Here is a 53,744-nt window from a genome sequence, read left to right as displayed (position 1 = left end):
GGTGTTGTTGACGTTCGCGAGCACGACCCGGTCGGCGCCGCTGCTCATGTTGATGACGGTCGAACCGATCGCGTCGGTGTAGGTCACGCTGTCGTTGCCGAAGCTGCCGGCCAGATTCTCGACGCCGGTGACGGTCAGCACGTGCGCGCCGGTGGTCTGCAGCACCAGGCTGTCGGTGCCGCCGCCGAGGTTGACGATCGTGCCGGCGGAGATGCTGGTCAGGCTGATGGTGTCGCCGCCCGAACCGCCGAGGATCGTCTCGGCGTTCGCGATGAAGGCGCTGTTGCCCGCGTTGCTGAACTGGATGCGGTCATTGCCGCTCGACATGTCGATGATCGTGCCGGTCAGCTGGCCGCTGAACGTGACGGTATCGTTGCCCCCCGACACGGTATCGGTGGTGGCGGACCCGACCACGGTGTCCAGGCCGTTCAAGGCGCCGGCGACCGTGACGGCGCCGCTTACCGGAATGAAAGCCATCGAAATTCCTCCTACGTCCCCTGACTGTGAGACGATGAATAGAATGTTAGTGAGCGGCTTTCAACGTCAAAATAAAAAAACAATTAAGATTTTTTGTCTCAATTCACGCTACAGAGGGTGTCCCGCAGCGTGCGAAAGCCGCCGTCACCAGGCCGATAATGCGCTGAATCCAAAGAAATTTCGGGCATGATCGCGACGGCGTCGGGACGCGCCACGCGAAACGCCGCCCGCAAGGCGACGGTGTAACAAGGTTGTGCGCACAGCCGCCGGCCGATCTGCGCGCCTGGTGGCGACGCCCATCGCGCGTCGCGCCGCCATCGCCCGGGAGGCACCCCGGCGCGGTGTCGGCCTGGACCATGGTCCGGTCGTGGTGGCTCTCGGCGCGCGCCGCACGCCATTGTTTTCGCGAGCGTCCTTGTCCGTCCAGCCGATTCCGGCTGAACGGATGATGCGCTACCGACGCGCGGCCGCGGCCCCCTCGGCGACCTGCATCCCGTCATCCGAGCACGCCGTGCGCGTCAGCCAGGGCCAGGGATCGACCGGCCGGCCGAAGCGGCGCAGTTCGACATGCAGATGCGCCCCGGTGGTGCGCCCGGTCCGCCCGACCGCGCCGATCAACTGGCCCGGCAGCACCTGGGCGCCGACCCGCACATCGCCGGCGACCCGCGACAGATGCGCGTAGCGCCCGACGCTGCCGTCGCGATGCTCGATGTCGATGATGGTGCCATAGGCGTACCAGCGCCCGGTGAAGACCACCGTGCCGCCGGCGGCCGCGCGCACCGGCGCCCCATGCGGCGCGCGCAGGTCCACCCCGGGATGGAAGCCACGCCCACGATACCCGAAGCCCGAGGAGTATTCCCCCGCCACCGGCATGCCGACCGGGCAGGGCGCCGCGACCACCGCGCCCGGCAGCAGCGCGGCCGCCAGGGCAAGGCCGGCGATCGCGCGCGGCATGGCGGTCCTGCGCGTCATCGGGCGCGTCTGGCGCATGCGGGAAGTCTCCGTTCTGGTGTCGTGAAGCCTCGGCCCCCGAAGGAACCGGGGGCCGCCCTGGCGCCTGCATTGGCGGGGCGGGCACGACCCGTCAAGGTGCGAACGGTTGAACGACGATATGAATATGCAACCGTAACGGGAGGCGCGGCTAGGGGCGGTGCCGCGCGCGCCAGTCCCAGGGCGCGTCGAACCGGCCGTCCCACAGGCCGCGCCGGGCCTCGCGCGCCGCCGCTTCCTGCGCGACGTAGTCGGTCGCGTAGCGGGTGAAGGCCAGCGCCCAGCCCTGCCGCACGAGTTCGGCACCGATGTCGCGGCCCTGCTCGTCGTGGCAGCGCACGATTCGGCGGCGGTACTGGTCGGTGTCGAGCTGCCGGCAGGCGACCACGCCACGCCCCACGACGCCCGCCATGGCGGCGCGCGCCGCCTCGCCGCAGGGATAGCGGCCACGCGGGCCGTCGCAGATCTGCGCCATCTCGGGGGCATCGATGCCGTGGATGCGCAGGCGTTCGCCGCCCATCGACAGCGTGTCCCCATCCACCACGCCGACCCGCGCGGTGAACTGCGCCGCCGGCGCCGGTGCTCCCTCCGGGATGCCGTAGGTGACGCGCGGCAAGGGTGTGACCGGGAGGATCAGCCCGGCCTGCCAGCCGATCGCCACGGCACAGCCCGCCAAAGCCAGCGCCGCCGGCCAGCGCAGCCACCACGGCAGGCGCAGCCGCACACGCAGGCGCTGCAACGCCGTTCGGCGATCACCGGCATTCAGGGCATCGCGGAGGTCGGGCGGCTGCCGGCGGCGGTGGAAGATCACGCGGCCCCCGGGGCTTCGGATGGTAGCGGCGAGCGGACTTGAACCGCTGACCCCGGCATTATGAGTGCCGTGCTCTAACCAGCTGAGCTACGCCGCCATCCACGCGAGGGCCGCGAGTTAGGCCGCGTGCCGCGCGCTGTCAACCGATCCCCGCGCACGCAGGAATCCACCGCCCAGCACGCGGTCGCCATCATACAGCACGCAGGCCTGGCCGGGTGCCACGATTCCCGGCGCGTCCAGCACCAGTCGCGCGAGGCCCGTCGCCGCATCCCAGGTCACGGTCGCGGCGCGCGGCACCTCCCGCGCACGCAGCTTGGCCGTGCAGCGCAGCGGCGCCGCGGGCGGGTCGATCAGCCAGTTCATCTCGCCGGCCACCGCCTGGTCGGTCTCCAGCGCCGCGCGCGGGGCCACGATGATGCGCCGGCGCGGCGCGTCCACGCCGGCCACATACAGCCGGTCCGCGCCATCCCAGGACGCAGGGCCCAGGCCCCTGCCCTGCCCCACCGTGTAGCGCGCGATGCCGTCATGCGCGCCGACGACGCGACCATCGGCGGTCGCGATTTCACCCGGCGCCAGCGCATCCGGGCGCAGCTTGCCGACCAGCGCATCGTAGCGGCCCTCGGGCACGAAGCAGATGTCCTGGCTGTCGGGCTTGTCGGCCACCGCCAGGCCGAAGCGCGCGGCCAGCGCGCGCACCGCGGCCTTGTCGGGCATGTCGCCCAGCGGAAAGCGCGCCAGGGCCAGTTGGTCGCGCGTGGTGGCGGCCAGGAAGTAGGACTGGTCGCGCGCGGGGTCCGCCGCGCGATGCAGTTCCGCGCCGTCCGGCCCGTCCAGGCGGCGCGCATAATGGCCGGTGGCCAGCGCCTCGCAGCCCAGGTCGCGGGCCAGCGCCACCAGGTCGCGGAACTTCACGGTCTGGTTGCAGCGGATGCAGGGGATCGGCGTCTCGCCGCGCGCGTAGCTGTCGGCGAAGTCGCCGATCACCTCGCGCGCAAAGACCTTCTCGCGGTCCAGCACGTAGTGCGCGATGCCGAGGCGGTCGGCGACGGCGCGCGCATCATGGATGTCCTGCCCCGCGCAGCAGGCCCCCTTCTTCTGCACCGCGGCGCCGTGGTCATACAGCTGGAGCGTGGCGCCGACGACCTCGTGGCCCTGCTCGGCCAGCAGGGCGGCGACGACGGAGGAATCGACGCCGCCCGACATCGCGACCAGGACCCGCATGGCGCGCGCGCCCTATGCGCTGCGACCGGCCGGACGCAGGCCGCCCGCCGCATCCAGCCCCTGCTGCCAGAACCGCTGCTCAAGCCGCGCGGCCTCGGCGAAATCCGCCGCCAGCTTGGCGAAGCGCGCCTCCCCGCCATGGCTCACGCCCAGCGCGTCGATCCGCGCCGCGGCGGCGCGCGCCATGGCCTGGTAGTCGTCGGCGGCATAGGTATTGATCCAGGACTGGTAGATGTTCCCCGCCACCTGGCGCGCCGGGTCGGCCAGGATGCGCAGCGCGACCTCCCCATAGCCGACCGTGCAGGGCACCAGCGCGATCTCCAGGTCCAGGATGTCGCCATGCAGCCCGCGATCCAGCACCCAGCGCGTGTAGGAAACCGTCTCCGCGCTCTCGGGCGTGGCGAGCACATCGGCTTCCGACAGCCCCCATTCGGCGCAGTACTTCAGGTGCAGCTTGGTCTCATCCAGGATGGCCAGCACCGCGGCGGCCTTGTCGCGCATGGCGGCGACGCTCTCGCCCTTGACCACCGCCAGCGCCTTGGCGCGGGCGAAGTGGATCAGGAACAGGTAGTCCTGCACCAGATAAGTCTGGAAGGCCGGCAGCGGCAGCGACCCCGCCGACAGCGCCTGCACGAAGGGGTGCCACGTGTAGCCCGCCCAGTCGCCCGCCGCGGCGGCGCGCAGCCGGCGGAACAGCCCGCCCTCGGCGCCGAAATCGGTGTCCCAGCGCGGCGCGGCCATGGTCTCAGCCGCCGGCGTTGCGGCTGCCGGCCGGCAGCTTCACCGTCAGGCCGTCCAGCGCATCGGTCATGATCAGCTGGCAGCCCAGGCGCGAGGTCTCCTGCAGGTCGAAGGCCAGGTCGAGCATGTCCTCCTCGTCCTCGGTCGGCTTGGTCAGCTTCGCGAACCAGGTGGCGTCGACGATGACATGGCAGGTCGAGCAGGCGAGCGAGCCCTCGCAGGCGCCCTCGATGTCGACGCCATGGCGATGCGCGATCTCGAGCACGGACAGGCCGAGCGGCGCATCCACTTCCTTGCGCGTCCCGTCGCGCTGGATGAAGACCATCTTCGGCATTGCTACTCCGCCGCCCTGGTTGTTCCGGAAACCGCGCGGGACCATGCCTGTGCCAGCATGGCGGCAGCGCGGTCCACGTCGGCGGGCGAGGTAAAGCGTCCGATGCCGATCCGCAAGGTGGCGCGCGCCCGCGCCTCATCCAGCCCGATGGCGCGCAGCACGTAGGAGGGCTCGACCTCGGCCGAGGAACAGGCCGAACCGGTGGACACGCACAGCCCCGGCGCCGCCGCCATGATGTCCTGCGCCGACACCCCGCCGGGGAAGGCGAGACTGGCATTGCCGGCCACGCGCGGGGCGCCCGGCGCGTTGATCTCGATGCCCGGCACGGCGGCTGCCAGCGCGGCCAGGAAGCGGTCGCGCTGGCCGGCGATGCGCCCGGCATCGAGCATCCCTTCGCCGGCGGCGATCCGCGCCGCCTCGCCGAAGCCCACCACCAGCGGCGCGGGGAGCGTGCCGGACCGCAGCCCGCGTTCCTGCCCGCCGCCCGAGAGCAGCGGCGCGATCCGCACCCGCGGCCGGCGCCGCACATAGAGCGCACCGATGCCCTTGGGTCCGTAGATCTTGTGCGCCGACAGGGAGAGCAGGTCGGCCTGGATCGCGGCCACGTCCAGCGGGATGCGCCCGGCCGCCTGGGCGGCATCGGTATGGAACAGCGCGCCGGCGGCCTTCGCGATGGCGCCGATCGCGGCCAGGTCCTGGATCACGCCGGTCTCGTTGTTCACTGCCATGACGCAGACCAGCAGCGTGCGGTCATCGACCGCGGCGCGCAGCGTGTCGGGGTCGACCAGGCCGTTGGAGTCGACCGGCAGGATGACCGGCTCGAAGCCTTCGTCCTTCAGCGCCTTCGCGGATTCCAGGACGCATTTGTGCTCGGTCGCGAGGGTGACGATGCGGCGGCGGTCGGATCCGCTGGCGGCGGCGAAGCGGGCGGCGCCCTTGATGGCGAGGTTGTTCGCCTCGGTCGCGCCGGAGGTCAGCACGATCTCGCGCGGCTCGGCGCCGATCAGGCCGGCGATGTGGGCGCGGGCTTCCTCGACTGCTTCCTCGGCGGCGCGGCCCAGCGCGTGCTCGACCGAGCCGGGATTGGCGAAATTCTCCTCCCACCAGGGCCGCATGGCGGCGAGGACGCGCGGGTCGACCGGCGTGGTGGCGTGGTTGTCCAGGTAGATCGGGCGGTTGGGCGGCGCGGTCATGCAGGAAAGATGGTCCATGAACCCCTGCGGCGGGAGCGCAGCGGGTCGTTGGTCTGTCCCCCGGGAAATGCAGGGCTGGACAGGGTGTGGGTGTCCGCGCGCGCAGCGCAAGCGCCGGATGGCGCGGCGGCGGCGCCCGGCGCGTGCCCAGGTCGGCCGGCGCGGACCGGCGCCCCGATGCCCCCGCCGGGGCGCCCGGTCAGGCGATGATGTCGGGCACCAGGCGCCCTTCCAGCCAGGCGACCTCGTCCTTCAGCTTCAGCTTGCGTTTCTTCAGCCGCTGCAGCTGCAACTGGTCCACGGCCGACCCATCGAGGCGCGCGATGACGGTGTCGAGGTCGCGGTGCTCGCTGCGCAGTTCGTGCAGGCGGCGCAGCATGGCGTCACGGTCGGCGATCATGGCCGTCGGCCCCGAGGCAAGTGTGGTGGAAACGAAGTTGTGGGATGCATTCGTTCAGGCATCGCCCCTATCATGCCATGGCCGGGGCGCGACAGCCATTCCCGGTCGTCGCACCCGCGGTTTTCCGGGGGCCGGGACACCGGCCCCGAACCCTGGCCTCGGCCCTCAGGGCCGCGGCCCCAGTGCGGATAGGACGCGCCATTCATGCCGCTTGATGCCCGGATCGCTTCCCTCGAGGACCGCCACGCCGCCCTTGAGCGCCGAATCCTGGACGAAGACCGCCGGCCGCAGCCCGATGGGCTGGAACTGGCCAAGCTGAAGCGGGAAAAACTGAAGCTCAAGGAGGAGATGGAGCGCCTGCGGGCCGCCACGCGGCACTGACCGGCGCCGGCGCGCGGCACGCCGGCAACCCCGATGGGCGGCCGGCGGGCCTGGCGCGCCGCCGAGGTTCGGATCGCGCCATCCGAGGCGCGGCACCGGCGCTGCGCCCGCGCCATGCCGCCGCTGCAACCCATCGGGCGCCGCGGGCGACACGTCAGCATGCGGCCGCCGGACGCTTGGGCGGGCCGGCGCAGCGATCGTCGTGACTTCGCTCAGGCCGCGTCGTCGGCCGGCAGCGGTTCGGCCGGCGCCACGCCGCCGATCGCCGCCACCACCGCATTCAGGTCCCCCTGGCTGCACAGGCCCAGGATCACCGGGTCGCGCGGCTTGATGTTCGCGCTGTTCCAGTGGGTCTTGTCGCGCACCTTGGCGATGGTGTCCTTGGTGGTGCCGAGCAGTTTGGCGATCACCGCATCGGGCAGCGTCGGGTAGTTGCGCATCAGGAAGGCGATGCCGTCCGGACGGTCGTTGCGCTTGGACACCGGCGTGTAGCGGCCGCCCTTGGCGCGCTGCTTGGGCAGCACGATGGTGCTCTCCTGCAGCACCAGGCGGGCATTCGTGTCGGCCTCGCACCGCGCGATCTCCTCGCGCGTGAGCTGCCCGGTGGCCACGGGGTCGAAGCCCACGATGCCCTGCGCCACCTCGCCATCCGCGATGGCCTGGATTTCCAGCGGGTGCATGCCGACGAAATCGGCGATCTGGTCGAAGGACAGGGACGTCTTGTCGATCAGCCACACGGCGGTGGCCTTCGGCATCAATGGCTGGGGCATGGGCGGACCTCGGGTGGCCGGGGCAGGAGCGAACCCCCGCGACAATGTGCGGCCCCCTATACTGACGCGGCAGGGCAGGGTCAAAGCCCTGATCGACAAGGAGGCGACATTATGACCGGCCCGGACCAGGACGAGTTGCCCCGCAAGCGCCAGGTGCTGGAGAAGCCGCGCTTCGACGGCTGGGATGTGGGCCAGCTGCGCGACTACATCGCGCAACTCCAGGCCGAGATCGCGCGCGCCGAGGCCGGGATCGCGGCGCGCGAGGATCACCGGGCGGCGGCGGAGGCGTTCTTCCGGAAAGGCTGACGCGCCGCGGGCGGATGTCGTCGCGCGCTCGGGTCCGCAAGGCCGCCCGGCCAGCCCGCGGGGGCATCCCGGCCCGCCGCCCGGCGAACATGTCGCGGGCGGAGAATGTCGCCCCGCGCCAGGCCGCGAATGCGCGCGGGCCGGCAAGCGGTCGGTGCGCGGCCCTTCAACGCGATACACCGCGGAGGCTCCACGCTGGGCCGATGCTGGCACGCCGATGGCGGTCGCGCGCGGCCCGGGCCGCCAGATGGCCGCGCGCCCGCCGGCGCGGGGCGGGCGCCCGCGGCCCTTGCGCATGACTGCCGCAGGCGCGATCTGGACCGGATGCCGGACATCGCCCCGCCCGCCCCGCCCCCCGAAGCCGGCATCCGCCCGGCCTTCGACAATTCCTACGCCCGCCTGCCCGATGCGCTGTTCGCCCGCCTGCCGCCCACCCCGGTCAGCGCGCCGCGGCTGCTGCGGCTGAACACGGGGCTGGCGGGCGAACTCGGGCTGGACGCTGCCTGGCTGGCCTCGCCGGCCGGCGTGGCGATGCTGGCGGGGAACCATGTGCCGGAGGGGGCGGAGCCGATCGCGCAGGCCTATTCCGGGCACCAGTTCGGCCATTTCTCGCCGAGCCTCGGCGATGGGCGCGCCATCCTGCTGGGCGAGGTGGTGACGCCCGCCGGGCTGCGCCGCGACATCCAGCTGAAGGGATCGGGGCCGACGCCGTTCTCGCGCCGCGGGGATGGGCGGGCGGCGCTCGGCCCGGTGCTGCGCGAATACATCGTCGCGGAGGCGATGGCGGCGCTGGGCATTCCCACCACGCGCGCGCTGGCGGCGGTGGCGACCGGCGAGCATGTGTTCCGCGAGGATGCGCTGCCCGGCGCGGTGCTGACGCGCATCGCCGCCAGCCACATCCGCGTCGGCACCTTCCAGTATTTCGCCGCACGGCGGGACATGGGGTCGCTACGTGCGCTGCTGGACCACGCCATCGCGCGGCACGACCCGGCGGCGGCCGATGCGGCGAACCCCGCGCTCGCCTTCTTCGCGGGCGTGGTGGCGCGGCAGGCCGCGCTGGTGGCGCGCTGGATGCTGGTCGGCTTCATCCATGGCGTGATGAACACCGATAACTGCGCCATCAGCGGCGAGACCATCGACTACGGCCCCTGCGCCTTCCTGGATGCGTATCACCCCGAGACCGTGTTCAGCTCGATCGACCACCAGGGCCGCTATGCCTATGCGAACCAGCCGGCGATCGCGCATTGGAACCTCGCACGGCTGGCCGAGGCGCTGCTGCCGTTGATCGGCGCGGACGAGGCCGTGGCGGTGGAGCAGGCGAAGGCGGTGCTGGCGGGGTTCTCGCCGGCCTTCGGCGCCGCCTGGAAGGCGGGGCTGCTGGCCAAGATCGGCCTCAGCGACGAAGCGCCGGGCGACGAGGCGCTGATCCAGGACCTGCTGGCGCGCATGGCGGAGAACGAGGCCGATTTCACCCTGGCCTTCCGCCGCCTGGCCGACGCGGCGCAGGGTGATGCGGCGGGGTTTCGCGCGCTGTTCGCCGACCCGGCGGCGGCGGATGCCTGGCTGGCCGGGTGGCAGGCGCGGATCGCGGCGGACGGGGTCTCGCCGGCGGTGCGCGCAGCGGCGATGCGCGCGGTGAACCCGGCCTTCATCCCGCGCAACCATCTGGTCGAGGAAGCCCTGGCGGCCGCCGTGCAGAACGACGACCTGGCACCCTTCGAGGCGCTGCTGGAGGTGCTGGCGCGCCCCTTCGAAGACCAGCCGGGGCGCGAACGCTTCGCCGCGCCGCCGCGGCCGGAACAGCGCGTGCGGGCGACCTTCTGCGGGACGTGAGGCGGGCGTTCAGGCGCGCAGGATCTTTGCCATCGCCTTGCCCTTCGCGAGCTCGTCCACCAGCTTGTCGAGGATGCGGACCTCGCGCGTCATGCGGTCCTCGATGGTCTCGACGCGCACGCCGCAGACCACGCCCGTCACGAGCTGCCGCGCGGGGTTCATGCGCGGCGCGCGGGCAAAGAAGGTGGCGAAGTCGGGTTCCGTCGCGAGGTCCGATTCCAGCGATGCCTGGCCATGGCCGGTGAGCCAGCGAATGATCTCATCGAGCTCCGCCCTGCTGCGGCCCTTGCGCTCGACCTTGGCGAGATAGAGCGGATAGACGCGCGCGAGGCTCATCGCGGCAAGCGGTTGTCTGGTCATGCGCCCCCCGGTGCTGACGGGCGCAGCGTCAGCCAGGGTCGCGCGCAGCACAAGCCCGCGCCGCCCACACGAACGCCGCGCGCTGGTCGCGCGCGGCGTTCGGTCTCAAGGCACCCCGCCCCGGGCAAGGGGCGAGCAGGGCGGCGTGCCGAGCGTCAGGCCGCCTGGGCTTGCGGCGCGGCCTCGCCGGTGATGGCGGGGCGGCTGCCCTGCACCTGGATGCGGCGGGGCTTCAGCGCCTCGGGCACCACGCGCTTCAGCGCCACGTGCAGCAGGCCGTTCGCCAGCTCGGCGCCCTGCACCACGATGTGGTCGGCGAGGACGAAGCGGCGCTCGAAGGCGCGACCGGCGATGCCGCGATGGAGGAAGCTGCGGCCATCCTCGGGCTGCGGCTGCGGCCGGCCGGCGATGGTCAGCGTGTTCTCCTGCGTGGTGATGTCGATGTCTGCCTCGGAGAAGCCGGCCACGGCCATGGTCAGGACGTAGCTTTCCTCACCGGTCTTCTCGATGTTGTAGGGCGGGTAGCCGTTGGCTTCCGGCAGCGCGCGCGCATTGTCCATCAGGCGGGCAAGCCGATCGAAGCCGATGGCGGTGCGGAACAGGGGAGAAAAATCGATCGCGTTCACGAGGAACCTCCTGCGGTAGCAAGGTCCGATGTTGCGGATCCGGTCTCGCGGGCCCCCAGACGGGCAGCCCTGCCGTTCCGCGCCGGCAGCCCCGGGGGGCGCCGCCGACGTGACATCAGGTGGGCGCCGCCCGGGATGCCTTCAAGGGCCGGCGCCGCGCATCGCGCACGGCCCCCTGCCATGGACGCGGTTTTCCTCCGCGGCCTAACCTGCCGGCCCGTTCGTCCAGGAAAGCGTTGCATGGCACCCAGGATTCTCATGATGGAGAGCCCGCTCTCCGACATCCCCACCGCGCGCGAGATCGCGCCGCCCGGCATGGAACTGGTGGTCGCCCCCTTCGGCTCCGACGCCTTCAAGGCCGCCCTGCCCGGCGCCGATTTCCTGGTGGGCTTCGGCAACAAGGCGGTCGATGCGGGCTTCTACGCCGGCGCGCCGAAGCTCAAGCTGTTCCAGCTGCTGTCCGCCGGCTACGACACCGTGGACATCGAGGCCGCGCGCGGTGCGGGCATCCCGGTCTGCAACAATGGCGGAGCCAATTCCACGGCGGTGTCCGAGCACGCCATCATGCTGATGATGGCGACCTGCCGCCGCCTGGTCTGGCAGCACGAGAGCGTGGTCAGCGGCCGCTGGCGCGGCAACAATCCCGGGTCGGTGAAGCTGTTCGAACTGCGCGACAAGGTGCTCGGCCTGGTCGGGCTGGGGGCGATCGGCAAGAAGGTGGCGCGCCTGGCGAACGCCTTCGGCATGCGGGTGCAGTACTACGACATCAAGCGCGTCTCGGAAGCCGAGGAGGACGCGCTGGATGTCCGCTTCCGGCTGCTGAACGAGATCCTGCGGAGCTCGGACATCGTCTCCCTGCATGTGCCGCTGACGCCGGCGTCGCGGCACATGATCGGCGCGCAGGCGCTGGCGATGATGAAGCCCACCGCCTACCTGGTGAACACCTGCCGCGGCCCGGTGGTCGACGAGCAGGCGCTGATCGCGGCGCTGGACGGCGGGGTGATCGCCGGCGCGGGGCTCGATGTGTTCGACCAGGAGCCGCCGCCGGCCGACAACCCGCTGTTCAAGATGCCGAACGTGGTGCTGACGCCGCACTATGCCGGCCCGACCTGGGACAACCAGCCGGCGCGCTTCCGCAATGCCTTCGACAATTGCCAGCGGGTGGCGCGTGGCGAGGCGCCGCTCTGGGTCATCCCTGAACTGCAGTAGCGCGGGGATTGCGGCGCGCGGCAGCCCGCGGGCGGGCAGGCAGCGCGCCGCCGCCACCACCAGGGGTGACGGTCGCCCGCCGGCCCGCGAGCAGCGGGAGGCGCCGGCGCTCCGGGTGGTAGGCAAGACAGCATCGCGCCACCCAGGCGGCATGGACCGACCTTCGCGCGCGGCCGGCGCCGCCCGGGGGGGGGGCACAGGCGCGGTGCCGGCCGCGCGGCGCCCGACGCGACCTTGGTGTTCCAGGGTCACGCCCATTATTGCGAATGATTCGCAATTGTTCTAGTGCTGCGCCCTGCGGTGCGTCTCCCCGCGGCGGCGCGGCGCGGGTCGCGCCCTGCCCCGGCCAGGCCGCCGCGACCACGATCGAAAGGCGGTGCGCGCATGGCGCGAGGATTGACGGCGATCGCCCTGGCGCTCGGCAGCGCCCTGCTGGTGCAGGGCTGCGCCACCCGGCAAGGCTTCGAGGCCCGCATGGGGCGCTATGTCGGCCAGCCGGAAGCCGACCTGGTGGCGTCGCTCGGCGTGCCCGTCCGCAGTTTCCAGGCCGGCAACCGCAGCTTCCTGCAATACGAACGCCGCATGGTCACGGCGGATGTGCTGCCGGGCTGGGGCTGGGGTGGCGGCGTCAGCGTGCAGACCTGGCAATGCGACACCACCTTCGAAATCGTCGAAGGACGGGTCGTGAGCTTCACCAGCCGCGGCAATGACTGCGTCGCCACGCCGCCGCGCTGACGCGCATCGCGATCAGGTGGAACCATCCGACCGGACAACAGATGTCCGTGAACACATGGGGCCGGGGTCGCGTCCCGGGTGGTGGTGGAGGAGCGCCAGAGCCCGGGCGCGCCGCAGCGCCCATGGCTTTCGGGAGCGTCTGTGCCTGATCGGTTGACCTCCTCCGTTCAGGTGAAGATGACCGCGACAACGATGCAAGCGTCGCAGGACGGCAGCGCGCGCCCCTCGCCGGCGGCGCCCAGCCATGGACCGCCGCCGATGCGCTCACGCCGCCTGGCGCCGCACACGTTCGCGCATCGACGCCCAGCCCGCGATGAACCGCGCGGCCGCATCCTCCGGCGCGTTCCAGGGCAACGAGACGCGAATGGTGCAGGCCGCGTCGGCCCCCAGCCCCATCGCCGCCAGCACATGCGACTCGGCGACCTTGCCCGAGGAACACGCCGCACCCGCCGAGACCCGGATGCCCGCGAGGTCGAGCGCGATCACCTGCGTCTCGGCCGGTATGCCCGGCAGGGTGATGGCGGAGGTATTGGCCAGGCGCGGTGCGGTCGCGCCGGGGAAGCGCGCCTCGGGCGCGAGGGCGGCGATCGCCGATTCGATGGCGTCGCGCTGCACCCCCAGGCGCGGATCGGGCTGCGCCGCGGCGGCCGCGGCGGCAAGGCCGGCGATGGCGGGCAGCGGCTCGGTCCCGCCGCGCCGGCCGCGTTCCTGCCCGCCGCCGGCGATCACCGCCACCGGGTCGCGCCCCGCGCGCAGCACCAGCGCCCCCGCCCCCTTCGGCCCGCCCATCTTGTGGCCGGAGATGGCCAGGCTGTCGGCATCGCCCAGCAGGGTCGGCACGCGGCCCGCCGCCTGCACCGCATCGACATGCAGCAGTGCGCCATGCGCGCGGCACAGGGCGGCGGCCTCGGCGATCGGGTGCAGCACGCCGGTCTCGTTGTTCGCCGCCATCAGGCAGACCAGGGCCGGGCCGCCCTGCGCGAGCGCCGCCGCCAGCGCCGACAGGTCGATCGTGCCATCGCCCAGCACCGGCAGCAGCGTGGCACCTGGCGCGGCGCGCAGGACGGCGGGGTGCTCGGTGGCGCCCGCCAGCACGCGGCGCCCGGCGGACAGGCCCTGGACGGCCAGCGCATTCGCCTCGGTGCCGCCGGCGGTGAAGACCACATCCTGCGGGCGCGCGCCGAAGCGCCGCGCCAGGGTGGCGCGGCAATCCTCCAGCAGGCGCCGCGCTGCGCGGCCTTCGGCATGGACCGAGGACGGATTGCCCGGCAGGTCGAGCGCGGCGAGCACCGCGGCGCGCGCCTCGGGCCGCAGGGGCTCGGTCGCATTGGCGTCGAGCGACAGGCTCACGGGCCGCCGCCCTGCGCCGCCTCCGGCCCGGCCGGGGCGCGGGCGCGGCCGATGATGCGCTGTCCGACCACGTCGGCCAGCGTGACCCCGCCCAGGAACAGCCGGATCTGGTCGCCGAGCTCGGCCCAGAGGTCGTGCGTCAGGCATCGTTCGCCGGCCAGGCAGCCCGGGCCGCCATCCTCGCAGCGGGTGGCGACGATGGGTTCGTCGGCGGCCGCGACCACCTCGGCGATGGCAATGCCGGCGGGCGGGCGGGCCAGCCGATAGCCACCCCCCGGCCCGCGGGCCGAGGCGACCAGGCCGGCGCGGCGCAGCCGGGCGAACAGCTGTTCGAGGTAGGCGACGGACAAGTGCTGGGCGGTGGCGATCTCGTGCAGGGTCACCGGGCGGCCGTCGACGCAGCCCTGGTTGTGGCATTCGCGCGCGGCAATCTCGACCATCGCCATCACGGCGTAGCGTCCGCGGGTGGACAAGCGCATGGCCTACTCCGCTCCCTTCGCAACCCTGACCGGCATGTCACACATGGGGGTCCTGTCGTGATTCTGTTATGAAAACCCGACCGGCCTCCGTATAGTGCCGGGGCTCCGGGACACGGGAACCTCCCCCGGGGCACCACGGAATGCTCTGCGCCTTTGTTGAAGGAGCATCATTTTTCCTGCGAAGCGGCGCTTCGGGACGAAGGATGCCCTTTTCCGACTATTGCGGTCAAGAATGGGCCGCATCGATCGCATTCCCTGGTCGGGCGCCCCCGCGCCCACCAAGCGAGGTTCCCCAAACGTGCGGCAGGTCGCCGCGGCCGTCGGCTTCGCCCCCAGGGGCGTGCCGGGCCATTGGCCTGCGGCAGAGCGCATTGGACTGAACGCACGATGCCCGAGGTCATGTTCGCCGGGCCGGATGGCCGGCTCGAAGGACGTTATCATCATTCGAAGCGCCCCAATGCCCCGGTGGCCCTGATCCTGCACCCCCACCCGCTGCATGGCGGGACCATGAACAACCGGGTGTCCTACAGCCTGTACCAGCGTTTCCAGGCGATAGGCTTCTCGGTGTTGCGCTTCAACTACCGCGGCGTGGGCCGCAGCCAGGGCCGCTATGATGGCGGCATCGGCGAGGTCTCGGACGCCTGTGCGGGCCTGGATTTCCTGCAGGCGGTGAACCCCAACGCGTCCATGCTGTGGTGCGCGGGGTATTCCTTCGGCTCCTATGTCGGGATGCAGGTGCTGATGCGCCGGCCCGAGATGGGCGGGTTCATCTCGATCAGCGCGCCGGCATCGCACTACGATTTCGGCTTCCTGGCCCCCTGCCCCTGCAACGGGCTGATCTTCCACGGCGCCGACGACGAACTGGTGCCCGAACCGTCGGTGCGCAAGCTGGTCGACAAGCTGAACACCCAGAAGGGCATCACCATCGACTACCGCGTGATGCCGGGTGCTGGGCATGTCTTCACGCCCGAGCAGACCGAGAAGGTGGTCGATGCCGCCGAGGACCATGTGATGGGCGTGCTGAACCGCAGCCGGATGGCGCTCGCGGCCGACTGATCCGCGCCTGCGCGCCGAATTCGTGCAAGGCCGCCGGCACCACCGGCGGCCTTTTGCATGTCCGGGCGGGATGCGCCGGATCTCGTGCCCCCGCAGCAGGGGCACGCACGGGAACCATGGACAGGCTCCGCCACCGGCGGGCGACGCGCCATGGCCTGGATCACATGTGGCGGGGCAGTCGGGTGTCGGCCCGGTCAGGCGCGCAGCCTCGCAGCCGGTCGCGGGCTATCGCGCCGGCGTGGCAGCGGGCATCCTGCGCGCCAGGATCCGGAGGAGAACGCGCCATGACGCACCCCCTGACGCGCCGCGGCGTGATCGCAGCGACGCTTGCCGCGCCGGCGCTCGCACAGGCGCAGGGCGGCTGGCGCCCCGACCGGCAGATCACGATGATCGTCGCCTTCGCCCCGGGCGGCGGCACCGACGCCGCGGCGCGCACCATCGCGCGCTTCATGGAACGCGACCTGGGGCAGACCGTCGTGGTGCTGAACCGCCCCGGCGCGGGCGGCGAGATCGGCTTCAGCGAATTGGCCCGCGCGCGGCCGGATGGCTACACCATCGGCTTCATCAACACGCCCACCATCGTCACCATCCCGATCGAGCGGCGCGCCCGCTTCAAGCTCGATGACTTCGCGCTGATCGCGAACATCGTCGACGATCCCGGCGGCATCTGGGTGCTCAACGACAACCCGATCCGCGACTTCCAGGGCCTGCTGGCGGCGGCGCGCGCCGCGCCGGGCACCATCGGCTATGGCACCACCGGCATCGGTTCGGACGACCACCTGGCGATCCTGGCGATCCAGCGCGCGACCGGCACGCAGTTCCTGCACATCCCCTTCGCCGGGTCGTCGCAGGTCAAGCAGAACCTGATGTCGCGGTCGATCCCGCTGGCCGTGATGAACATGGCCGAGGGCATGAACGAATGGCGCCAGGGCGTGCTGCGCCCGATCATCCAGATGGGTGCGACGCGCTGGGAGCCCGCGGCGAGCGTGCCGACCCTGAAGGAAGCGGGGCTCGACATCGTGGAAGGGTCGATGCGCGGCATGGCCGCCCCCGCCGGCATGCCGCCGGAGGTGCTGGAGCGCCTGGCGCTGTCGGTGCGCCGCACGGTCGAGAACGACGATTTCAAGGCGTTGGCGGCGCAGCAGAACCTGCCGCTGCGCTTCCTGGCCCCGCCCGAATACCTGGCCGAGTTGCAGGCGCTGAAGGCGCGCTACGAGGCGCTGTGGGCGCAGCATCCGTGGCGGGAGTGAGCGCGATGGGCGTGGTGGCGCGCAACGGCATGCCCTGCACAGCGGCGCATCGCCTGCCCCGTGCAGCACACGCTGTGGTTTGTGCGAAGCACGGTCCGGTTGCGCACGGCGCGACCGAGCCCAGAACACCTGTCACCCGCGGCGCGACGCTGCGTGGCGCGCAACCCAACCGTCCGGCGCCCGCCGATCCAGCGACGCACGACGACTCGGATCGTGCGCCTGCACGATCCGGGAGCGCACGGCGCGACCGCGCCCAAACCACCCGTCGCCCACGGCGCGGCAGGGCATGGCGCGAAGGCAAGCCGGCGGATGCCGGCGCCCGCCGTTTGAGGGCACAAGAATGAAAGGCGTCTGGCCGATCCTCTATGCCTTCTTCGATGAGCAGGAACGGCTCGACCGCGGCGCGATGCGCGCGCAGGTCGAGGCCTGCATCCGTGGCGGCGCGCATGGCATCGCGGTGCTCGGCCTGGTCACCGAATTCCACAAGCTGACTCTGGTCGAACGCCGCACGATCATCGACTGGGTGCTGGAGGATGTCGGCGGGCGGCTGCCCGTGGCGGTGACGGTGAACGAGGCCGGCGTGGCTGCCGCGCGGGAGGTGGCGCAGGCCGCGCAGGCCGCCGGCGCCGCCTGGCTGATCCTGCAGCCGCCGCAGATCGCGGGCATGAGCGAGGCGGCGCTGGTGCGCTTCATGGGCGCGCTGGCGGAGGCGGTGTCGATCCCCTGTGGGCCGCAGAACAATCCGTCGATGATGGATGTGGCGCTGTCGGCCGGCGCGCTGATGACGCTGCATCGCGCGCATCCGCATTTCCGCATGATGAAGGGCGAGGGCCCGATCCTTTACGTGAAGCGCCTGATCGAGGAGACCGAGGGGGTGTTCTCGTTGTTCAACGGCCTGGCCGGGTTGGAACTGACTGACACCTTCCGGATCGGCTGCGCGGGGATGATCCCGGCGCCGGATGTGGCGGATGTGCAGGCGCGGATCTGGGATTTGATGGCGGCGGGCGAGGAGGAGGCGGCGGAGTCGCTGCACCGGTCGGTGCTGCCGATCGCGACCTTCATGATGATGCCGCGCACCGCGGAGCACTTCGCCGCGTATGGCAAGCCGTTCTTCGCGAAGCGGGCGGGGATCGCGCCGCCGCATGGGCGGAGGCCGTGTGTGGACCCGCATCCGTTGGGGGCGGAGATATTGGAGAGATTGGGGCGGAGGCTGCCGTCGTTGGCGGGCTGACTTTCGGCGGGGTCCGGGGTGACACTGTCACCCCGGCGGGGGCCGGGGGCAGCGCCCCCGCACTTACAACAGCGACCCCACGATCCGCCCGCCCTTGAGCGGCTGGCGCACCCCCGTCGTCCCCGGGAAGGTGATCGGCATCCCCTTCGCCACCCGCGCCGCCAGCAACCCGAAGGCCTGCGCTTCCAGCGCATCGCCGTCCCAGCCCGCGACCTCGACCGGGCGCACCGGTTCCTCCAGCGCGCCGGCCAGCGCCTTCATGATCGCCGGGTTGCGCCGCCCGCCGCCGGCCACCAGCCATTGCAGCGGCGGTTCCGGGAACAGCCGCGCGGCGGCCGCCACGCAGACCGCGCAGAAGGCGCACAGCGTCGCCGCGCCGTCGGCCGCGGAGAGTTCCGCCGCACCCGCTTCCTTCAGCGCGCGGTCGAAATCCAGCCGGTCGAGCGACTTGGGTGGCGGCGCCGACAGATACGGATGCGCCATCAGCCGCCCGAGCACCGCGCCATCCGCCTGGCCGGCCAGCGCCAGCCTGCCAGCCGCGTCGTAGTCCTTGCCGGTGTGCTGGCGCGCCCAGTCATCCAGCGGGCCGTTGGCGGGGCCGGTGTCGAAGGCCAGCATCTCGCCATCGGGGCCAAGCCAGGTGACGTTCGCCACCCCGCCCAGGTTCAGGATCGCGAGCGGCTTGGGCAGCGGCGCGGACAGCGCGCGATGGAACACCGGCACCAGCGGTGCCCCCTGCCCGCCCGCGGCCACGTCGGCGCTGCGGAAGTCGTAGGCCACCGTCATGCCGGTGCGCTTGGCCAGCGCCGCCGCGTCGCCGACCTGCCAGGTGAAGGGCGTGATGTTGCGCCCGGCCACGGGGGGGCGGTGCAGGATGGTCTGGCCGTGGAAGCCGACCAGGTCGGCTTCGAGCCCGATCGCCTCCACCGCCTCGGCATGGCGGTCGGTGATGCGGCGGATGGCATCGAGCAATTCGGGGTCGGTGGCGGACAGCGTCTCGGCGCGGTCGAGCAACGCGCGCAGGGCGCGGCGCAGCTTCGGGTCATAGGGCAGCGTCAGGCGCGGGCCGATCCGCTGGATCGCCTCGCCGTCCGTCTCCAGGTAGGCGGCGTCCACCCCATCCAGGGAGGTGCCGCTCATGAGCCCGATGGTTCTCAGCATTCTCCTGACGTGCTAGCCCCGCAGCCCTTCCGGCGGAAGTCCCCGCTTCACCAGGACGACACCATGACTGGCCCGAACAGCGACTTCCTGCGCATCGCGAAGGAACGCGGCTACATCCACCAGACCACCGACGAGGCGGCGCTCGATGCCGCGCTGAACAAGGGCGGGCTGGTCGCCTATATCGGCTATGACTGCACGGCCGACAGCCTGCATGTGGGCCACCTGCTGCCGACCATGCTGCTGCGCCTGTTGCAGCGCACGGGCGGCAAGCCGATCGCACTGATCGGCGGCGGCACCACCAAGGTGGGCGACCCGTCCGGCAAGGACGAGGCGCGGCAATTGCTGACCGAGGCCACCATCGAGGCCAACAAGGCCGGCATCCGCCGCACCTTCGAAGCCCTGCTGGACTTCGACGCCGGCGCGCTGATGCTCGACAACGCCGAATGGCTGGACGCGCTGCACTACATCCCGTTCCTGCGCGATGTGGGCCGGCACTTCAGTGTGAACCGGATGCTGACCATGGATTCCGTGCGGCTGCGCCTCGAGCGCGACCAGCCGCTGAGCTTCCTCGAATTCAACTACATGCTGCTGCAATCCTACGACTACCTGGAGCTGCACCGCCGCCACGGCGCCGTGCTGCAGATGGGCGGGTCGGACCAGTGGGGGAACATCGTGCTGGGTGCGGACCTGATCCGCCGCATGGCCGGCGGCGAGGCGCATGCCGTGACCACCCACCTGCTGACCACCGCATCCGGCCAGAAGATGGGCAAGACCGCCGCGGGGGCGGTGTGGCTGAACCCCGACCGGCTGTCCCCCTATGACTACTGGCAGTTCTGGCGCAACACCGAGGACGCGGATGTGGCGCGCTTCCTGGCGCTCTTCACCGAATTGCCGATGGACGAGGTGCGGCGCCTGGGCGCGCTGGCCGGGGCCGAGGTGAACGAGGCGAAGAAGGTGCTCGCCACCGAGGCGACCGCGCTGCTGCATGGCCGCGCCGCCGCCGACCAGGCCGCCGAGACCGCGCGCCGCGCCTTCGAGGAAGGGGCCGCCGCCGACACCCTGCCCGCCATCACCGCCGCGCTGCCGGCCGCCTTCGTGGACCTGGCCGTGGCCGCGGGGCTGGCGGCCAGCAAGGGCGAGGCGCGGCGGCTGATCGCGCAGAACGGGCTGCGGCTGAACGACGCGGTGGTCAGCGACGCGGCGCTGAGCGTCACCGCGGCCGACCTGCGCGACGGCGCGGCGAAGCTGTCCGCCGGGCGCAAGCGGCACGTGCTGGTGCGCGCGGGCTGAACCGCGCGGCGCCGGCGGGCGGGCGTCAGAACCCGTCGAAGTTCACGAAGGGCTGCGCGAAGCTGGTGCTGGAGCCGCGCGCCTTCTTCACGTAGTGGGGCTCGGCCTTGGCGGCCATGATCATCGACCGGGCAACGTCGGCGGGCACCTCGTACTGGCCCGAGGCCAGCATGCGCTTCGCCAGCGAATGGGCCTTCGCGCGGATGAAGTGGTCGGTGAGCGGCTTGAGCCGCCTGGCCTCGCGGTAGAAGGCCTCGGCCAGGTAGGCGATCGCCTCGCTCCATTCGATCGGCTTCATGCCGAGCGCCTTGTAGTCCATGTGCGCGTGCGTGGCCTCGTGCACCAGGGCCGAGCAGTCATCGTCGCTGGTGGTGCTGAATCCCGGCCTGATCCAGAACTGGTTGTAGTCCACGAAGTACGATGCATAGACGTCGTCATCCAGGCTCGTGGTCGTCTTGACCCTGATCAGGTCGCGCGCCACCAGTCCGGCAATATCGACGGCATAGGCCTGCGGATAGACCAGAAAGCCGTCCATCTTGAAGTTGATCCGCTGGATGGCGGCGTCGGTCTTCAGGAAGCTGACGATGTCGTCCTTGATGGCCATGGTCGTGGTCTCCTGGCTGCGCCCTCACCCCGCCGCTCGGGGCGCTGGCGGAACAATCTCGCCGGGCGCGGCGTGGGTTGCCACTGCAATGCTTCACCGGGCCGTGACCGGCGTCACGCCGGGCCGGGCGCGGCGCGTGACCTGCGCTGCAGGCGGCGATGGACAGCGCCGCGCCGGATGGGGCAGCATTCGCCCGCCCCGCAAGCGCAACAACCACAAGGCGCGGCGCACCCAACCCCGGATCCCATCCAGGCAGGAGTGCCCCATGTCCGCTTCGCTTCGCCCTTTCCGCCATCCCCCGCGCCTGGCTGTCGGCTACCTGCGCCGGCGGCGCGTGGTCGGCGCGTCGATCGCGGCCGTGGCCGCGCGCCGCGCGCTGGCGCAGGCCCCCTGGCCCGAACGGCCGGTGCGCCTGGTGGTCGGGCTGCCGCCCGGCGGCCAGGCGGACCTGATCGCCCGCGCCCTGGCGCCGCACCTGGCCAGCGCCTTCGGCCAGCCCTTCGTGGTCGAGAACCGCCCGGGGGCCGGCGGCACGCTGGCCGCCGCGGCGGTGGCGCAGGCGCGCGACCAGCATGCGCTGGGCTTGGTGCTGGGCGGGCCGACCACCACGGCGCGGGCGCTGAACCCGGCGCTGCCCTATGACCCCGCGGGCGACTTCACGCCGGTCTCGCTGCTGGTGCGCGTGCCCTTCGTGCTGGCGGTGCATCCCGCGCTGCCGGTGCATGACTGGGCGGGCTTCGTGGCGCATGCGCGGGCGCATCCCGGCGCGCTGTCCTATGCGTCGATCGGCGCGGGCACGGTGACGCACCTGGCGATGGAGGAGCTGAAGGCGCGGCTTGGGCTGGACCTGGTGCATGTGCCCTATCGCGGCTTCCCGCCGGCGACGCTCGACCTGGTGTCGGGGCGGGTGCAGGCGATGTTCAACGTGCCGTCGGCCACGCTGCCGCATCTGCGCGCGGGCGCGCTGCGCGCCATCGTGCAGTCGGGCGATGCGCGGCTGTGGACCTTGCCGGAGGTGCCGACCTTCGCGGAAGCGGGCCTGTCCGACACGGCCTTCCATGGCTGGACGGGCGTGGTGGCGCCGGCGGGGTTTTCGCCCGAGGTGGCGCAGCGCCTGGCGCAGGTGATCCGCGCCGCGATCGACACCGACCCATCGGCGCGCGCCGGCCTGGACCAGACCGGCACCGAGTTCCTGGGCACCTCGCCCGCGGTTTTCGCGGCCTTCCAGGCACGCGAGGCAGCGCGCTGGAACGCGGTGATCGCGCGGCTGGGCTTGCGCGCGACGGACTGAGCACGCCTGCGCGCGACGGACTGAGCGCGCCTGCGCGCGACGGACTGAGCGCGCCTGCGCGCGACGGACTGAGCGCGCCTGCGCGCGACGGACTGAGCACGCCTGCGCGCGGGGATGCGTGATGAAGGCCGCGCGATCGGTTGGCTGACCGCCGCCGCGGCCGCTCACGGCTGCGCGGACCGGTGCCCGGGCATCACCCGCTCGACGGACTGCCTGGGTCGGTCAAGACGCGCGGAAAAACAACGACCTGTGGACGTTGCGGCGAGCCGAAGCGAGCGGAAACGGCGCTACGGCCCGGTGAAGCGCAACGCGGCGTGGCGCCGGCGCCGGCCGCTCAACGACCACACCTCCTGCTCGGCCAGGGGCAAGGTGTCGCGCGTCGGCGGATCGGTGCCCGCCAGCACCGCCGCGAGATCAGCGCGCGCCTTCATGTCGTTGCGATAGTACTGGTGGTGGACGGTGTCCCAGCTCGTGCCGCCGTTCTTGAGATGCGGTTTCGAATCCTCGGCCAGCAGCCCCGTGGCGTAGTCCACCACCATCACCTGCGGCGGCAACAAGTCGAGGCGCGGCGGCCCGTAGTGGCCAAGCCGGCGCGACCCGTCATTGGCGATGCTGCTGGCAATCCAGAGCGTGCCATCATCGTTGGTGACCACGGTCACCGCGGCAGCGAGCTGGGTGATGTCGGCGAGCGGTTCCGGCGCGACGATCATGGTGTCGGGCACGTCGGCTGCGACCAGCGCCGCATGGTCGAAGGTGCCGGCCATCGCGGTCGTCATCAGGCCGTGGCGCATCGCGCCCAGGCCCGAGGCGAGCGCCAGGTTGCCCATGCTGTGCGCCAGCAGGACCATGCGCGGGAGCGCGCCGCGCTTGATCGCGCGCAGGCGGGCGCGATGCACCTCCCGCAGCAGCCGCCCGAGCGCCCCGCCGGCGCGCTTCGCATCCGCCTGGTCCGCCCGGTACTGCCGTATGGCGTTGCCGGCCGGGTCGAGGAGCATCGACTTGGGATCGAAGACCTGGCCATCGGAGGGCCAGGAGAAGGCCAGGGGCGCGAGCGCGACATGGTCGCTGTAGAATTCCGCGATCTGCGTCGCGCGCGTGAGGGCGTCGGTGAAGCTGTTCGAGAACCCATGGATGAAGAACAGCGCCACGGCGCCGCGCGCCTTCGCGGTGTCGAGCCAGGCATCCAGCAGCTTCGCCGCCGGCCCCTTGTCGGGCTTCGCGAAATCGTCGTCGCCGGGAATCTCGGGATGGGTCAGGAGCCCGCGCGCGCCTTCCGTGTTCCCCGGGTCGCCCAGCACCTGCACCGACGCCTTGCCAAGCCACAGCGCGCGGTCATCCGGCGGCTGGCCGCTTTCCTTGTGGAAGCCGTCCGTCTCGCGCAGGCGGTTGGTGGCGTAGAAGACCGTGAGCGACTTTGCCGCGCCGGCGGGTTCGAGGGCCATGGGCTGGTTCCCCTAACGCCGGGGAATGATGGGCCTGGCCTCCGGTTCGACGCAAGGAATGCCTATTCGAAGCGGTTGCCCTTCGGGAAGCCGTTGGGCGGCGCCTTGCCCGCGCCGGCGCGATTGCCCATCCAGGCACGCAGGTCGCCCTCGGTCCGCGTGCGTTCCCCCAGCGTCCAGGACAGGCCATCGGCGCGGTTGAACACCTTGGCGTCCGACAGCCCGCCATCGCGATAGGCCTGCAGTTGCACGCCGCGGCCGCGCGACATCTCGGGCACCTGGTCGATCGGGAAGACCAGCAGCTTGCGGTTCTCGCCGATCACCGCGACGGTGTCGCCCTCGGCGGGCACGCACAGCGCCGCCTCGTTGGGCGGGTCGATGTTCATCACCTGCTTGCCGGTGCGCTTTTCCGCCAGCAAATCCTCGCCCTTCACGATGAAGCCCTTGCCGTCGCTGGCCGCGACCAGGAAGCGCGTGGCGTCGCGGTGGACGAACATGGCCACCACCGCGACCTCGTTGGTGAGGTCGAGCAGCAGGCGCACCGGCTGGCCGTCGCCGCGCCCGCGCGGCAGCGTATCGGCCTTGATGGTGTAGGCCTTGCCGTTGGTGGCAAACACCACGATGCGGTCGGTGGTCTCCGCGTGGAGCGCGACCAGCAGGCTGTCGCCTTCCTTGAAGCGGATCTCGCCATCGAGCGGGATGTGCCCCTTCTGCGCGCGGATCCAGCCTTTCTCAGACAGGATGACGGTGATGGGTTCGCGTTCGACGAAGGCGGTCTCGTCGACCAGCACGGCGGGCAGGATGCGGCCGGTCTCGGTGCGGCGCTTGCCGAGCGGGCCGTCGCCGAAGGCGGCGCGCGTGGCGGCGATTTCCTCGGCGATGGCGGCCCAGCGCTTGGCGTCGGAGGACATCAGGCCCTGCAGCTTTTTCTGTTCCGCGCTGAGCTTCTTGTGCTCCTTCCTGATCTCCATTTCCTCGAGCTTGCGCAGGCTGCGCAGGCGCATGTTGAGGATGGAATCGGCCTGCAGGTCGGTCAGCGAGAAGGTCGCCATCAGCACCGGCTTGGGTTCGTCCTCGGCGCGGATGATGCGGATCACCTCATCGAGGTTGAGGTACGCGATCAGGTAGCCGTCGAGGATTTCCAGCCTGCGCGCGATCGCCGCGAGGCGGTGTTCGGTGCGGCGCACCAGCACGACATGGCGGTGGTCGAGCCAGGATCGCAGCACCTCGCGCAGCGACATCACGCGCGGCGTGCGATCGGCGTCCAGCACGTTCATGTTCAGCGGGAAGCGCGATTCCAGCGTGGTGGCGCGGAACATCGTCTCCATCAGCACGGCGGGTTCCACCGTGCGGGACTTGGGTTCCAGCACCAGGCGCACCACGTCGGTGCTTTCGTCCCGCACGTCGCCCAGCAGCGGGAGCTTCTTCTCCTCCAGCAGGGCCGCGATCTGCTCGATCAGCCGCGCCTTCTGCACCTGGTAGGGGATCTCGGTCACCACGATCTGCCAGGTGCCGTTCTTCAGGCGCTCGGTCTCCCACCGCGCACGCACGCGGAAGCCGCCGCGGCCGGTCTCGTAGGCCTCGCGGATGCTCTCGGCGGATTCGACCAGCACGCCGCCGGTGGGGAAGTCGGGGCCCTTGATGTGGGCGAGCAGGTCGGCGTTCGGGTCGGCGATCAGCGCCAGCGCGGCATCGCACAGCTCGCCGGCATTGTGCGGCGGGATGGAGGTCGCCATGCCGACCGCGATGCCCGCGGCACCATTGGCCAGCAGGTTCGGGAAGGCCGCCGGCAGGACGACGGGCTCGCGTTCCTCGCCATCATAGGTGGCGCGGAAATCGACGGCGTTTTCCTCGATGCCATCCAGCATCGATTGCGCGACCTGCGTCAGGCGCGCCTCGGTGTAGCGCATGGCCGCGGCGTTATCGCCGTCGATATTGCCGAAATTGCCCTGGCCTTCGACCAGCGGGTAGCGCGCGGCGAAATCCTGCGCCTGGCGCACCAGGGCTTCGTAGATGCTGCTGTCGCCATGCGGGTGGTACTTGCCCATCACGTCGCCGACGATGCGCGCGCACTTCTTGAAGCCGGCCTCGGGGTCGAGCCGCAGCTGGTGCATCGCCCAGAGCAGGCGGCGATGAACGGGCTTCAGCCCGTCGCGCACATCCGGCAGGGAGCGGGCGGTGATGGTGGACAGGGCATAGGCGAGGTAGCGCTCGGACAGCGCCTCGGCGAACTTGGTTTCGCGGGTGTGGCCGCCCTCGTCCGGCGGGGCCTTGATGTCGTCGGGCATGGGGATGATTCGTGCTTCGTTCTCGGTGGCGGGGGCTTACCGCGTTGATCCCCAATTGGGTAGCCGGAACGCCGCCCAGCCGCGTCACCCATCCATGAATAACAAATGTGATAATTATGAGATCACATATTCACTTTTCCTCTTGCTTGAATCTGATTTTCATGATTCACTTTAATCATCGAAACGCGATGAGCGAGAAAGGTGAGGAAAGCGAAAGATGGACATCCTGCTGACGCGACATGGCCAGCGCCGCATGCAGCAGCGCGCAATCCCGGCGCTGGTGGTTTCCCTGATCCATAGCGAGGGTTCGGTAAGCCAAAGCCACGATGGGTGCGAGGTCCGATACGTGGACAAAGCCGCCCGTAGGCGCATCCGGGACGCGCTCGGCGGCGACCGCGCTTACTCGATGTTCGAGCGCTGGTTTGGCCGGACCTACGTCGTCGTGTCCGAAGATGGCGCGGTCGTCACAGCGGGCCATCGCAAGCATCGCATTTCTCGCCTGTAATCCTCGGTCCCTGCATCAATATCGGAATCAATAACGTGAGAGCCATGATCAGCAACACGCAGCCCCAAAACCTCGCGTCCCATTTCGCTCCGATCGTTGCCGAATATCGGAGTGCCAACTTTCTCGAAGGCGCCATGCTTGCGGCACTGACGTTGCACGCTGAGGGCGCCCTGTCGGTCGTGTGGGCGCCTTTCGACAACGTTCCTGCGTCGGCGAGACTTGTCGTCGTGGGTATCACGCCGGGCGCAACACAGGCGGAGAAGGCTCTCGACGCCTTCCGCACGGCGCTCCGAAATGGCAACGACCCGGCGGCAGCCTCCCGAATTGCCAAGCTGAAGGGTTCATTCAGCGGAGCCATGCGCACGAACCTCATCGATATGCTCGACCATATCGGGGCGCAGCGGATGCTGGGCGTGGCGAGTTGCAGCGCTGTGTTCGAACCGGCGCGCGAGTTGGTTCACTTCACATCGGCGCTCCGCTATCCGGTGTTCATCGGAGGCGCGAACTACAACGGCGCACCGGATATGCTGAAGACGCCCTATCTGCTTCGAATGGTGGACACCAGCCTTGCTGAGGAGGCTCGCCGCCTGCCGAATGCGCTCTGGCTGCCGCTCGGGCCTAAAGCCGGGGTAGCCGTGCAATACCTCGCCCGTTCGGGATTGCTTGATGCGCGCCGCGTGCTCGCGGGCCTTCCACATCCGTCGGGCGCAAACGCGGAACGCATAGCCTATTTCCTTCAGCGCAAAGCGGCGTCAGCCTTGTCCGCGAAGACAAGCCCTGGACCGCTGGATGCTGCTCGTGAAGCGCTGCGCACGCAGCTTGTGCAACTCACTCACTAAGGCACGCGACATGCCAAAGCCGCCTTTCACGAAGAACCAGATGTTCAACGAATTGAAGCTGGTGGTCCGCGCTATGGCCAACCACATCGCGGCCTATGGCAGCGCCGAGGCCGCCGAGGTGCTCGCCGGCTTCCGTTCCGACAATGCCGCCTACCCTTACGCGGAAGACGATCCGAATTGCTTCGACCTCGCGCGCTTTCGTGTCACTGCCTACATGGACATTGCCTACGACTACGCGTTTCAGACCGGTAATCCCGAGCGGTTTGGTGACGATCGCGCTCAAGATATCAATGAGTTCCGGCAGAGCGCGGTCCAGCAATCGTCTACGGGTGATCGCTCGCCGATGGGAATTCCCGACAGCAAGTGCCGGATCGTCACTGATCTGGCGTTCGCACGTTGGCAGTTGGAACAGGAGTTCGATCTAACGGTACGCGAACTCGCGCTGTTGGCAGGCATGACCGAGCCAGCCGTCCGCAATTCCCTCAGCAACGAAAACATAAAGATGGAGACAGCCCGGCGGCCCGGCGAGCCAGGCAAGCTAGACGGTGCCGTAGCGTACGCGTGGCTTCGCAAGCGCCGCGGTTTCATCGACTCGCGCGATCCGAGCACGCGAAGGCTCAATCGCGTGGGCGAGTTTCGGGCCATGCTGCGCGAACAGGGCTTGTCGCGCGCCTTCACCGCCGCGCTCAACGATAGCGATTGCAGCGCCGACCTCTTGGCGGAGAGGGCCTCAGTAGCGCCGGCTTTCCTTGAAGCCTTGGCCGCGGGAAAGCCGCCGCTAGACCTGAAGGCCGCGCAACGCGTTGGATCGGCGATGGGATTTGATGTCCCGAGCTTCGTCGGCGCGGTGGTCGAGGCCGCACTCAGAAACTGAGGGCGCCGCCGGAAGTGCCGGCCAGCGCCGCCACGCGGTCGGCCAGGCGGTGGCGCGCCTCGGGCACCGGGCGGTGGCGGGCGCCGAAGGCGTCGCGCTCCAGGAAATGGCCGGTCAGGCGCAGGCCGGCATCCCAGGCGGCGGGGTCGCCGGCGCTGTCGCCGTCGCGCAGGGAGGCCGGCAGCGGCAACAGCCGGCCGGTATAGGGCGCGGCGGCGCCGGCGCTGACCGCGCGGCCGGTGCGCGGGGAAACGTGGGTCAGGCCCTCGGTCACGCCCGTCACCGCGCAGGAGTCAAGGTTCAGCCCGTAGCCGAGTTCGCCCAGCACCAGCGCTTCCCAGCGGATGTAGTCGGCCAGCACGGATTCGGCGCCGCCGGCCAGGTGGGCGATGACCGAGACCAGCGCATGGAAGGCGCGCGGGTGCGGTTCGCGTTCGGGCAGCGCATCGGCGGCGATGGCGCAGGCCGATGACAGCAGCGCCAGCGCCAGCGGGTCCTCCATGGCCAGCGCGGCGGCGGGGTGGACCATCTCGGCGGTGAGCGCGCCGAGCTGGTCGGGCAGGCGGGCGATCCAGCGCGCCTCGACCAGGTTGCCGGGCAGCCACAGGCCGGCCTGCGCGCGCGCGCCGCCGCCCTTGGCCAGGCCCGCGTGGCGGCCATGTTCCTCGGTCAGCAGGGAGACGACGGCGCCGCCTTCGCCATGCGGGCGGACCTCCAGCACCACGGCTGGGGCGGTCCATTCGACGCTCATCCCGCGTCGTCCAGCCCGATGGCGCGGATGCGTGCGCGTTCCTCGTCCCAGCCCGTGCGTTCCTTCACGTTCAGGAACAGATGCACCGGGCGGTCCAGCAGCTTGGTCAATTCGATCCGCGCCGACTGCCCGATGGTGCGGATGCGCGAGCCCTTCTCACCGATGATGATGGCCTTCTGCGTGGCACGCGAGACGTACACCGTGCAGTCCACCCGCACGGACCCGTCTTCGTTCTCCGTCCACTGCTCGGTTTCCACCGAGGCATGGTGCGGCACTTCCTGGTGCGTCTGGCGCAGGATCTGCTCGCGCACGATCTCGGCCGCCAGCATGCGGTTGGGCAGGTCCGTCAGTTCGTCCTCGGGGAACAGGTACGGTCCCGCCGGCATCGCCTTCGCCAGGTAATCCTGCAGCCGGTCGACGCCGTCGCCCTTCTCGGCAGAGACCATGAAGGTCTCGGTGAAGGGGACGATGGCGTTCAGCTCCGCGATCAGCGGCAGCAGCCGCGGGCCGGGGATCAGGTCGGTCTTGTTCAGCGCCAGCCAGACCGGGCGGCGGGACTTCGCCAGACCCTCGGCGATTTTCCGCACGGCATCGGTCACGCCGGCGCGCGCATCGACCACCAGCAGCGCGATGTCGGCATCCTGCGCGCCACCCCAGGCGGCCGCGACCATCGCGCGATCGAGGCGCCGGCGCGGCGCGAAGATGCCCGGCGTATCCACCAGGATCATCTGCGCCCCGCCATGCATGACGATGGCGCGGATGCGAAACCGCGTGGTCTGCGGCTTGGGCGAGACGATGGTCACCTTGGTGCCCGCCATGCGGTTCACCAGCGTGGACTTGCCCGCATTGGGCGCGCCGACGATGGCAACCAGGCCGCAGCGTGTCGTCGTGCCGTTCATGTCCCCACCCCTGCCAGCCAGGCCTCCGCGGCGGCGAGTTCCGCCGCGCGCCGTGTCCCGCCCCTGCCCTGCGCGTCCCGCCCCGCGGCGGTGACGGTCACGATGAAGACCGGCGCATGCGACGGGCCTTCGGCCGACACCAGCGCATAGACCGGCAGCGGATGGCCGCGGCCCTGCAGCCATTCCTGCAGCCGGGACTTCGCCGGCAGCGGTGGGCGGTCCGGCTCGGCCTCGACCAGCGGGGCGTAGATGCGGCGGAAGAAGGGGCGCACCGCCTCCAACCCGCCATCGCGGTAGAGCGCGCCCAGCAGCGCCTCCATGGCATCCGCCAGCACGTTCGGGCGGGTCTGGATGCCCGGCCCGGCGGGGTCGGACGCCACCAGCAGGTCGTCGCCCAAGCCGAGCCGCGCGGCGATCCCGGCCAGCGTCTCGGCCGCCACCAGCGTGCCGAAGCGGCGCATCAGAAGGCCCTCGCGCTCGGTCGGGAAGCGTTCGATCAGCCATTCCGCCATCAGCAGGCCGAGCACGCGGTCGCCGAGGAATTCCAGCCTTTCGTTCGACGGCAGCGCGGCACCGGCCAGGCCGGTGGCGGAGGAATGGGTCAGCGCCTCGCTCAGCAGCGCCGCGTCGCGGAACACCACGCCGAGCCGCGCGGCCACCGCCGTCAGGTCGCGCGGGGGCGCGCCGGGATGAACGTCCCGCGGGGGTGCGCCACGGTCGAGGCCGCGCGGCGGCGCGGCGTTGCGCGGGCCACGCCGCGCGCCGTCGTCACCCGCGCGGCGCGCCATGGCGGCTCATCGCACGGCCGAGAACAGCCGGCTCCAGCGGATGGCGAAGGGCCAGCCCCAGACCTCCCACCAGGCGGCCGATCCGTCGACCGAGAAGAAGATGAATTCGGCGCGGCCGACCAGGTTCTCGATGGGGATGAAGCCCACCGCGTTCATCGCACGGCTGTCGAGGCTGTTGTCGCGGTTGTCGCCCATGGCGAAGACATGGCCTTCGGGGACGCGGAACTCGGTGGTGTTGTCGAAGGGACCGTCATCGGTCGCCTCCAGGATGTAGTGCACGGCCGCGGCCGCGCCGGCGGCGCCGGGCAGTGTCTCGCGGTACAGGCGCACCGTGATGCGCGGGCCGTCGCCTTCCACCGTGTAGGGGCCGACGAAGTCGCGGCGCACCGCCTCGCCATTGATGTGCAGGACACCGTTGCGGACCTGGATGCGGTCCCCGGGCAGGCCGATGATGCGCTTGATGTAGTCGGTGCTGCCATCGCGCGGCAGCTTGAACACCGCGACATCGCCGCGCGCGGGCAGCCGGCCGAAGATGCGCCCGTCGAACAGGTTCGGGCTGAACGGCATCGAATGGCGCGAATAGCCGTAGGAGAATTTCGACACGAACAGGTAGTCGCCCACCAGCAGCGTCGGGATCATCGAACCGGACGGGATGTTGAAGGGTTCGAACGCCACGGTGCGGATGCCGATCGCGATCAGCGCCGCATAGAGGACGGTCTTGATGCTCTCCAGCCAGCCGCCGGACTTCTTCTTCGCCATGGGGGTGCTTTGCGGCCTGGTCACGGGGTTGCGCGCCGGCCGGACCGGTCGGGCGGCGCAGGGAAGCCAGCGGGCGGGCCAACTGTCAAGGAAGCGGGGCCTCGAGAGGCACGGCGGTGATGACGACCATCGCCTGGGCATAGGGGAATTCGTCGGTCATGGTCAGCGCGATCTCGGCCCGGTGGCCGGGCGGGGTGATGGCGGCCAGGCGGTCCGCCGCGCCCCCGGTCAGCCGCAGCGTGGGCTGGCCCGAGGGCAGGTTGACCACGCCGAGGTCGCGCCAGAACACCCCCGCCCGGAAGCCGGTGCCGAGCGCCTTCGACGCTGCCTCCTTCGCGGCGAACCGCTTGGCATAGGTGGCGGTGCGGATGCGTTCGGTGCGGCGCTGCGCCTTGGCGCGCTCGGCCGGGGTGAAGATGCGATCGAGGAAGCGGTCGCCGTGGCGCTCGATGGTCTTCTCGATGCGCCGGATGTCCAGGATGTCCGAGCCGATGCCGATGATCATGGGGCTTTCCTGCGCATCCGATTCACGCCTCCGGTGCTCCGCCCTCCGGCGACCGGATGCGGCCTGCGCATCCGATTCACGCCTCCGGTGCCGACGCCCCTCACCCCTTGGCCCGATCCACCTGCGTCACGCCCGGGCAGGCGCGCAGCGCGGCCAGGATGGCGGCCAGGTGCCCGGTGTCGCGCACCTCCACATCGACCAGCACCTCGCACCAGTCGCCCGCGCGATTGACGATGCGCAGGTTGTTCACCGCGCCCTCCTGGCGGGCGATCGCAGTGGTCAGGCCGGCCAGCGCGTTCGAGGTATTCTCGGCGGTGAGTTCGATGCGCCCGACATGACCGCCCTTCGCCCCGCCATCATATTCCCAGTCCACGTCGATGAAGCGTTCGGGCGTGGCGGCGAAGGCCTCCAGCCCGTGGCAGTCATGCTTGTGGATGGTGACACCGCGGCCGGTGGTGACGATGCCCACGATGCGGTCGCCCGGCAGCGGGTGGCAGCAGCCGGCGAAATGCACCGCCATGCCCGAGACCAGGCCGGTGATGCCCATGGCGGAATCGCCACGCCGGGCCGAGGGCGCGCGATCCGCCTTGCCCGGCGCCAGGGTCGGCCCCGCGCCGAGCCGCCCGCGCGGGCGCGCCAGCGGCATCTGCTCGATGGTGCGCGCGGGCGTGCGCAGTTCGGGCACGGCGGCGGTCAGCACGTCGCGCGGCGAATGGTTGCCGGCGGCCACCGCGATGCACAGCGCCTCGAAATCCGGCAGCTTCAGCACCTTCAGCGCCGGTTCGACCTGCTTTTCCGAGAAATCGAGGCCGGCGGCGCGGAACACCTTGGCGATGGCCGCGCGGCCTTCCTCCTTCTGCGTGGCGCGCTGGCGGGCGTGCACGAAGCGGCGGATGCGCGCGCGCGCCTTGCCGGTGACGACGAAGCGCTCCCAGGCGGGGTTCGGGGAACCCCCGCGCGCGGTGATGATCTCGACCTGGTCGCCGTTCTCCAGCGTGTGGCGCAGCGGCACGATCTTGCCGTTGACCTTGGCCCCCACCGTGTTGTCGCCGACCTGGCTGTGCACCTGGTAGGCGAAGTCCACGGGTGTGGCGCCACGCGGCAATTCGATCAGGTCGCCCTTGGGCGTGAAGCAGAAGACCTGGTCGCGATGCAGTTCGAGCTTGGTGTGATCGAGGAAATCCTGCGGATCGGCGGCGGATTCCAGGATCTCCAGCAGGTCGCGCACCCAGGGGTAGCGCTTGCGCGTGGTGGCCGACCCCTCGCCCTGCTTGTAGACCCAATGCGCGGCGACGCCGTATTCGGCGATGTCGTGCATCTCGCGCGTGCGGATCTGCACCTCGATCTTGGCGTTGCGGCGTTCGGGCACGGTCACGCCGGTGTGCACCGACTGGTAGCCGTTGGTCTTGGGCGTGCTGATCCAGTCCTTGAAGCGGCCCGGGACCACGCGATAGGACGAATGGATGGCGCCGAGGGCGGCGTAGCAGTCGCCCTTGTCCTGCACGATCACGCGGAAGGCCATGATGTCCGACAGCTGTTCGAACGCCACGTTCTTGCGCTGCATCTTGAGCCAGATGGAATAGGGCGACTTCTCGCGCCCCAGGATTTCCAGCACATCCACATCGGCGGCGCGCAGCACGCGCTTGAGGTCCTGCTCGATCTCCTCGATCAGGTCCGCACCCTGGCCACGCAGATACGTCAGGCGCGCGGCGATGGTCTGCCAGGCATCCGGGTTCATCTCCCGGAAGGACAGCGTCTCGATCTCGGTCTTGAGCGCATCCATGCCGATGCGTTCCGCCAGCGGGGCGTAGATCTCGAGCGTCTCGCGCGCCGTACGCACGCGCTTCTCGGGCTTCGTCACGGCGGCCAGCGTGCGCATGTTGTGCAAACGGTCGGCGAGTTTCACGATCAGGACGCGGATGTCCTCGCTCATGGCCAGCACCAGCTTGCGGAAATTCTCCGCCTGCTTGGTGCGTTCGGATTGCAGTTCGAGGCGCGTCAGCTTGGTGACGCCATCGACCAGGCGGGCGACTTCCTTGCCGAAGCGCTTCTCCAGCTCCGCCAGCGTGACGCCGGTGTCTTCCACCGTGTCGTGCAGCAGCGCGGTCGCGACGGTCGCGGCATCGAGCCGGTAGTCGGCCAGGATGCCGGCAACCGCCAGCGGATGGACGATGTAGGGCTGGCCGTCCTCGCGCTTCTGGGGCGCGTGGGCTTCGGCCGCCAGCGCGTAGGCGGCCTCGATCAAGGCGCCGTCGGCGCGCGGGTCGTAGGCCAGGACCTGGCGCGCGAGTTCGGCGCCGGGATTGACCGTGGTGTCGCTGCGCAGCCCTTCGGGGGCCAGCGCGGGGCCGGTTCGTCGGGTGCCGCCGGCGCCCTGGCCCATGCGCGGCCCGCCTTAGCGCTTGCCGCCCAGTTCGGCGGCGATCGCCGCCTCGATGTCGTCGGGCGACAGGTCCTCGGCGGAGGCTTCCGGCAGGGCTTCCTCCTGCACGTCCATGATGCCGAAGATGTTCTCGTCGGTGGCGATGATGTCCATCACCTCCTCCTCGGCGGGCTCGGGCTCCGGCGCGCGCGACAGCGACTTGATGAGATCGCTCTCCAGGCTGGCGAGCTCGACGCGCTCCTCGGCGATCTCGCGCAGCGCCACGACCGGGTTCTTGTCGTTGTCGCGATCGATCTCGATCTCCTCGCCACGGGCGATGTTGCGCGCGCGCTGGGCAGCGAGCAGGACCAGCTCGAAGCGGTTCGGGATCTTCTCGATGCAGTCTTCGACGGTGACGCGCGCCATGGGTGGCTCCAGCCTGGCCGGGCATGCACGAGGCAAGGTCGCGCCGCCCGGGATATGCGGTAAACGATCCACATAGACAGTGGCGTGCTGCGGTGCAAGGCGGATGGCGGCGTCAAGGGCGGGGAAAGCTCGCCGCCGCGATGCGGTTGCCATCCGGGTCCACCACGAAGGCGCCGAAATAGGCCGTCACGGTCGCCCCGCGCGGCCCAGGCGCGCCGCCATCCGTCCCGCCATGGGCCAGCGCCGCGGCGTGAAAGGCGCGCACCGCCTGCTCGTCGGGCGCGCGCAGGCAGACATGCGCGCCCGAGCCCGGCACCGCCGCCGCGCCCGGGCGCAGGTTCAGCCCGAATTCCGGATACCGCTTGCCATAGCCGATGCTGCCCGGCCGCGTGACCAGGCGCGCCAGGCCGAGCGGTGCGAGCGCCGCATCGTGGAAGGCGCCGGCGCGCACCAGGTCCGCCACGGCGATGGAGACATGGTCGATCATCGCGCGATGCTCCCGTGCCGCCGGGCGTGCGGCAAGTGCCCGGCGCGGCGCGCCGTCGCGCGGGGACGCGCCCCGATCCCGCGCGTCACGCCCCGCCCAGCCGCCCGATCGCCTGCCCCGCCACACCCGGCAGCAGCGCCGCCAGGCCCTGTTCCAGCACCGGATGCACCCAGCCGGGCGCGACCTCCGCCAGCGGCCGCAGCACGAAGGCGCGTTCATGCGCCCGCGGATGCGGCAGCACCGGCCACCCCCCCTGCACGCGCCCGCCATGGTCGATCAGGTCGAGGTCCAGCACCCGTGGCGCATTCGGATAGGGTCGCGCGCGGCCGGCCTCGTCCTCGATCGCGTGCAGCGCCGCCAGCAGCACGGCGGGCGTCGCCTCGCCCTCCAGCAGCACCACCCCGTTCACGAAGGGTGGCGAGGCTGGGTCCGGCGGGATCGGCGCCGATTCCCACCAGGACGACACCGCCACCACCCGCATCCCGGGGATGGCGCCGAGCCGCCCGACCGCCCAGGCGCAGGTCTGGCGTGCGGGGGTCCCGTCCGGGCGCGGAAGGTTCGCCCCGATCGCCACCAACGCCCGCTCAGCGCCCATGACAGCGCGCGCTGAAGCGTGTAGCGGTCGGCCGCCCGCCGATTTGCGGGGGATTCGCGACGCATTTCAGAAGGGATTTGACGGTGAGCAGTGGCATGAGGCGTGGCGGCGGCGCCGAGCGGGTCGGCTTGTTCGTGGATGGCGCGAACCTGTATCACACATCCCGCGCGCTGGGCTTCGAGATCGACTTCGCCGCGATGCTCGACTTCTTCCGCGGCGGCACCTACCTGGTGCGCGCCTTCTACTACACCGCGCTGATCGAGACCGAGGACTACTCCCCGCTGCGCCCGCTGACCGACTGGCTGGCCTATAATGGCTGGCAGGTGGTGACCAAGCCGGCCAAGCAGCAATCCGACCCGACCGGGCGCATGCGCCTCAAGGGCAACATGGATGTCGAGCTCGCGGTCGACATGCTGGAGATGTCGGTCCATCTGGACCACGTCGTGCTGTTCTCCGGCGATGGGGATTTCCGCCGGCTGGTCGAAGCCGTGCAGCGCATGGGCGTGCGGGTCACGGTGGTCTCCACCGTGCGATCGCAGCCGCCGATGATCGCGGATGAATTGCGCCGCCAGGCCGATGCCTTCATTGACCTCGAGGAAATCGCGCCCGACATCACGCGGCGCCAGGTGGAGCCGCGCGGCCGCCCTGCCCCGCCGGCCGCCGCGCCTGCCGCCCCGCCGCCGCGCCCCACCCGCGCCACGCCCGCCGATCCCTTCGCCGACACCGCCCTGGACCCGGAGGCATGAGGCAGCCGGCGGGGCCGGCACCGCCCGCCCTGCCGCCGGGCGCGGCGCCGGCGCGCGACTGCCCGATGTGTCCGCGCCTGGTGGCCTATCGCGAGGCCAACCGCGCGGCCCATCCCGCCTGGCACAATGCGCCCGTGCCGTCCTGGGGCCCGCGCGACGCGCCGCTGCTGGTGCTGGGCCTGGCGCCGGGGGTGCGCGGCGCGAACCGCACCGGGCGGCCTTTCACCGGGGACTACGCCGGGCGGCTGCTGTACGGCACGCTGCTGCACTTCGGCGTCGCGCGCGGGGAATTCCGCGAGGACCCCAATGACGGGATGGAACTGCTCGGCTGCCGCATCGCCAATGCCGTGCGCTGCGTGCCGCCCGAGAACCTGCCCACCCCGGCCGAAATCCGCACCTGCAACGGCTTCGTGCAGGCAGAACTGGCGGCGATGCCGAAGCTGCGCGCGGTCCTGGCGCTGGGCGTGGTGGCGCACACCGCGCTGCTGCGCGCGAAGGGCATCCCGGCGAGCCGCTTCGCCTTCGCCCATGGCGCGGTGCATACGCTGCCGGACGGGCTGTGGCTGGCGGATTCCTACCATGTCAGCCGCTACAACACCTCGACGCGCCGGCTGACGACCGAGATGTTCGAGGGCGCGGTCAGCGCCTTGCTCGCGCGGCTGGACGGCGCGGCGCGGGCTGGCTGAGGCACCTGCGCGCCGCCACGCTCAGGACGCCGCCGCGCCCAGCGCCGCCTCGATCGCCTGCTCCATCGCCGGGCTGTCCGGCGCGACGCTGGTCGCGAAGCCCTGCACGCGCCGGCCGTCGCGCGCCACCAGGTACTTGTGGAAGTTCCAGCGCGGCTCGCCGCCGGCCCGCGCGCCGGCCCAGCGGAAGAAGGGGTGCGCCTGCGGCCCGCGCACGCGCGCCAGGCCGGCCATCGGGAAGTCGATGCCGAATTGGGTGTCGCAGAATTCGCGCACCTGCGCGTTGCTGCCGCTTTCCTGGTTGAAGTCGTTCGACGGCACGCCCAGCACCACCAGGCCGCGCGCGGCATGGCGTTCGTGCAGCCTTTGCAGCGCCGCGTATTGCGGGGTGAAGCCGCAGAAGGACGCGGTGTTCACCACCAGCAGCACGCGCCCGCGCCAGGCGGCGAAATCGTGCTCGCCGCCTTCGATCGCAGCGATGCGAAAGCTGAACGCATCGGGCTCGGGACCGGCGGCGACCATCAGCGGCGCACCCAGCAGCAGCGCACGGCGCGGCGCGCGCGGCGCGGGCCTTGGCGTGTCAGCCATAGCGTTCCTCCATCCAGGGGTCGCCGCGATTGTGATAGCCGCGGACCTCCCAGAAGCCGGGCCGGTCCTCCAGCAGCAACTCGACGCGCGTGACCCATTTGGGGCTCTTCCAGAAATACAGCTTGGGCAGCACCAGGCGCAGCGGGCCGCCGTGCTGGCGTTCGAGCGGCTTGCCGTCCCAGGAATGGGCGAACATCACGTCCTCGCCGGCGAAATCCTCCAGCGTCAGGTTGGTGGTGTAGCCGTCGTAGCTGGTCAGCGAGACGAAGCGCGCGGTGGATTTCGGTCGCGCGAAATCCAGCAGGTCGCGCGCCAGCACGCCCGAGAAGCGGTTGTCGTAGCGCGACCATTGTGTGACGCAATGGATGTCGCGGATCATCTCGGTCTGCGGCAGGGCCATGAAGCCGTCCCAGTCGAGTGCGAGCCGGTTCTCCACCAACCCTTCCAGGCGCAGGCGGAACTTTTCGCGCGACACCTCCGGCTGCACGCCGAGGTCGAGCACCGGCCAGTCCTGCACCAGCGTCTGGCCGGGCGGCAGGCGGTCGCGATCGGGATCGCCATGGGTGCCGGTCAGCAGCCGGCCTTCCGCGGCCCAGCGTTCCTTGGTGCGGACCAGCTTGTCGCGGATCGCGCCGGTCATGGGGATGTCGTCGTCGTCGGGCATGGCGGGCTCCTCGCGCGCATGAGGTGCGGTGCGGGCGCGCCCGGTCAAGGGTGGCGCGGGCGCGTCCGGTCAAGGGCGGCGCGGGCGCCGTGGCAAGGGTGGCGCGGGCGCCGTGGCAAGGGCCGCGCTACTCGCGCCCCTTGTTGCGCATCAGCCTGGCCTTGTCGCGCTGCCAGTCGCGCGCCGCGATGGCCGCGCGCTTGTCGTGCTGCTTCTTGCCCTCGGCGACACCGAGCAGCACCTTGGCCCGCCCGCGGTCGTTGAAGTGGATATCGAGCGGCACCAGCGTCGATCCCTCGCGCGTGATCGCACCGGTCAGCGTCTCGACCTGCTTGCGGTGCAGCAGCAGCTTGCGCGGCCGGCGCGGCTCGAAGCGCGAGACGAAGGACCCCGCCTGCCATTCGGGAATATAGGCGTTGAACAGCCACATCTCGCCGTCGCGCTCGCCGGCCCAGGCTTCGGTCAGCGTGGCGCGGCCGGCGCGCAGCGACTTCACCTCGGGGCCCACCAGCGCGAGCCCGGCCTCGATCGTCTCGTTGATCTTGTAGTCGAAGCGCGCCTTGCGGTTCTGCGAGGCGATGCCGTGGGAGATCAGTTTGGTTTTCACGATGCCCTCAGTCGCCGGGCGGCCGGCATCCGCCGGCCTTGGCTTCGCGCTTGGCAGTGGCGCGCCGGGCGCGGCTGTCGGTCTGGGCGCGGTCGCGCTTCGCGTTCCCGGATTCCGCAGGCGCGGAATCCGCCGGGTGACGACCGGGTCGGGCCTGCGCCCGGCGCCGCTGGGCGGCGCTCAGTTCAGCAACCCCACCGAGACCATCGCCTCACGCACGCGGGCCTTGGTCGTGTCGGCGATCGGCGCCATCGGCAGCCGGCAATGCTCGGTGCTTTTCGCCAGCAGGCTGGCCGCGTACTTCACCGGCCCCGGCGAGGTCTCGCAGAACAGCGCGTCGTGCAGCGGCACCAGGCGGTCCTGGATCGCCGTCGCCTCCGCCACCTTGCCGGCGCGCCAGGCCTTGTGCATCTCGGCACACAGCCGAGGCGCGACATTCGCCGTGACGGAAATGCACCCCACCCCGCCCGAGGCATTGAAGGCCAGCGCCGTATGGTCCTCGCCGGACAGCTGGATGAAATCCGCCCCGCAGCTGCGCTTCTGGTGCAGCGGGCGCGCCAGGTTCGCCGTCGCGTCCTTCACGCCGACGATGTTCTTGTGCTTCGCCAGACGGCCCATGGTCTCGGGCGTCATGTCGATCACGCTGCGGCCGGGGATGTTGTAGATGAACATCGGCAGCTCGACGGCGTCGGCAATGGCGCTGAAGTGCAGGAACAGCCCTTCCTGCGTCGGCTTGTTGTAGTAGGGCGTGACCACCAGCGTGGCATCCGCGCCGGCCTTCTTGGCATGGGCCGCGAAGTCGATCGCCTCGGCGGTGGAATTGCTGCCCGCGCCGGCGATCACCGGCACGCGCCCGCGCGCGGCGTCCACGCACATCTCGACCACCCGCTTGTGCTCGGCGTGGGACAGCGTCGGGCTCTCGCCGGTGGTGCCGACCGGGATCAGCCCCTCGGTGCCCTCGGCGATCTGCCATTCCACCAGCTCCTGGAAGGCTTTCTCGTCCACGGACCCGTCCTGGCGCATCGGCGTGATGAGCGCGACCATCGAGCCCCTGAACATGACGATTTCCTCCGTGACGAGAGGCGGAACCTAGGCGCGTGTCACACGCGGGACAAGGTTGGGGGGACAAGCCGGGGCCGGATCAGGTAGGAAGGCTGCCATGCGCCGCCTGCTGATCCTGGGCCTGCTGGCCCTGCCGCTGCCTGCCCTGTCCCAGCCCTGGGCGCCCGAGGGCGCGCGCGCCGCCGGGCGCCAGGCGCTCTCGGCCGCCGCCGCCGGCCGCTTCGCCGAGGCGGAGTCCTTCGCCGCCGCCGCCGACCCGCTGGCCGCGAAGCTCGTGCTGTGGATCCGCCTGTCGAACCGCACCGCCCCGGCCTCGGCGCTGGAGCTGGTGACCTTTCTCGCGGAGAACCCCGACTGGCCGCTGCCCGACGCCATGGCCCGCCGTGGCGAGGCCGCCCTGGCCGCCGAGCCCGACGACGCCCTGGCACTGCGCCACTTCACCCGCAGTCCGGCGCGCACCCTGGCCGGCACGCTGCGCCATGCCGAGGCGCTGGAGCGCGCCGGCCGCACCGCCGATGCCCGCGCCGTGGTCCGGCGCGGCTGGGTCGAGACCGCCGGCGACCCCTTCGCCGAGGATGCCCTGGCCGCGCGCTTCGGCGCCGTCCTGGCCGATGAAGACCATTGGCGCCGCTTCGACCGCCTGGCCTTCGCGCGCGATGCCGCGGGGGCCACGCGCGCGGCGGGCCGGCTCTCCGGCGCCCGCGCCGCCGCCGCCGGCTACCGCCTGGCGCTCGCGCGCGACGATGACAGTGCGCTGGCCGTCCGCCCCACCGACATCGGCTGGGCCCATGAGCACGCCCGGCTGCTGCGCCGGCGCGAGCGCGACGCCGAGGCCGCCGCGGCCTGGGTCGCCGCCGAACCGCTGCAATCCGGCCTGGGCGGCGATGCCGCCCGCGCCGTCTGGGTCGAACGCCAGGTGCTGTCGCGCAAGCTGCTGCGGCTGGGCCAGCAGCGCGAGGCCTATCGCACCGCCGCTGCCCATGGCCAGGCCGCGCCGGGCGAGGCGCGGCAGGAAGCCGAGATGCTGGCCGGCTTCATCGCGCTGCGCCGGCTGAACGACGCCGCCGCGGCCGAGCGCCACTTCACCGCGCTGGGCCAGGACAGCCGGTCGGTCATCACCCGGGCGCGCGCGGCCTATTGGCAAGGGCGCGCGCTGGCGGCGCGCGGCGATGGCGCCGGCGCGCGGGCGCGCTACGCCGCCGCCGCCGAACTGCCGGTCGCCTTCTATGGCCAGCTCGGCGCGCTGGCGCTGGGCGAGACCGAGGCGCAGCTGTCCGCCCGCGTGGCGCGCGCCGCGGCACCGCCGGTCACGCCGCCGCGCGCGGCGGATTTCATGGCGCGCGAATTGGCCCGCGCCGTGCTGACGCTGGCCGACCTCGGCGACACGCGGCGCGCGCGCATCTTCCTGCTGCGGCTCGAGGACCTGGCCAATGACGGCACGGACCGGATGCTGGCGGCGCGCCTCGCGGCCCATATCGGCCGGCAGGACCATGCCGTGTGGGTGGCGCGGCGCGCGGGTGCGGCCGGCGACATGCTGCTGCCGGTCGGCTGGCCGACCCCCTACACGCCGCCGGTCACCACGCCGGAACCCGCCTTCATCCACGCCATCACGCGCCAGGAGAGCAATTTCGACACCGAGGCCGTCTCGGGTGCCAATGCGCGCGGGCTGATGCAGCTGCTGCCCGCGACCGCCACGCTGGTGGCGCGCCGGCTGGGCACGCCCTTCAACGTGGCGCAGCTGACCGCGAGCCCCGAGGTCAACATGCGCCTGGGCGGCGCCTACCTGGAGCAGATGCTGGACCGCTATGCCGGCGCGCTGCCGCTGGCGGCCGCCGCCTACAATGCCGGGCCAGGGCGCGTCGACCAGTGGCTCGGCACCTATGGCGACCCGCGCGGCGGCGATGTCGACATGATCGACTGGATGGAACAGATCCCGTTCACCGAGACGCGCAACTACGTCCAGCGGGTGATCGAGAACGTCATCGTCTATCGCGCGCAGGATGCCGCGGCGGCGTCGCGCGCGCATCCGCTGGCGCCGTATCTGCGCGCCGCCGCGCGGTGACGCCGCGCCGGATCACGGTCTCGGCACGCGACGGCCTCGCGATGTCGGCGCTGGAATGGGACGGCCCGCGCGACCGCGCGCCGGTGCTGGTGCTGAGCGGCATCTGCCGCACCGCGCTGGATGCCGAGACGGTCGCGGCGCACCAGGCCGGCCGGCGCCGGGTGGTCGCGCTGGACTACATCGGCCATGGCGAGAGCGCGCGCCCGGCCAACCCGCGCCGCTACGGACCCGAGGCGCTGATCCGCGACGTGATGGATGCGATGGCCGCGCTGCACCTGCATGGCGCGGCGGTGGTCGGCACTTCCTTCGGCGGCTTGTGCGCCATGGCGGCGTCGGTGATGCGCCCGGCGGCGATCTCGGCGGTGGTGCTGAACGATATCGGCCCGCAGATCGAACCGGTGGGGCGCGAGGCCGTGGTCGCCTTCATCGGCACCGACCCCGCCAGCGCGAGCTTCGACGAGGCGCTCGCCTGGTTCCGTGCGCGCCACCCGCCGATGCCGATGCTGGACGACGCCGCCTGGCGCGCCTTCGCCGCGCGCACCTATGCCGAAGGGCCGGACCGGCATTGGCACCCGCGCTGGGACATCCGGATCGCGCAACAGGCGGTGGGCGACGGCGCCGGCCCGCCGCCCGACCTCTGGCCCTTCTTCGGCGCCCTGGCGACGCGGCCGACCATGCTGGTCTGGGGCGAGGAAAGCCGCTTGCTGGGCGCTGAGACGGTCGCCCGGATGCAGCGGCTGCACCCGGCGATGCGACTGCTGCGCCTGCCGGGCACGGGCCATGCGCCCACGCTGGGCGAACCGCCGGCGGCATCGGCGATCGAGGACTTCCTGGCAGGGCTGGCGTGAGCGGCGATGCTCCCGCGCGGCCGCGGCGCGATGCGGCGCCATCGGTGCCGCGCGCCGGGGCCGCGCGCGTGGCGCCGAACCATCCGGGCGGCGAGCGCATGGCGGGGCGCGGCACACGACCGGGCCAGGCAACACCCTTGCGCGGCGAGGCGCCGCGCGCGCCGCGGCGGGACGCGCGGCGATGACGCCCGCCCGCGCCATCGCCACGCTGGGCGGCATCGGCCTGCTGCGGCCCGCACCTGGCACATGGGGCTCGCTGGTGGTGCTGCCGGCGGTGCTGCTCGGGCCGGTCGCGTGCCTGGTGCTCGCGGCTTGCGTGACGGTCGGGGGGTGGATCGCGGTGCGCGCCGTGCTCGCCGAGGGCGGCGACCAGGACCCCGGCTGGATCGTGGTGGACGAGGCCGCGGGCATGCTGCTGGCGCTGGCCGCGCTGCCCGCCGCCGGGTGGATCGGCGTGGTCGCCGCCTTCGCGCTGTTCCGCGCCTTCGACATCGTGAAGCCCTGGCCGGTCTCCTGGGCGGATGGACTGCATGGCGCGACCGGCGTCATGCTGGACGACGTGATCGCCGGTGCGATGGCCGGCGCGGTGCTGCTTCTGGCGGGAGGGCTGTGGTGATGCTGCCGGACGCGACGCTCGACCAGGCGCGTGACCTGCTGGCGGCGCTGGAGGCGCGCGGGCAGACACTCGCCACCGCGGAATCCTGCACCGGTGGGCTGATCGCCGCGGCGCTGACGGCGATCGCCGGGTCGTCGAGCGTGGTGATGGCCGGCTTCGTCACCTATTCGAACGACGCCAAGATGCGCATGGTCGGCGTGCATGCCGAAACGCTGGCCGCGCATGGCGCGGTGAGCGACCCGGTGGCGCGCGAGATGGCCGAGGGCGCGCTGCGCGAAGCCCGCGTGGATCTTGCGCTGTCGTGCACCGGCATCGCCGGGCCGGGCGGTGCGACGCCGGGCAAGCCGGTCGGGCTGGTCTTCATCGGCTGCGCGCGGCGCGATGGCACCACGGTCGTCGAACGCCACGTCTTTCCCGGCGACCGCGGCGCGGTGCGCGCGGCGACGGTCGCCGCGGCGCTGCGCCTGGCGCGGGGCTGACCGCGGCACCGGTTGACTCGCGCGGGTGGCTGCTGCCCCCTTCCCCACATGAACGCCGCGTCACGCGGCGCGGCCCGTGGGAAGGAAGCCTGTCCATGAACCGTCGCAGCCTGCTGCGCGCCGCCGGCGCATTGCCTGTCGCCACCACCCTGCCGGCCTTCGCGCAGGCGGCGCCCTGGCGGCCCGACCGGCCGGTGCGCTTCGTGGTGGGCTTCGCCGCGGGCGGCAGCACGGACACCTCGGGCCGCCTGGTGGCGAATGCGATCAGCGGCACGCTCGGCCAGCCGGTGGTGGTCGAGAACCGCGTGGGCGGCGCCGGCAATATCGGGTCCGAGCATGTCGCGCGCAGCGCGCCGGATGGGCTGACCTATGTGGTCGCGTCGGTCGGCACCCATGCGACGAACCAGTACCTGTATCGCAACCTGCCCTTCCATGTGGCCAACGACTTCACGCCCGTGTCGCTGGTGCTGGTCAGCGCCGCGGTGATCGTGGTGAAGCCTTCCCTGCCGGTGACCTCCGTGGCGGAGCTGGTGGCGCTGGCGAAGCGGACGCCGGGCGGGCTCAACATCGGCACCAGCGGTGTGGGCGGCACGCAGCATTTCGCCGCGGCCCTGTTCGAACAGCGCGCGGGGGTGCAGTTCACCCATATCCCGTATCGCGGCGGCGCGCCGGCCATGCAGGATCTGATCGGCGGGCGGCTCGACCTGGTCTTCTCGCCGCTGGCCGAGACCATGTCCTTCATCCAGTCCGGCCAGGTGCGCGCGCTCGGTGTGACGCGCACCGAACGCTTGCCGGCGCTGCCCGATGTGCCGGCCATCGCCGATACCGTGCCGGGCTACGCGTTCAATTCCTGGATCGGCATCTTCGGCCCCGCACGGCTGCCGGCGAACATCGTGACAGCCATGTCCGGGGCGATCGCCGCCGGCGTCCGCACGCCGGAGGTGAACCAGCGCATGGTCGCCCTGGGCTACCTGCCCGTGGGTGGCGGGGCCGAGGCGATGGCCGACTTGCAGCGCCGCGACATGGCAACGATGGAATCGCTGGTGCGCCTGACGGGTGCGAGCGCCGACTGAGCCGCCGGCCTGATGCGCGCCGCCAGGCATCGGCTTGGTTCAAGCGCGTCGGCCACGTGGACCGCACGGCCGGGCGGTCGACAGACCACGTCCAGGACCGCCGGCCCCGCGCCGCCGCCCGCCAGCGCGGCGCGCAGGCAACACCCGCCGCACACCTTCCGCGCGAATCGATGGGCCGGTTGCTCTCGTGCCGCGGGCGGGAGCAGTCTCGCCGCATGGCTGACCCTTCCAGCATGTCCCGGCTGCGCCGACGCGCCATGTTCGCCGCGCTCGGCCTGGGCGCTGTGGCGGGGCGCGCGGCGCAGGCACAGGGCCATCCGCCGCAACAGGGCGAATGGGACGGGCCGCAGATCCTCGACCTGCGGAACCTGCCGCCGGCGCCGCCGCCCGACCGGCAACGCTGGATCTGGATCCAGAACGAGGCGCGCGAGGAAGTGGCGCTCGCCTACCGCAGCGGGCAGGACTACGACATCCGCGCGCTGGCGCGGCTGCAGCATCTGTTCCGCGACCTGCGCGCCAATACGGCCGGCCCCATCCCGCCGCTGCTGGTCGACATGCTGTCGCTGATCCAGGAGCGGTTTTCCTATGCGCGGCCGATCCGGCTGATCTCCGGCTACCGCACGCCGGCGACCAATGCGTCCCTGCCATTTGCCGCGCCGAACAGCCTGCACATGCGCGGCATGGCAGCGGACATCGTGGTGCCGGGGCTGGCGCAGGCCGATGTGTGCTCGCTGGCGATGATGTACTCGCAGCACCTCGGCTTCATGGGCGTGGGCTGGTACGGGTCCTTCACCCATGTCGACATCGGGCCGAAGGCGTCCTGGACGCGCATGCTGTAGAGCCGATCCCGATCGGATGGCGCGCATCCGATCGGGCGGAGATGCTGGCGAAAACCAGGGGCCAGCGGTTCAGGCCGCGGCCAGCGCCGTGCGGATCTCGGCGATGGCTTCATCGATCATCGGCGCCGTCACATCGAGATGCGTGCAGGCGCGCACGCGCCCACCCAGGCCGCTGACGGCGACGCCGCGCATCGTCAGCTTCGCCTGCAGCGTCGCGACATCCATCCCCGCCCCCTGCACGTCGAAGAAGACCAGGTTGGTGTCGGGTTCCTCGACCACCACGCCAGGGATCTGCCGCAGGCCGCGGGCCAGCGCCTTGGCATTCGCGTGGTCCTCCGCCAGGCGGTCGATATGGTGGTCCAGCGCATGGATGCAGGCGGCGGCGCAGATGCCGGCCTGGCGCATGGAGCCACCCAGCCGCTGCTTCCAGCGCCAGGCGCGGCCGATGAATTCCTCGTCCCCGCACAGCACGGCGCCGAGCGGCGCACCGAGGCCCTTGGTGAAATCGAGCCAGACGGAATCGTAGTTCGCCACCATGTCCTTCGCCGCGATGCCCGCACCCACGCAGGCATTCATCAGCCGCGCGCCGTCCATGTGGGTGGCCCAGCCCTGTTCATGCGCGACATCCGCCACGGCGTTCAACTGCGCCAGCGGCCAGATCGCGCCGCCGCCGATATTCGCGGTCTGCTCGACTTCCAGCAGCCGCTGCGGCGGGGCGTAGCGCGTCTTCGGCCGGATCGCGGCGCGCACATCGTCGGCGGTGAACATCCCGCGCGGGCCCTTCATGGGCATGATCTGCACGCCGGTCAGCGCGGCATGCGTGCCGCCTTCGGAATGCAGGATGTGCGAGGTCTCGTGCGCGATGACCTCGTCGCCCTTGCCGCAATGGGTGAGGATGGCGATGACGTTGCACATGGTGCCCGACGGCAGGTACATCGCCGCCTGCTTGCCCATCAGCGCGGCCATGCGGTCGCACAATTCGTGCACGGTGGGGTCGTCGCCATGCTGCTCGTCGCCGACCTCGGCGCGCATCATCGCCTCCTTCATCGCGGGCGTCGGGCGCGTCTGGGTGTCGGAATACAGGTTGATGCGGGTGGGCGGCGCGCCGGCGGGCGGGCGGTTCGGGGCATGGACCATGGGGCGTTCCGTCCTGGCTGGAGTTGCGTGCAGGATGCCCCCCGCGCGACGATTGGGCCAGGGGGAGTCCTGCCATGGTTGCCATCCGCAAGATCGCGCTGCTGCGCGAGGAAGCGCTCTGCGAACTGGGCGAGGCAGGCGCGCGGCCGGTGGTGCGCGCGGTGGCGATGGTGGTGATCGCCAATCCCTTCGCCGGGCGGTTCGTGGCGGACCTGTCAGACCTGGTCGAGGCCGGCGCGACGCTGGCCGCGCGCGTCGCACCCGACCTGTTGCGGACGCTCGCGGGGCCGGCAGTGTCCTATGGCAAGGGCGCGATCGTCGGCGCGGCGGGGGAGATCGAGCACGCGCACGCGCTGCTGCATCCGAAGATGGGCGCGCCGCTGCGCGCGGCGATCGGGGGCGGAGCGGCGCTGATCCCCTCGGCGGCCAAGATGGGCGCGGTGGGCGCCACGCTGGACCTGCCGCTGGGGCACAAGGACGATGCCTGGTCGCGCGGGCATTTCGACGCGATCACCGTCTCGCTCGGCGACGCGCCGCGGCCGCACGAGATCCTGGTGGTGATGGCGCTGTGCGACGGCGGCCGCCTGCTGCACCGCATCGGCGAGGGTGCGCCGCGCTGAGGGAGCCTTCGAGACCGCCCGCACCGGCATTCCCGAGAACTCGCCGAGGGCTTTCGCGAATCGCGCCGGCCGGGCAGACGCGCCCGGTACACCACAGGGGAGGCCCGCATGGCAGGGGGCGCACAGGTCGACCACACCTCGCACAAGGGCGTCGCGCTGCTCATCGCGGTGCTGGCGCTGTTCCTGGCCCTGGCCGAGACCGGCGCAAAGAGCCAGCAGACCGAGGCGATCAGCCGCAATATCGAGGCCGCGAACCTCTGGGCCTTCTTCCAGGCGCGCACCATCCGCCAGACCACGGTGCGCACGGCGGCGGAACACGCGGCGCTCGGCCTGCCGGCGCTGCCCGAAGGCGCGGCTGCCGCCATCGCGCGGCAGCAGGAGGCCTGGCGTGGCCAGGCCGCACGCTGGGAAAGCGAGCCCGAGACCGGCGAGGGCCGCCGCGAACTGATGGCCCGCGCCCGCGCGGCGGAAGCGAAGCGCGACCGGTCGCTCGCCGCCTATCATCAATACGAGATCGGCTCGGCGGCCTTCCAGGTGGGCATCGTGCTGGCCTCGGCCAGCGTCATCACCGGGGTGGGGCTGCTGGCGATGGCCGGGGGCGCGCTGGGCGTGATCGGCGTGGGCTTCGCGCTGCTGGGATTCTTCGCGCCCACGCTGATCCACCTGTAGGCGTCGCCGGCTGCGCGAACGGCGCGGGCGCGCCGGCCGCCGCGCGGACCAGCGCCATGTGCCCGCTTGCCTTTCGCCCATCGCCCGCAGCATCGTGCGCCACCTGACGGACACACACCGATGAGCCTTGCCAGCCAGCCGATCGTCGAGACCGACCGCCGGCCGGTGCTGCTGGTGGTGCCCGGCAACCTCGGCGGGTCGGTCGAGCACTTCTACCATTTCCTGTTCGGCTACCTGCTCCCCTTCCTTGAGCATTGCCACGCCATGCGCGGGTCGCACCGCTTCCAGATGCGCGATTGCGGCCCGATGAACCGGCTGCTGCGCGGCCTCCCCGGCTTTCACATCGCGGTCAAGCCTGTCTACAAGGTGCTGGAGACCGTGGTCGGCACGGTGCCCGGCAGCGCGGGGACCGCGCGCATCATGGTGCCCGGCTTCGACGCGCCGCATGCCTACAATCCCGAACGCTTCCGCCGCATCCGGCGCATCGTCGCGCGGCTGTTCGGCCCGCAGATCGACAGCTTCGCGCGCGCCCATCCCCTCGCCGCCTCCGAGCGCCTGGTGCTGGTGATCGATCGCGCGCCGCCGCCGCCCGAATACCTGGCTGACGGGACCGAGGCGAAGTCCGGCGGGTCGGCGCGCCGCAGCGTACCCAACATGGCCGAGGTCTTCGCCGCGATCGCCGAACGGCACGACGCGCTGCTCGTGCGGCTCGAGGAGTGCTCGCTGCTCGAACAGGTGTTCCTGTTCTCGCGCGCCTGGCGGGTCGTCGGCCAGCATGGGGCGGGCCTGTCGCACATGATATGGGCGCGGCCCGATGCCGGGCTGGTCGAGATCATGCCCAACCCGAAGCAGTTGTCCAACGACGCGCAATGGCAGGCGGCCTATTTCGCAACGCTGTGCCGGTCCCTGGCGCTGCCGCGGCGGATGGTCGAGCAGACCGATCCGCACGACCCGGTGCCGCCGGAGGCGGTCGTGGCTGCGCTGGCTGCGCTGGACTGACCGCCGGAGGTCAGCCGGTGGTGAAGGGCTCGGGCCGGCCGGGCGCCACCGGCGCCGCGCCGCGCCCGTACAGCGCCATGGCGCGGCGTTCGAAGGCGCGCACCATCAGGCGCACCGCCTCGTTGAACACGACGCCGATCGCCATCTGCAGGATGCGGGACTTGAATTCGAAATCGACGAAGAAATCGACCTCGGTGCCCTGCGCGACCGGGGTGAAGCGCCAGTGGTTGTTCAGGTAGCGGAAGGGGCCGGTCTCGTAGGCGACATGGATGTGGTCCGGGCGGTCCAGCGTGACGCGGGATCGGAAGGTCTCGCGGAACATCTTGAAGCCGATGGTCAGGTCGGCGACCAGCTCGGTGTCGGTCTTCGACAGCACGCGCGCGCCGACACACCAGGGCAGGAATTCCGGATAGCGGCGGACATCGGCCACCATGTCGAAGATCTGCTCGGGCGCGTGGCGCAGGATGCGCCTTTCGGCGTGGGTGGGCATGTCAGGCCGGGGTCGTCGCGAGCCGGGCGGTGCGGGCATCGCGCAGGGCAGCGAAATCGCGATCGGCATGGTAGCTGCTGCGCGTCAGCGGCGTGGCCGAGACCAGCAGGAAGCCCTTGCCGCGCGCGGATGTCGCGTAGTCGTCGAATTCCTCGGGCGTCACGAAGCGGTCCACGGCGGCGTGCTTCACCGTAGGTTGCAGATATTGACCGATGGTGAGGAAGTCGACCTCCGCCGCGCGCAGGTCGTCCATCACCTGCAGCACCTCGATCCGTTCCTCGCCGAGGCCGACCATCATGCCGGACTTGGTGAAGATGGTGGGGTCGATCTGCTTCACGCGGTCGAGCAGGCGCAGCGAATGGTAGTAGCGCGCGCCGGGGCGGATGGTGGGGTACAGGCCAGGCACGGTTTCCAGGTTGTGGTTGAACACATCCGGGCGCGCGGCCACCACGACCTCCAGCGCGCCGTCCTTGCGCAGGAAGTCGGGCGTGAGGATCTCGATCGTCGTCTCGGGCGCGGCGGCGCGGATGGCGCGGATGGTCTGCGCGAAATGCTCGGCGCCGCCGTCGCGCAGGTCGTCGCGGTCGACGCTGGTGATGACGACATGGCGCAGGCCGAGCGCCGCCACCGCATCCCCCACCCGCCGGGGTTCATCGGCATCGAGCCCCTTGGGCAGGCCCGTGGTGATGTTGCAGAAGGCGCAGGCGCGGGTGCAGATCTCGCCCATGATCATCATGGTGGCGTGGCGCTGCGACCAGCACTCGCCGATGTTGGGGCAGGCGGCTTCCTCGCAGACCGTGACCAGCTTGTTGTCGCGCATCAGGGCGCGCGTCTCGTGGTAGACCGGGTGCGTGGGCGCCTTCACCCGGATCCAGGCAGGCTTGCGCTGGATGGGGTTGTCCGGTCGATGCGCCTTCTCCGGATGCCGTCCGGCACCCAGTCGTGGCTTGCGATGGTCGATCTCGATGCGCGTCGTCATGTGGCCTTCCGCGCACCGATATAGGGAAGCTGCACGCGTTCGGCGAGGCTTGCGCCCCGCGGGTCAGATGTGCAGCACCTTGCCATAGGCGTCCAGCACGCCCTCGTGCATCGCCTCGGACAGGGTCGGGTGGGGGAAGACCGTGGCCATCAGCTCGGCCTCGGTGGTCTCGAGGGTGCGGGCGATGCCGTAGCCCTGGATCATTTCCGTGACCTCCGGCCCGACCATATGGGCGCCGAGCATCGCGCCGGTCTTGGCGTCGAACACGGTCTTCACGAAGCCCTCCGGTTCGCCCAGCGCGATCGCCTTGCCATTGCCGATGAACGGGAAGCGGCCGACGCGGACCTCGTGGCCGGCGGCCTTGGCGGCGGCTTCCGTCAGCCCCACCGACGCCACCTGCGGGCGGCAATAGGTGCAGCCGGGGATGTTCGTCACGTCCATCTCGTGCGGGTGCAGCCCGGCGATGGCCTCGACCACGATCACGCCTTCATGCATCGCCTTGTGGGCGAGCCAGGGCGGACCGGCCAGGTCGCCGATGGCATAGACGCCGGGCTCGCCCGTCCGGCCATGGCCGTCGATCAGCACATGCGTGCGGTCGACCTTCACCTTGGTGCCTTCGAGACCCAGATTCTCGACATTGCCGACGATGCCGACCGCGCTGATCAGCCGGTCGGCCTTGATCTCGGTGACCTTGCCGCCGGCCTCGACGATGGCGGCGACGCCATCGCCTTCCTTGCGCACGCCCTGAAGCTTGGCGGATGTGATGACCTTCATGCCCTGATTGACGAAGGCCTTCTGCACGAAGGCGGAGACCTCGGCATCCTCGACCGGCAGGATGCGGTCCATCGCCTCGATCAGCGTCACCTCGCTGCCCATGTTCTGGTAGAAGGAGGCGAATTCGGAGCCGATCGCGCCGGAGCCGATCACGATCAGCTTCCTGGGCAGCGCATCGGGCACCAGCGCCTCGCGATAGGACCAGATCAGCTTGCCGTCGGGCTCCATGCCCGGCAGCACGCGCGCGCGCGCGCCGGTCGCCAGGATGATGTTCTTGCCCGCGACCTCAGCGACCGGCTTGCCGTCCTTGGTGACCGCGACCTTGCCCGGGCCGGCCAGCGCGCCATGCCCGTCGAACACCGTGATCTTGTGCTTCTTCATCAGCCCCTTCACGCCGGAGGAGAGCTGGTTCGCCACGTTGCGCGACCGCTTGATCACCTTCGCGAAGTCGAAGCGCGCATTGTCCACCGCGAAGCCGTAGGCATCGAGGCTGTGCAGCATGTGGTTGATCTCGGACGCCTTCAGCAGCGCCTTGGTCGGGATGCAGCCCCAGTTGAGGCAGATGCCGCCCATGTGCTCGCGCTCGACCAGCGCGACCTTCATCTTGAGCTGCGCCGCGCGGATCGCGGCGACATAGCCGCCGGGGCCGCCGCCGACGACGACCAGGTCAAAACTCTCGGCCATCACGCGGCCTCCTGCGCCAGGGTTGCGAGCGCGTCGCCGGCCAGGCGCCGCGTGATCCATTCCTTGAGGGTCTCGGCCCCCATCGCGTCATAGGTGGCGATGGCGGGCGTGTTCCAATCGAGCACGTTCCAGGCCAGGCGGCGGCCGCCCTCGGCCAGCGTGTCCTTCGCGAGGCGCGCGAACAACGCGCGGGCGATGCCGCGGCGCCGGAACGCCGGTTCCACCCAGAGATCCTCCAGCCACCGCCCATGCCGGGCGAGGAAGGTGGAGAAGGTCCAGTGGTAGAGCGCCATGCCGGCGGGAACACCGTCCATTTCCGCAACCAGGCAGCCCGCGCGTTGCGGCGTGCCGAAGATCGCGGCGTGGAAATCGGCCTCGGTGCCCTTCGCTTCGTGGGCGAGCTTCTCGTATTCCGCCAGCGCGCGCACGAAGCGCGCGATGGTCGGCACGTCGGCGGGCGTCGCCTCGCGAAGCGTTATGGCATTCACAGCATCAGGCTCAGCGGATCCTCGATGGTGCGCTTCAGCGCCTGGATGAATTCCGCCGCCAGCGCGCCGTCGATCACGCGGTGGTCGACGCTCAGCGTGCAGGTCATCACGGTGGCGATGGCCAGCGCGCCATCCTTCACCACCGGCTTCTGCAACCCGGCCGAAACCGCCAGGATGCCGGCCTGCGGCGGGTTGATGATGGCGGAGAAATCGGACACGCCATACATGCCCATGTTGGAGATCGAGAAGCCGCCGCCCTGGAATTCCTCCGGCTTCAGCTTGCCGGATTTCGCACGCGCGGCGAGGTCCTTCATCTCGGCGCTGATCGCGGCCAGGCCCTTGCGGTCGGCCTGGCGCACGATCGGCGTGATCAGCCCCTCGGGGATGCTGACGGCGATCGAGATATCGACGTCGTGGTACTGGATGATCGCATCCTCGGTCCAGGATGCGTTGCAGGCGGGGAAGCGGCGCAGCGTCGCGGCCGTGGCCTTGATGACCAGGTCGTTGACCGACAGCTTGAAGGCACCCGGCCCGTCCTTGGGCGAACGCGCGTTGAGGTCGCCGCGCAGCTTCAGCAGCGCGTCGATCTCGATGTCCATCGTCACGTAGAAATGCGGGATGGTCGCCTTCGATTCCGACAGGCGGCGCGCGATCACCTTGCGCATGGTGCTGTTGGGCACGGCGGTGTGCGGCGCGGTGGTCGCGAAGGGTGCCGCGACCGGCTTCGGCGCGGGTGCGGCGGCCGGCGCGGCGGCCACCGGCGCCGGCGCGGCGGCCGGGCCGCGCGACAAGGCGGCCTCGATATCCGCCTTCACGATGCGCCCGTTCGGGCCGGACCCCTTCACCCCGGCCAGGTCGACCCCCGCCTGCTGCGCCATGCGCCGCGCGAGCGGCGAGGCGAAGACACGATCGCCACCGGATGGCGGCAACGGCTGCGGATTCAGCGCGACCGGCGCGGCCGCGGCCGGCGCGGGCGCTGCCGCCTGTCTCCTATACACCTCTGACGCCGCCGACG

At 71.2% G+C, this 53,744-nt stretch carries 60 protein-coding genes and 1 tRNA gene (1 of these 61 running past the window's edge); 24 read left to right on the top strand and 37 right to left on the bottom strand.

Translation table 11 applies throughout. From position 1 onward, the window contains the following. The 9 genes from LQ222_RS18030 to LQ222_RS17990 form a co-directional block, all read right to left on the bottom strand. Window positions 1-477: the 5' end (the start) of a calcium-binding protein gene (locus tag LQ222_RS18030; RefSeq protein WP_230168227.1), read on the bottom strand. 2,082 nt of this gene lie to the left of the window's left edge; 477 of the gene's 2,559 nt are visible here — the first part of the coding sequence; it begins with the start codon at window positions 475-477; the stop codon falls past the left edge of the window. 453 nt (window positions 478-930) lie between these two features. Beyond that, complete coding sequence (locus LQ222_RS18025; protein ID WP_230168226.1) at window positions 931-1,467, bottom strand: M23 family metallopeptidase; 537 nt, start codon at window positions 1,465-1,467, stop codon at window positions 931-933. Window positions 1,468-1,618: 151 nt separating this feature from the next. Continuing rightward, complete coding sequence (locus LQ222_RS18020) at window positions 1,619-2,206, bottom strand: thermonuclease family protein (protein WP_230168225.1); 588 nt, start codon at window positions 2,204-2,206, stop codon at window positions 1,619-1,621. A 92-nt stretch (window positions 2,207-2,298) separates the two neighbouring features. After that, window positions 2,299-2,375 (bottom strand) — tRNA-Met (locus LQ222_RS18015). Between the two features lie 20 nt (window positions 2,376-2,395). Then, window positions 2,396-3,499, bottom strand: a complete 1,104-nt coding sequence (mnmA, locus tag LQ222_RS18010) for a tRNA 2-thiouridine(34) synthase MnmA (RefSeq protein ID WP_230168224.1) — start codon at window positions 3,497-3,499, stop codon at window positions 2,396-2,398. A gap of 12 nt (window positions 3,500-3,511) precedes the next feature. Beyond that, a complete protein-coding gene (locus LQ222_RS18005) occupies window positions 3,512-4,240 on the bottom strand; it encodes a TenA family protein (protein ID WP_230168223.1) in 729 nt (242 codons plus the stop codon). Window positions 4,241-4,244: 4 nt separating this feature from the next. Further along, window positions 4,245-4,574 (bottom strand): ferredoxin family 2Fe-2S iron-sulfur cluster binding protein, encoded by a 330-nt coding sequence (locus LQ222_RS18000; protein WP_230168222.1) that lies wholly within the window; start codon window positions 4,572-4,574, stop codon window positions 4,245-4,247. Window positions 4,575-4,576: 2 nt separating this feature from the next. Continuing rightward, window positions 4,577-5,767: a cysteine desulfurase family protein gene (locus tag LQ222_RS17995; RefSeq protein ID WP_230168233.1), complete on the bottom strand. Its 1,191-nt coding sequence runs from the start codon at window positions 5,765-5,767 to the stop codon at window positions 4,577-4,579. Window positions 5,768-5,966: 199 nt separating this feature from the next. Next, window positions 5,967-6,167 carry a DUF465 domain-containing protein gene (locus LQ222_RS17990; RefSeq protein WP_230168221.1) on the bottom strand — a complete coding sequence of 67 codons (201 nt, stop codon included), beginning with the start codon at window positions 6,165-6,167 and terminating at the stop codon, window positions 5,967-5,969. A gap of 204 nt (window positions 6,168-6,371) precedes the next feature. On the opposite strand from LQ222_RS17990, the gene LQ222_RS17985 reads away from it, so the two are divergent. Next, complete coding sequence (locus LQ222_RS17985) at window positions 6,372-6,548, top strand: DUF465 domain-containing protein (protein ID WP_230168220.1); 177 nt, start codon at window positions 6,372-6,374, stop codon at window positions 6,546-6,548. A 212-nt stretch (window positions 6,549-6,760) separates the two neighbouring features. On the opposite strand, the gene LQ222_RS17980 is transcribed toward LQ222_RS17985, so the two are convergent. After that, entirely contained in the window at window positions 6,761-7,318 is a 558-nt protein-coding gene (locus tag LQ222_RS17980) for a DUF1013 domain-containing protein (RefSeq protein WP_230168219.1), read from the bottom strand. A gap of 111 nt (window positions 7,319-7,429) precedes the next feature. Here LQ222_RS17980 and LQ222_RS17975 point away from each other — a divergent pair, with 111 nt between their 5' ends. Continuing rightward, a complete protein-coding gene (locus LQ222_RS17975) occupies window positions 7,430-7,624 on the top strand; it encodes a DUF1192 domain-containing protein (protein ID WP_230168218.1) in 195 nt (64 codons plus the stop codon). Window positions 7,625-7,948: 324 nt separating this feature from the next. Further along, on the top strand, window positions 7,949-9,457 hold the full coding sequence (locus tag LQ222_RS17970; RefSeq protein WP_230168217.1) for a YdiU family protein: 1,509 nt from the start codon (window positions 7,949-7,951) through the stop codon (window positions 9,455-9,457). 9 nt (window positions 9,458-9,466) lie between these two features. Here the strand turns inward: LQ222_RS17970 and LQ222_RS17965 are convergent, their stop codons facing one another. Further along, window positions 9,467-9,817 (bottom strand): DUF2200 domain-containing protein, encoded by a 351-nt coding sequence (locus LQ222_RS17965; protein ID WP_230168216.1) that lies wholly within the window; start codon window positions 9,815-9,817, stop codon window positions 9,467-9,469. Window positions 9,818-9,972: 155 nt separating this feature from the next. After that, on the bottom strand, window positions 9,973-10,443 hold the full coding sequence (locus LQ222_RS17960; RefSeq protein ID WP_230168215.1) for an Hsp20 family protein: 471 nt from the start codon (window positions 10,441-10,443) through the stop codon (window positions 9,973-9,975). Window positions 10,444-10,683: 240 nt separating this feature from the next. On the opposite strand from LQ222_RS17960, the gene LQ222_RS17955 reads away from it, so the two are divergent. Both LQ222_RS17955 and LQ222_RS17950 read left to right on the top strand, forming a co-directional pair. After that, complete coding sequence (locus LQ222_RS17955) at window positions 10,684-11,652, top strand: 2-hydroxyacid dehydrogenase (protein WP_230168214.1); 969 nt, start codon at window positions 10,684-10,686, stop codon at window positions 11,650-11,652. 384 nt (window positions 11,653-12,036) lie between these two features. After that, entirely contained in the window at window positions 12,037-12,387 is a 351-nt protein-coding gene (locus LQ222_RS17950; RefSeq protein WP_230168213.1) for a hypothetical protein, read from the top strand. A 264-nt stretch (window positions 12,388-12,651) separates the two neighbouring features. Here the strand turns inward: LQ222_RS17950 and LQ222_RS17945 are convergent, their stop codons facing one another. After that, complete coding sequence (locus tag LQ222_RS17945; protein WP_230168232.1) at window positions 12,652-13,731, bottom strand: cysteine desulfurase family protein; 1,080 nt, start codon at window positions 13,729-13,731, stop codon at window positions 12,652-12,654. A 2-nt stretch (window positions 13,732-13,733) separates the two neighbouring features. Continuing rightward, the gene (locus tag LQ222_RS17940) at window positions 13,734-14,216 is read right to left on the bottom strand and encodes an Rrf2 family transcriptional regulator (RefSeq protein WP_230168212.1); all 483 of its coding nucleotides are present in this window, start codon (window positions 14,214-14,216) and stop codon (window positions 13,734-13,736) included. A 387-nt stretch (window positions 14,217-14,603) separates the two neighbouring features. Between LQ222_RS17940 and LQ222_RS17935 the strand changes: the two genes are divergently transcribed. The 3 genes from LQ222_RS17935 (at window position 14,604) to LQ222_RS17925 (ending at window position 17,753) form a co-directional block, all read left to right on the top strand. After that, complete coding sequence (locus tag LQ222_RS17935; RefSeq protein ID WP_230168211.1) at window positions 14,604-15,272, top strand: alpha/beta hydrolase; 669 nt, start codon at window positions 14,604-14,606, stop codon at window positions 15,270-15,272. Between the two features lie 284 nt (window positions 15,273-15,556). Next, window positions 15,557-16,522 (top strand): tripartite tricarboxylate transporter substrate binding protein, encoded by a 966-nt coding sequence (locus LQ222_RS17930; RefSeq protein ID WP_230168210.1) that lies wholly within the window; start codon window positions 15,557-15,559, stop codon window positions 16,520-16,522. Window positions 16,523-16,862: 340 nt separating this feature from the next. Further along, complete coding sequence (locus tag LQ222_RS17925) at window positions 16,863-17,753, top strand: dihydrodipicolinate synthase family protein (RefSeq protein WP_230168209.1); 891 nt, start codon at window positions 16,863-16,865, stop codon at window positions 17,751-17,753. Window positions 17,754-17,816: 63 nt separating this feature from the next. Here the strand turns inward: LQ222_RS17925 and LQ222_RS17920 are convergent, their stop codons facing one another. Then, window positions 17,817-18,911, bottom strand: a complete 1,095-nt coding sequence (locus LQ222_RS17920; protein WP_230168231.1) for an anhydro-N-acetylmuramic acid kinase — start codon at window positions 18,909-18,911, stop codon at window positions 17,817-17,819. Window positions 18,912-18,977: 66 nt separating this feature from the next. Between LQ222_RS17920 and tyrS the strand changes: the two genes are divergently transcribed. Continuing rightward, on the top strand, window positions 18,978-20,204 hold the full coding sequence (tyrS, locus tag LQ222_RS17915; protein WP_230168208.1) for a tyrosine--tRNA ligase: 1,227 nt from the start codon (window positions 18,978-18,980) through the stop codon (window positions 20,202-20,204). Between the two features lie 25 nt (window positions 20,205-20,229). Here tyrS and LQ222_RS17910 read toward each other — a convergent pair whose 3' ends face one another. Next, window positions 20,230-20,808 carry a DUF4419 domain-containing protein gene (locus LQ222_RS17910; RefSeq protein ID WP_230168207.1) on the bottom strand — a complete coding sequence of 193 codons (579 nt, stop codon included), beginning with the start codon at window positions 20,806-20,808 and terminating at the stop codon, window positions 20,230-20,232. A gap of 265 nt (window positions 20,809-21,073) precedes the next feature. Here LQ222_RS17910 and LQ222_RS17905 point away from each other — a divergent pair, with 265 nt between their 5' ends. Continuing rightward, the gene (locus LQ222_RS17905) at window positions 21,074-22,099 is read left to right on the top strand and encodes a tripartite tricarboxylate transporter substrate binding protein (RefSeq protein WP_230168206.1); all 1,026 of its coding nucleotides are present in this window, start codon (window positions 21,074-21,076) and stop codon (window positions 22,097-22,099) included. Window positions 22,100-22,386: 287 nt separating this feature from the next. Here the strand turns inward: LQ222_RS17905 and LQ222_RS17900 are convergent, their stop codons facing one another. Continuing rightward, complete coding sequence (locus LQ222_RS17900; RefSeq protein ID WP_230168205.1) at window positions 22,387-23,541, bottom strand: alpha/beta hydrolase; 1,155 nt, start codon at window positions 23,539-23,541, stop codon at window positions 22,387-22,389. Window positions 23,542-23,603: 62 nt separating this feature from the next. Then, window positions 23,604-25,829 (bottom strand): DNA topoisomerase IV subunit A, encoded by a 2,226-nt coding sequence (gene parC / locus LQ222_RS17895; protein WP_230168204.1) that lies wholly within the window; start codon window positions 25,827-25,829, stop codon window positions 23,604-23,606. A 217-nt stretch (window positions 25,830-26,046) separates the two neighbouring features. On the opposite strand from parC, the gene LQ222_RS17890 reads away from it, so the two are divergent. Genes LQ222_RS17890 through LQ222_RS17880 form a run of 3 tightly spaced genes read left to right on the top strand, consistent with a single transcriptional unit; the run spans window position 26,047 to window position 28,047 of the window. Continuing rightward, window positions 26,047-26,334: a hypothetical protein gene (locus LQ222_RS17890; RefSeq protein WP_230168203.1), complete on the top strand. Its 288-nt coding sequence runs from the start codon at window positions 26,047-26,049 to the stop codon at window positions 26,332-26,334. A 44-nt stretch (window positions 26,335-26,378) separates the two neighbouring features. Next, window positions 26,379-27,173, top strand: a complete 795-nt coding sequence (locus LQ222_RS17885; RefSeq protein ID WP_230168202.1) for a hypothetical protein — start codon at window positions 26,379-26,381, stop codon at window positions 27,171-27,173. Beyond that, complete coding sequence (locus tag LQ222_RS17880; RefSeq protein WP_230168201.1) at window positions 27,124-28,047, top strand: hypothetical protein; 924 nt, start codon at window positions 27,124-27,126, stop codon at window positions 28,045-28,047. The genes LQ222_RS17885 and LQ222_RS17880 overlap by 50 nt, the downstream gene beginning before the upstream one ends. Here the strand turns inward: LQ222_RS17880 and recO are convergent. The 9 genes from recO to folK form a co-directional block, all read right to left on the bottom strand. Continuing rightward, window positions 28,037-28,798, bottom strand: a complete 762-nt coding sequence (recO, locus tag LQ222_RS17875) for a DNA repair protein RecO (protein ID WP_230168200.1) — start codon at window positions 28,796-28,798, stop codon at window positions 28,037-28,039. The genes LQ222_RS17880 and recO overlap by 11 nt on opposite strands. Beyond that, window positions 28,795-29,697, bottom strand: a complete 903-nt coding sequence (gene era / locus LQ222_RS17870; protein WP_230168199.1) for a GTPase Era — start codon at window positions 29,695-29,697, stop codon at window positions 28,795-28,797. Before era ends, recO begins: the two co-directional genes overlap by 4 nt. Beyond that, window positions 29,694-30,485 carry a ribonuclease III gene (gene rnc / locus LQ222_RS17865; protein ID WP_230168198.1) on the bottom strand — a complete coding sequence of 264 codons (792 nt, stop codon included), beginning with the start codon at window positions 30,483-30,485 and terminating at the stop codon, window positions 29,694-29,696. The genes era and rnc overlap by 4 nt, the downstream gene beginning before the upstream one ends. A 6-nt stretch (window positions 30,486-30,491) precedes the next feature. Further along, window positions 30,492-31,244 (bottom strand): signal peptidase I, encoded by a 753-nt coding sequence (gene lepB, locus LQ222_RS17860; protein ID WP_230168197.1) that lies wholly within the window; start codon window positions 31,242-31,244, stop codon window positions 30,492-30,494. A gap of 85 nt (window positions 31,245-31,329) precedes the next feature. Continuing rightward, window positions 31,330-31,749 carry a holo-ACP synthase gene (gene acpS, locus LQ222_RS17855; protein WP_230168196.1) on the bottom strand — a complete coding sequence of 140 codons (420 nt, stop codon included), beginning with the start codon at window positions 31,747-31,749 and terminating at the stop codon, window positions 31,330-31,332. A 100-nt stretch (window positions 31,750-31,849) separates the two neighbouring features. Continuing rightward, window positions 31,850-34,132, bottom strand: a complete 2,283-nt coding sequence (locus LQ222_RS17850; protein WP_230168195.1) for a bifunctional (p)ppGpp synthetase/guanosine-3',5'-bis(diphosphate) 3'-pyrophosphohydrolase — start codon at window positions 34,130-34,132, stop codon at window positions 31,850-31,852. Window positions 34,133-34,144: 12 nt separating this feature from the next. After that, on the bottom strand, window positions 34,145-34,537 hold the full coding sequence (rpoZ, locus tag LQ222_RS17845; RefSeq protein WP_230168194.1) for a DNA-directed RNA polymerase subunit omega: 393 nt from the start codon (window positions 34,535-34,537) through the stop codon (window positions 34,145-34,147). Window positions 34,538-34,649: 112 nt separating this feature from the next. Then, window positions 34,650-35,024, bottom strand: a complete 375-nt coding sequence (locus LQ222_RS17840; protein WP_230168193.1) for a VOC family protein — start codon at window positions 35,022-35,024, stop codon at window positions 34,650-34,652. A gap of 85 nt (window positions 35,025-35,109) precedes the next feature. After that, window positions 35,110-35,619, bottom strand: coding sequence for a 2-amino-4-hydroxy-6-hydroxymethyldihydropteridine diphosphokinase (folK, locus tag LQ222_RS17835; RefSeq protein WP_230168192.1), 510 nt, complete (start codon window positions 35,617-35,619; stop codon window positions 35,110-35,112). Between the two features lie 95 nt (window positions 35,620-35,714). On the opposite strand from folK, the gene LQ222_RS17830 reads away from it, so the two are divergent. Both LQ222_RS17830 and LQ222_RS17825 read left to right on the top strand, forming a co-directional pair. Then, window positions 35,715-36,365, top strand: a complete 651-nt coding sequence (locus LQ222_RS17830; protein ID WP_230168191.1) for an NYN domain-containing protein — start codon at window positions 35,715-35,717, stop codon at window positions 36,363-36,365. Continuing rightward, on the top strand, window positions 36,362-37,051 hold the full coding sequence (locus LQ222_RS17825; RefSeq protein WP_230168190.1) for a uracil-DNA glycosylase: 690 nt from the start codon (window positions 36,362-36,364) through the stop codon (window positions 37,049-37,051). The genes LQ222_RS17830 and LQ222_RS17825 overlap by 4 nt, the downstream gene beginning before the upstream one ends. 21 nt (window positions 37,052-37,072) lie before the next feature. On the opposite strand, the gene LQ222_RS17820 is transcribed toward LQ222_RS17825, so the two are convergent. From LQ222_RS17820 to dapA, 4 genes are all read right to left on the bottom strand, one after another. Continuing rightward, window positions 37,073-37,639: a glutathione peroxidase gene (locus LQ222_RS17820; RefSeq protein ID WP_230168189.1), complete on the bottom strand. Its 567-nt coding sequence runs from the start codon at window positions 37,637-37,639 to the stop codon at window positions 37,073-37,075. Further along, entirely contained in the window at window positions 37,632-38,303 is a 672-nt protein-coding gene (locus tag LQ222_RS17815; RefSeq protein WP_230168188.1) for a sulfite oxidase-like oxidoreductase, read from the bottom strand. Before LQ222_RS17815 ends, LQ222_RS17820 begins: the two co-directional genes overlap by 8 nt. A 127-nt stretch (window positions 38,304-38,430) precedes the next feature. Further along, window positions 38,431-38,910, bottom strand: a complete 480-nt coding sequence (gene smpB, locus LQ222_RS17810) for an SsrA-binding protein SmpB (RefSeq protein WP_230168187.1) — start codon at window positions 38,908-38,910, stop codon at window positions 38,431-38,433. Between the two features lie 180 nt (window positions 38,911-39,090). Then, on the bottom strand, window positions 39,091-39,969 hold the full coding sequence (gene dapA, locus LQ222_RS17805) for a 4-hydroxy-tetrahydrodipicolinate synthase (RefSeq protein ID WP_230168186.1): 879 nt from the start codon (window positions 39,967-39,969) through the stop codon (window positions 39,091-39,093). A gap of 100 nt (window positions 39,970-40,069) precedes the next feature. Here dapA and LQ222_RS17800 point away from each other — a divergent pair, with 100 nt between their 5' ends. From LQ222_RS17800 to LQ222_RS17775, 6 genes are all read left to right on the top strand, one after another. Beyond that, entirely contained in the window at window positions 40,070-42,034 is a 1,965-nt protein-coding gene (locus LQ222_RS17800) for a lytic transglycosylase domain-containing protein (RefSeq protein WP_230168185.1), read from the top strand. Then, the gene (locus tag LQ222_RS17795) at window positions 42,031-42,882 is read left to right on the top strand and encodes an alpha/beta fold hydrolase (protein ID WP_230168184.1); all 852 of its coding nucleotides are present in this window, start codon (window positions 42,031-42,033) and stop codon (window positions 42,880-42,882) included. Before LQ222_RS17800 ends, LQ222_RS17795 begins: the two co-directional genes overlap by 4 nt. Window positions 42,883-43,063: 181 nt before the next feature. Further along, a complete protein-coding gene (locus LQ222_RS17790) occupies window positions 43,064-43,498 on the top strand; it encodes a phosphatidylglycerophosphatase A (RefSeq protein ID WP_230168183.1) in 435 nt (144 codons plus the stop codon). Next, window positions 43,498-43,977: a CinA family protein gene (locus tag LQ222_RS17785; protein WP_230168230.1), complete on the top strand. Its 480-nt coding sequence runs from the start codon at window positions 43,498-43,500 to the stop codon at window positions 43,975-43,977. Before LQ222_RS17790 ends, LQ222_RS17785 begins: the two co-directional genes overlap by 1 nt. A gap of 95 nt (window positions 43,978-44,072) precedes the next feature. Beyond that, on the top strand, window positions 44,073-45,050 hold the full coding sequence (locus LQ222_RS17780; protein ID WP_230168182.1) for a tripartite tricarboxylate transporter substrate binding protein: 978 nt from the start codon (window positions 44,073-44,075) through the stop codon (window positions 45,048-45,050). A gap of 215 nt (window positions 45,051-45,265) precedes the next feature. Then, on the top strand, window positions 45,266-45,889 hold the full coding sequence (locus tag LQ222_RS17775; RefSeq protein ID WP_230168181.1) for a DUF882 domain-containing protein: 624 nt from the start codon (window positions 45,266-45,268) through the stop codon (window positions 45,887-45,889). A 69-nt stretch (window positions 45,890-45,958) separates the two neighbouring features. Here the strand turns inward: LQ222_RS17775 and LQ222_RS17770 are convergent, their stop codons facing one another. After that, the gene (locus LQ222_RS17770; protein WP_230168180.1) at window positions 45,959-47,026 is read right to left on the bottom strand and encodes a low specificity L-threonine aldolase; all 1,068 of its coding nucleotides are present in this window, start codon (window positions 47,024-47,026) and stop codon (window positions 45,959-45,961) included. A gap of 74 nt (window positions 47,027-47,100) precedes the next feature. Here LQ222_RS17770 and LQ222_RS17765 point away from each other — a divergent pair, with 74 nt between their 5' ends. From LQ222_RS17765 to LQ222_RS17755, 3 genes are all read left to right on the top strand, one after another. Next, window positions 47,101-47,646, top strand: a complete 546-nt coding sequence (locus tag LQ222_RS17765) for an amino acid synthesis family protein (RefSeq protein WP_230168179.1) — start codon at window positions 47,101-47,103, stop codon at window positions 47,644-47,646. Between the two features lie 108 nt (window positions 47,647-47,754). Further along, window positions 47,755-48,315 (top strand): DUF4337 domain-containing protein, encoded by a 561-nt coding sequence (locus LQ222_RS17760; RefSeq protein ID WP_230168178.1) that lies wholly within the window; start codon window positions 47,755-47,757, stop codon window positions 48,313-48,315. Window positions 48,316-48,435: 120 nt separating this feature from the next. Beyond that, the gene (locus LQ222_RS17755; RefSeq protein ID WP_230168177.1) at window positions 48,436-49,314 is read left to right on the top strand and encodes a glycosyltransferase 61 family protein; all 879 of its coding nucleotides are present in this window, start codon (window positions 48,436-48,438) and stop codon (window positions 49,312-49,314) included. A 10-nt stretch (window positions 49,315-49,324) separates the two neighbouring features. Here the strand turns inward: LQ222_RS17755 and LQ222_RS17750 are convergent, their stop codons facing one another. The 5 genes from LQ222_RS17750 to LQ222_RS17730 all read right to left on the bottom strand — a co-directional run. Beyond that, entirely contained in the window at window positions 49,325-49,804 is a 480-nt protein-coding gene (locus tag LQ222_RS17750) for a type II toxin-antitoxin system RatA family toxin (protein WP_230168176.1), read from the bottom strand. 1 nt (window position 49,805) lies between these two features. After that, complete coding sequence (gene lipA / locus LQ222_RS17745) at window positions 49,806-50,783, bottom strand: lipoyl synthase (protein WP_230168175.1); 978 nt, start codon at window positions 50,781-50,783, stop codon at window positions 49,806-49,808. Between the two features lie 63 nt (window positions 50,784-50,846). Continuing rightward, a complete protein-coding gene (lpdA, locus tag LQ222_RS17740; RefSeq protein ID WP_230168174.1) occupies window positions 50,847-52,241 on the bottom strand; it encodes a dihydrolipoyl dehydrogenase in 1,395 nt (464 codons plus the stop codon). Then, complete coding sequence (locus LQ222_RS17735; RefSeq protein ID WP_230168173.1) at window positions 52,241-52,729, bottom strand: GNAT family N-acetyltransferase; 489 nt, start codon at window positions 52,727-52,729, stop codon at window positions 52,241-52,243. The genes lpdA and LQ222_RS17735 overlap by 1 nt, the downstream gene beginning before the upstream one ends. Further along, window positions 52,726-53,744, bottom strand: a 1,019-nt coding sequence (locus LQ222_RS17730; RefSeq protein WP_230168172.1) for a 2-oxo acid dehydrogenase subunit E2, incomplete at its 5' end; no start/stop codon positions are given. The genes LQ222_RS17735 and LQ222_RS17730, both read right to left, overlap by 4 nt.

It is taken from the genome of Roseomonas sp. CECT 9278 (assembly GCF_918698155.1).
In the GTDB taxonomy this organism is placed as follows: Bacteria; Pseudomonadota; Alphaproteobacteria; order Acetobacterales; family Acetobacteraceae; genus Neoroseomonas.
The sequence above is the reverse complement of the archived record's forward strand: the minus strand, read 5'-3'. Positions and strand labels throughout refer to the sequence as shown.

Coding starts and splice junctions, on each gene's coding strand:
- LQ222_RS18025 (WP_230168226.1), bottom strand. CDS start 1,467: ATGCGCCAGACGCGCCCGATGACGCGCAGGACCGCCATGCCGCGCGCG.
- mnmA (WP_230168224.1), bottom strand. CDS start 3,499: ATGCGGGTCCTGGTCGCGATGTCGGGCGGCGTCGATTCCTCCGTCGTC.
- LQ222_RS18005 (WP_230168223.1), bottom strand. CDS start 4,240: ATGGCCGCGCCGCGCTGGGACACCGATTTCGGCGCCGAGGGCGGGCTG.
- LQ222_RS18000 (WP_230168222.1), bottom strand. CDS start 4,574: ATGCCGAAGATGGTCTTCATCCAGCGCGACGGGACGCGCAAGGAAGTG.
- LQ222_RS17995 (WP_230168233.1), bottom strand. CDS start 5,767: ATGACCGCGCCGCCCAACCGCCCGATCTACCTGGACAACCACGCCACC.
- LQ222_RS17990 (WP_230168221.1), bottom strand. CDS start 6,167: ATGATCGCCGACCGTGACGCCATGCTGCGCCGCCTGCACGAACTGCGC.
- LQ222_RS17985 (WP_230168220.1), top strand. CDS start 6,372: ATGCCGCTTGATGCCCGGATCGCTTCCCTCGAGGACCGCCACGCCGCC.
- LQ222_RS17980 (WP_230168219.1), bottom strand. CDS start 7,318: ATGCCCCAGCCATTGATGCCGAAGGCCACCGCCGTGTGGCTGATCGAC.
- LQ222_RS17975 (WP_230168218.1), top strand. CDS start 7,430: ATGACCGGCCCGGACCAGGACGAGTTGCCCCGCAAGCGCCAGGTGCTG.
- LQ222_RS17970 (WP_230168217.1), top strand. CDS start 7,949: ATGCCGGACATCGCCCCGCCCGCCCCGCCCCCCGAAGCCGGCATCCGC.
- LQ222_RS17965 (WP_230168216.1), bottom strand. CDS start 9,817: ATGACCAGACAACCGCTTGCCGCGATGAGCCTCGCGCGCGTCTATCCG.
- LQ222_RS17955 (WP_230168214.1), top strand. CDS start 10,684: ATGGCACCCAGGATTCTCATGATGGAGAGCCCGCTCTCCGACATCCCC.
- LQ222_RS17950 (WP_230168213.1), top strand. CDS start 12,037: ATGGCGCGAGGATTGACGGCGATCGCCCTGGCGCTCGGCAGCGCCCTG.
- LQ222_RS17940 (WP_230168212.1), bottom strand. CDS start 14,216: ATGCGCTTGTCCACCCGCGGACGCTACGCCGTGATGGCGATGGTCGAG.
- LQ222_RS17935 (WP_230168211.1), top strand. CDS start 14,604: ATGCCCGAGGTCATGTTCGCCGGGCCGGATGGCCGGCTCGAAGGACGT.
- LQ222_RS17930 (WP_230168210.1), top strand. CDS start 15,557: ATGACGCACCCCCTGACGCGCCGCGGCGTGATCGCAGCGACGCTTGCC.
- LQ222_RS17925 (WP_230168209.1), top strand. CDS start 16,863: ATGAAAGGCGTCTGGCCGATCCTCTATGCCTTCTTCGATGAGCAGGAA.
- tyrS (WP_230168208.1), top strand. CDS start 18,978: ATGACTGGCCCGAACAGCGACTTCCTGCGCATCGCGAAGGAACGCGGC.
- LQ222_RS17910 (WP_230168207.1), bottom strand. CDS start 20,808: ATGGCCATCAAGGACGACATCGTCAGCTTCCTGAAGACCGACGCCGCC.
- LQ222_RS17905 (WP_230168206.1), top strand. CDS start 21,074: ATGTCCGCTTCGCTTCGCCCTTTCCGCCATCCCCCGCGCCTGGCTGTC.
- LQ222_RS17900 (WP_230168205.1), bottom strand. CDS start 23,541: ATGGCCCTCGAACCCGCCGGCGCGGCAAAGTCGCTCACGGTCTTCTAC.
- parC (WP_230168204.1), bottom strand. CDS start 25,829: ATGCCCGACGACATCAAGGCCCCGCCGGACGAGGGCGGCCACACCCGC.
- LQ222_RS17890 (WP_230168203.1), top strand. CDS start 26,047: ATGGACATCCTGCTGACGCGACATGGCCAGCGCCGCATGCAGCAGCGC.
- LQ222_RS17885 (WP_230168202.1), top strand. CDS start 26,379: ATGATCAGCAACACGCAGCCCCAAAACCTCGCGTCCCATTTCGCTCCG.
- LQ222_RS17880 (WP_230168201.1), top strand. CDS start 27,124: ATGCTGCTCGTGAAGCGCTGCGCACGCAGCTTGTGCAACTCACTCACT.
- recO (WP_230168200.1), bottom strand. CDS start 28,798: ATGAGCGTCGAATGGACCGCCCCAGCCGTGGTGCTGGAGGTCCGCCCG.
- era (WP_230168199.1), bottom strand. CDS start 29,697: ATGAACGGCACGACGACACGCTGCGGCCTGGTTGCCATCGTCGGCGCG.
- rnc (WP_230168198.1), bottom strand. CDS start 30,485: ATGGCGCGCCGCGCGGGTGACGACGGCGCGCGGCGTGGCCCGCGCAAC.
- lepB (WP_230168197.1), bottom strand. CDS start 31,244: ATGGCGAAGAAGAAGTCCGGCGGCTGGCTGGAGAGCATCAAGACCGTC.
- acpS (WP_230168196.1), bottom strand. CDS start 31,749: ATGATCATCGGCATCGGCTCGGACATCCTGGACATCCGGCGCATCGAG.
- LQ222_RS17850 (WP_230168195.1), bottom strand. CDS start 34,132: ATGGGCCAGGGCGCCGGCGGCACCCGACGAACCGGCCCCGCGCTGGCC.
- rpoZ (WP_230168194.1), bottom strand. CDS start 34,537: ATGGCGCGCGTCACCGTCGAAGACTGCATCGAGAAGATCCCGAACCGC.
- LQ222_RS17840 (WP_230168193.1), bottom strand. CDS start 35,024: ATGATCGACCATGTCTCCATCGCCGTGGCGGACCTGGTGCGCGCCGGC.
- folK (WP_230168192.1), bottom strand. CDS start 35,619: ATGGGCGCTGAGCGGGCGTTGGTGGCGATCGGGGCGAACCTTCCGCGC.
- LQ222_RS17830 (WP_230168191.1), top strand. CDS start 35,715: ATGAGGCGTGGCGGCGGCGCCGAGCGGGTCGGCTTGTTCGTGGATGGC.
- LQ222_RS17825 (WP_230168190.1), top strand. CDS start 36,362: ATGAGGCAGCCGGCGGGGCCGGCACCGCCCGCCCTGCCGCCGGGCGCG.
- LQ222_RS17820 (WP_230168189.1), bottom strand. CDS start 37,639: ATGGCTGACACGCCAAGGCCCGCGCCGCGCGCGCCGCGCCGTGCGCTG.
- LQ222_RS17815 (WP_230168188.1), bottom strand. CDS start 38,303: ATGCCCGACGACGACGACATCCCCATGACCGGCGCGATCCGCGACAAG.
- dapA (WP_230168186.1), bottom strand. CDS start 39,969: ATGTTCAGGGGCTCGATGGTCGCGCTCATCACGCCGATGCGCCAGGAC.
- LQ222_RS17800 (WP_230168185.1), top strand. CDS start 40,070: ATGCGCCGCCTGCTGATCCTGGGCCTGCTGGCCCTGCCGCTGCCTGCC.
- LQ222_RS17790 (WP_230168183.1), top strand. CDS start 43,064: ATGACGCCCGCCCGCGCCATCGCCACGCTGGGCGGCATCGGCCTGCTG.
- LQ222_RS17785 (WP_230168230.1), top strand. CDS start 43,498: ATGCTGCCGGACGCGACGCTCGACCAGGCGCGTGACCTGCTGGCGGCG.
- LQ222_RS17780 (WP_230168182.1), top strand. CDS start 44,073: ATGAACCGTCGCAGCCTGCTGCGCGCCGCCGGCGCATTGCCTGTCGCC.
- LQ222_RS17775 (WP_230168181.1), top strand. CDS start 45,266: ATGGCTGACCCTTCCAGCATGTCCCGGCTGCGCCGACGCGCCATGTTC.
- LQ222_RS17770 (WP_230168180.1), bottom strand. CDS start 47,026: ATGGTCCATGCCCCGAACCGCCCGCCCGCCGGCGCGCCGCCCACCCGC.
- LQ222_RS17765 (WP_230168179.1), top strand. CDS start 47,101: ATGGTTGCCATCCGCAAGATCGCGCTGCTGCGCGAGGAAGCGCTCTGC.
- LQ222_RS17760 (WP_230168178.1), top strand. CDS start 47,755: ATGGCAGGGGGCGCACAGGTCGACCACACCTCGCACAAGGGCGTCGCG.
- LQ222_RS17755 (WP_230168177.1), top strand. CDS start 48,436: ATGAGCCTTGCCAGCCAGCCGATCGTCGAGACCGACCGCCGGCCGGTG.
- LQ222_RS17750 (WP_230168176.1), bottom strand. CDS start 49,804: ATGCCCACCCACGCCGAAAGGCGCATCCTGCGCCACGCGCCCGAGCAG.
- lipA (WP_230168175.1), bottom strand. CDS start 50,783: ATGACGACGCGCATCGAGATCGACCATCGCAAGCCACGACTGGGTGCC.
- lpdA (WP_230168174.1), bottom strand. CDS start 52,241: ATGGCCGAGAGTTTTGACCTGGTCGTCGTCGGCGGCGGCCCCGGCGGC.